This is a genomic window from Bartonella gabonensis (assembly GCF_903679515.1).
In the GTDB taxonomy this organism is placed as follows: Bacteria; Pseudomonadota; Alphaproteobacteria; order Rhizobiales; family Rhizobiaceae; genus Bartonella; species Bartonella gabonensis.
On the sequence record NZ_CAHOYM010000005.1, the window covers coordinates 1 to 57671 of the forward strand.

Here is a 57671-nt window from a genome sequence, read left to right on the forward strand (position 1 = left end):
GAAGAATAAATCATCAAGAAGCAAAATTATTGATTTACAATAATCAATTTATCGCTCTTCCATATTAAATGGAGATATAGAATAAAAATTTCTTACTTTAAGCTCTCCTCCCATGAGTAATAATCGTCTTCATAARAGGAATTAACAGATAGGTAAAAAGATTCCTTGGAAAATGAGAAAGGTTTTTTTCATAAAACCGCTAAACATAAAAGCAGTTGCTCAATATAAAAATTACTACAATATCTTAACTGATAATACAATAACAGTGCTTGCTTATCACTTCATAAAATCAAAGCCAATGCCACACCTTAATTATAATCTTCATGAATAGAATCAAAAGACAAATCTAAGCTAGAGAATACTGACCTCTAAGCTCAATGCATAACCAATTCAAGTCTAAGCATCACAATATAATAGATAAAGCATTTGATATTGAAAAAATTATACACCTAAAGAAGCAGTTTTTTATCTCTAGAATACTATTAATTAAGATGTGTTTTCATTTTGCTCAACGATTCTTTCGAAAGAACTTCTTTAACGAGTTCATCTGCTCTGTTAGAATCTAATTCTTTTGCAATAAGGACACGTGCTGTAGAAATTGCCAAATCGATAGCCGATGAAGAAACCATGCGTATTGCATCAGCTTCTGCTTGAGCGATTTTTTGCTCTGCCAATTTATTGCGATTTTTTACATATTCCTCTGCTTTTGTACGAGCCTCAGCAATAACAGATTGAACTTCATGCTTTGCTGCAGCAATAATTTCTTGCGCATCTTTTTCCGCTTCCGCGTGTTTGCGTTGATATTCAGCTAATATTTCCTGTGCCTCTTCACGCAGACGCAGAGCCTCATCTAGTTCATCTTTGATACGCTTCGCGCGAGCATCAAGATGGTGGATAATTTTCTGTGGAATTTGGAAATAGACTAAAAGAGCTAAAAAAAGAACTAATCCAACAAAAGCCCAAAAAGTATCACTCATCTTTGTCTTCCTCAATAATCCGCAGTTTTAACAACTGAACGAACAGCCTCTTCGCTGATATCAACATCAATCAATTTTTTCACAATTTCAAGGGCGACTTCTTCAGCGATAGAACCAACATTTTGCATTGCTTTATCGCGAATTTTTGCTATCAGTTTTTCAGCATCTGCAAGTTTTTTCTCTAAACGCTCTTCAATTTCCTTCCGTTCAAGCTCTGCCTTTTCTTTTAATTCTTCACCAGCTGCTTGTGCTATAGTATGAGCTTTCAAACGCGCTTCTGCTAATTCATGCTCATAAGTTTCAACAACAGTATCGGCTTCCTGCTTCATGCGCATTGCCTGATCTAAATCAGATGCAATTCGATCTCGACGTGTTTCAATAACACCACCAATACGCGGCGCAATCACACGAGCGATAAACAGATAAAAAAGTCCGAAAGAAATTGCTAACCAGAAAAAATGCGAACTAAAATGAACAAAATCAAAAGGCGGAAACACACGATCTGCATGTTCTGCCACTTTTTTGATATGTTCTATCGACGTTTCAGTATTTTGTGCATAAGCGCTGGAAACAAACATCTTCTTTCATCCTTTAAATAGCCTAGCCCTCTATAACCGATGATAATTGACAAACATTCCTCTAGCATTACTCTGGTTGAGAGCTAAAAGGGTAAATCTTTCCTCATAGCGAGAACAAACATACCCTTTTGATGATGATTAAACCCCAAAAAGAAGTAATAAAGCAATAAGCAATGAAAAAATACCCAAAGCTTCTGTCACAGCAAAACCAAAGACGAGACGTCCAAACTGACTATCTGCGGCTGATGGATTACGTAATGCACCAGAAAGATAGCTCCCAAAAATATTACCAAGCCCTAAAGCTGTTCCAGCCATACCAAAGCAAGCAAGACCAGCTCCAATATATTTTGCTGCAAGCACCATTTCCATATTATTCTCCTTTAAAGCGAAATTGCACTTTTCGACGGAAAACCGCCAGTTTTATTAATGTCCTGGATGAATTGCATCATTAAGATACATACATGTTAAAACTGTAAAGACGTAAGCTTGAAGAAATGCAACCAAAAACTCAAGAGCCGTAATCGCTACAGTCATAATAAGAGGCAAAACCGAACCACCAATGCCTACGATTCCTACCCCAATCATTGAAACAACAAACCCTGAAAAAACTTTGAGCGTAATATGACCAGCTAGCATATTCGCAAAAAGACGAAGCGAAAGACTGATGGGGCGGGAGAGAAAAGAAATAATCTCAATCATTGTCACGAGAGGCAAAACTACGACAGGAACCCCACTGGGAACGAACAGTTTCAAAAAACTGACCCCATGCTTATAAAAACCATAACCAATCACCGTCAAAATAACCACCATTGCCAACGAAAACGTGATCATGATCTGAGAGGTCACCGTATAAAAATAGGGAAAAAGACCAATAAAGTTAGCAACCAAAATAAAAGTAAACAGAGAAAAAACTAAAGGGAAAAACTGCATTCCCTGTGCACCTGATGATTCCCGCAAAGTCGAAGCTACAAACTCATAGGCCATTTCTGAAAGAGATTGCATCCGCGTTGGAACCAATCCACGACTTGATGATGAAATAAAGAGAAAAATAGAAGTTATAACAACCGTAACGACGGTAAACAATGATACATTTGTAAATGATAAATCCATATTTCCTATGGAAATCTTAATCAGCCGCGAAACCTCAAACTGATGAATAGGATCTGGAGCGTGTGTTGTCACTTCAACCTCATTTATCGGACCTCTCATCGGCCCCTTTATTTTGTTCATCTTGGCGTAATACGCCTTTTTGCTCTAATTGACTGGAGGAAACATACCCCACAGATCGAAGAATACTCAATACACCAGCAGCAAATCCAAGAAAGAGAAAAAACACCAATCCCCACGGCCATGAACCTGCTAACTTATCAAACCCCACCCCCAAAACAACCCCAACGATAACACTTGCCAGAAACTCACTGGAAAGCTTAATCGCATCCGCTATCCCTCCTTGTGATTTTTCCCGTCTATCCTTATGCTCCCGCTTCCTTAAAGCTTTCTTGCGCACTAAAGCTAAGCTTAAGTTCTTACTACGACATTCCAAATTCTCTGAATGAAAACACTCCCTTTGCTTTTTCTCTTCAGCCTCTGTGCAGCTCATAACGGGTTTTTCGCCCATCGCCATCATTGGCTCCTTCATCAAAAAGCAAAGTAAAAATGCATCTCATAAAACCGTGTGCATCATATTGTTCCTGAATTTATTCGTCAAGACACTAAAAGAAATCTATCACAAATTATCGTATAAATTTTATCGCCTAAATAACGTATTTTTCAATTCACATGCTTTTTTAAAAAGATATTTCTTAAAATCCCCAAACCGATTTCACAATATCCCCCTAGAATACATAAAAGCTTCAGTGAATAATATAAAACTCATAGATCCACCATCTTTATGCTTATGAAGAGACAAGTCAGCACCATTATACACTTTATTAACTCCAATGTTGCAACAACCCTCGTCTTGAAAGAAAGCATAAAAGGCAATTTTTCAATCGTTTTTACTCACATATCAAACTTGCTTATAATGGCAAGGATATCAATTTTAATTAATTGCAATATCAACATGTTTGAAATATTAAAGAATCCTATATTTTTCGACGTTCTTCATTTAATATAATATACTAAACAACTATTCACTGGTTATGAATCAATTATGTAAAATGTTCCCATCATGCGTTAATAAAAATTGATACCAATGGATCCCTTACATCTTTTAAGTGTAATACATTGATTTATAATGATATCTTATATTTTTTGACTTAAATAAGCCCTCTGATAAGATACGTTTGCGTATTCATATTGAAGTCATCAAAACTGTTTTTGTATATCACAAGAAGGGGTGATGTGTGCTTAAAAACGATTGAAAAATTGCCTTTTTGCTCTCTTTCAAATGAAGATTGGTAAAAATAAAATTGATATACCATTGAAAGCTGATAAATAATATAAAAGCATTCGCTTATGCTTTTTCTTCAAGTAAATAAACTTGCACTTTTTGTTTCAATAAAAATTCTCAACGGAGTGTATATGATCCCATTCGTAAGGTATTTTATGTTATACCTATTTACAGACACCATCGAGAAATGAGCTTAGAAACATAAAGAGATTTTTCTTTAAGTACACGATATCATAAATTGACAATTTTAAATAGAATACAATAAAACTTGAATACGATCGCTATACCGTTTTATACAATTTTAATCCACTTTTTGTATCTCATCCTTTATAATTGAATATTGGTAGATTCAGCAGATATTTTTACTTTTTATTGAGAAATAATCATCGCAAGCAAAAGCGCTTATTAATATCCTTTATTTTTATGAATAAGATAATTTAATGCTTCTTTGTAAATGAGCATCATCATTATTCTTTCCCTCCTAATTGCATCTATTTTTTCCTCAAATACACCTAGGATTGTGTGCTCTTTCTTAAATACTTCCTATTAAACTTTTCTCATAATATACGAATAAAGAAGTGGATTATCTATTGAAGTTATTATTTCTTTTTCGATATTTAGAACACTATAAATCATAAAAAAGCTTATTTTTTAAGATTCTGTAGATTTCATTCACTTTAAAAATTAAAGAGGCATCATTTCTTTTTAGAACGTGTCGCAAAAGGATTATCAGAGGCTCGTAATGATAGGCGCACTGGTATACCAGACATATCAAATGCTTCACGTAATCCATTAACAAGATAACGCAAATACGACTGAGGCATAACTTTGGGGCGTGAGCAAGAAATCATAAACCCAGGGGGACGTGTTTTCACCTGTGTGATATATTTAACCTTAAGCCGACGTCCAGAAATGGCCGGTGGTGGATGATGTGCCACAACAGCTTCAAGCCATTGGTTCAATTTAGCCGTGGAAATGCGACGATTCCATACACGGTGCATCATCATGATATTTTCCATAAGTTTATCAATCCCTTGACCATATTGTCCTGATAAAGAAACAGCCCTCAAACCACGAACTTGAGGAAGAAAGCGCGCACATTTTTCATGCAAATCAATCAATGTGGCCTGACTATTTTCAATAAGGTCCCACTTATTGAAAGCAATAACTGGAACACGCCCTTCACGAATCACAAGATCAGCAATTTGTAAATCCTGCTTTTCAAAAGGCATCGTTGCATCAAAAACAATGATCACTACTTCTGCAAAACGAATGGCACGCAAAGTATCTGCAACAGATAGCTTTTCTAATTTTTCTTGAATTTTCGATTTTCGACGTAAACCTGCAGTATCAAAAAGTTTAATATGACGACCACGCCATTCCCAATCGACAGAAATAGAATCACGTGTTAACCCTGCTTCTGGTCCTGTTAACAACCGATCTTGTTTCAACATACTATTGATAAGGGTGGATTTCCCTGTATTGGGACGCCCCGCAATGGCAATCCGAATAGGCTTACTTTCATCGTAAATAAGCCCCTCTTCTTCCAAATTATTTACATCATCACCAACAGATGCCGGCTGTATCGTCATATCTTCTTCTTTATTGTTGCCAAAAGCGCGCTCTGATCCAACAGCATCTATAATGGCATCACGAAGATCGCTAAGCCCTAAACCATGTTCAGCCGATATTGAGCACGGTTCTCCCAAACCTAATGACCACGCCTCATACTCTCCCCCTGTTGCTGCTTTTGACTCAGACTTATTGGCAACAAGCACAATCGGTTTTCCTGATTTGCGAACCAATGAAGCAAAATTTAAATCACTCGGGATTATTCCGCTCTGTGCATCAAAGACGAATAAAATAAGATCTGCTTCATCAATCGCAGCTTTTGTATGAGAACGCATACGCCCCTCAAGTGTATGATCTCCTGCTTCTTCCAGCCCAGCCGTATCAATCACATCAAAACGTAGATCTTGAAGTTTTGCCGCATGAACACGCCGATCACGTGTTACACCTGGCTTATCGTCAACCAAAGCCAATTTTTGCCCAACCAAACGATTAAAAAGTGTTGATTTCCCAACATTGGGACGACCAACGATAGCAATGGTAAGGCTCATCGATTTATTCCTTATTTGCCTTGCCCTCAGCTTGCATAAGCTCAAGCATCATTCGAGCCCGATCTGCTATTTTTGATCTCAGCGCACCTTCTGTAGAAATTTTCTGAAAATAGTCAATAGCCTCATCAATTTTCCCTGCCTTATAAGCAGCTAAGCCCAAAGCTTCTCGTGCGGACATACGCATAGGATCAATATCACTTGCCATATCTTTAACGCGCTTTTTGACATCATCCAAGGTCCCTGCATCAACTAAAATATAGGCGGCTCGAATTTTTGCAACCTTTCGCAAAATCTGCGGTGCTTTCTCATCCGCTGCAACAGAATCAAATATCTCCACCGACTTGATAAGATCACCTTGCTCCATTCGTAAAGAAGCCTCCCGCAAACAGGCAAGAAAAGGATATCCTCCCAAATTAGAGTCTTTAACATTCTCCAATTCCTTTATCGCCTTATCAAAATGACGTATATCCGCAAAATTAAGGCTTTTTACAAATGCATCACCAATATGGTTGGCTTTCTTTATTTGCGTATGATGATAAATTTGATAAATAATTATCGTGAGAATGAAAAGAAGAACGGCCCCCATAATTGAGAAACCATACCGTCTCCAAAAAGCAAGCGCTTTTTCTTGACGAAATTCTGCATTAACTTCAGCAATAAAACTATCATACGACATATACATACCTTGTAAGAAAATTCACTTTCTACACTTTTATGCATAAATGAACAAAGATGGTAGCCCTTATTCACAAAAAATCTTTAAGTTGCTCCGTTTATCCATTTTAAAGCAATATGTATTCCAATCGGTTAGGCTTTTGCAACTGTATCAATTAAAAACGATGTAAATATCCTTTTGTTTCACATGATAATTTTTATATAATTTGAATTTATAAAAAAGATCACGCCCTTAATATCTAGCATGCTTTTTGATAATGTTATCCATTCTTTTCTAATTCCATGTATACCAAAAACAATCTTTTAAAGTCCTTAAAAACAACTAATACCTTATCTTCGGTTGTAGACTGGCATTAAACATGAAAACTCTTTACAAAAAATTATAGCTAAACTTCTCTTCCTAAAACCAAATAAACCAATTCTTACCCTGCAAAAAAATACTGGAGAATTTTTCAAAGTACGCTCCCCAAGCTTCAAGTGAAAATTTTTATACAAAATGTACCCTTCAACTCCTTTTCATACGATTAACAACTTTTTGTAATCGCTTCTTAAAGCTTTTAAGAAATATCCTATTGTAATGGCCAAACCCACATAAGCATGGGAACAGCAACCATAACAATCAACACCGCCAAGGGAGCCCCCAAACGTGGATAATCACTAAAACGATATCCTCCTGGTGCCATCACGAGCATATTGCTTTGATGTCCAATAGGTGTAAGAAACTCACAACCCGCACCAATTGCAACAGCCATCAAAAAAGCTTCAGGCTTATAATGAAGAGAATGAGCAAAACTTGATGCAATGGGGGCAACCATCATAACTGTTGCTGCATTATTCAAAAATGGCGTGACCAACATGGCAGTCACCAACATCAGCGCTAAAGCACCGGATGGCGGGAAAAATATTGCCAGTTGGCTCAGCCATTGACCAATGAGATCCGTACATCCCGTTCTCTCTAACGCTTCACTCACTGGAATAAGAGTCGCTAATAAGACTAATATTGGACCATCTAATGCATGATACAGATCACGCGCGGGCAAAACGCGAAAAATAACCATTGCAGCGGCAGCAGAAAAGAAAGAAAAAGCAACTGGAACAATATGAAAAGCTGTAAAAATAATGGCTATAAACAAAACGACTAAAGATATAAAACCATGCCGTAAATTTCCAAACACAATATTTCGTTTTGCTAAGGGCAAACATTTTAATTCTCTTAATAAATTTGGAATAACCGCATCTTGTCCTTGTAAAACAATTACATCTCCAAGATGGAAGACAATATCACCAAGTCTTCCCCGTACCCTTTCATGTTGACGACTTAACGCAAGCAAATTGACATTGTAGCGATCAAAGAGTGAAAACTCTTTCGCACTAATACCAATAAGAGGCGAGTTATGAGTGATAACCGCTTCAACAATATCAATGTCACTGTCCTTGTCTCCTGTGGAAAGAGTTCTCTCCTTAGAAAACTCTAAACGAGCAGGGTTCATCACACTATCTATTCCTGTATGCGATCCTTCCAGCAAAACAATATCGTTTTCAGACAAAACAAAATCTGGTAGTGGCGAAATAGATACTTTGTTTCTAATGATTTGAATCACCATAACATCACCACTTGATGGCTTAACCAAATCAACAATACTTTTCCCCACAAGGGGTGAATTTATTGGAATATGCACTTCTGCAACATAATTACGAATATCAATGGCATCATCAAATGATCCACCTGAACGCATACGCACCGGCAAAAGCCAATAAAAACAGACCAAATATAAGACACCAACCGTCGCAATAACCGCACCAACTGGTGTAAAATCAAACATAGTAAAAGGTGTTCCTGCTAAACGTTCTTGCATCGCTGAAATAACAACATTGGGAGATGTTCCTATCTGTGTCATAAGCCCCCCTAATAAAGAACCAAAGGCCATGGGCATCAAAAAGACAGAAGGAGAAACCTGAGAACGACGAGCAAACTGAAAAGCGATTGGAAGCATAATAGCCAAAGCACCAATATTTTTAACAAACATTGATAACACGACAACAGAAAAAACCAAAAAAGCTAATTGAAGGCGCACCGATTTTACATCTGGCCATATCCGCTGAATAATAAATTCCATGACACCAGAGCGTGATACAGCCGTACTGACAACAAACACACTTCCCACGATAATGACAATCTCATTACTAAAACCGCTAAAAGCTTCCTTTGGACTGACAAGACCAAGAGCACACGCTATTAGTAATGTACAAATAGCGACAAGATCATAACGAAATCGATCCCAAATAAAAACAACCATCATAAGACCGATGATCGAAAAGGCCATTATTTGATTTTCTGTCATAACACCCACCTCTCCCCATTAAATTATATGAACAAAAACATATTTTATATGTTTTAAATATTCCTATAAACAGCAGCAAGATAAAAGCAGACATAAAAATATTTTATGATCATTTAAAGTGATAAAAAAATATGATGCGCATAAACTTACCTCTCCTTCATTATGCATGCTTTTCTATAACGTGCTAAATCCAAAGAAAATTGATAAAAATTGATAAAGCGATATTGCAAAAAAGATGAGAATAACTCTAATATAGAGGGTAGATGACTGTTGAAACTGGTACACGCTATATTTTAACCTTTGTCGTTACTTAAAAGAGTTTATCTTCACTCTCAATTTTAAAGAGTGATAAAAATGAAAGAAAAAAGAATGGTCAAGCTTAATAGTGGGTATCAAAGTCACCTAAGATATTGGCTCACTTGCATTATTGGATTTGTTGCTATCTTGGCAATTATAGCGGTTGGTGGATTTTATATCGCAAAACCTTATCTTGACAGTTTTGTAAAACAAGAGATAGCTCGTCGTGCCATAAAAGCAAAAACATCTGAAGTCAGCATTCTAGGTACAGTTAATTTGAAGAATGTTACACTCCCCGTTCCAGCTGGTACATCACTTAAAATTGGTGCCATTTCTGCCCGTCCTCCTCTTTCCTTTATTCCTGGAGCTTTTACATTTTATAATGTTGATTTAAAGCATAATAATATTCATGTAAAAATTCCCCAAATTTCTCTTAAAAGTGTATCCTTAAAAGACAAAGATAAAACAATCACATCACGTCTTTTACAATCAATGATGCGTATTGAACTTGCCTCAATGAGTGCTCCTAATATACAGCTTTCTATAGAAAATAAAAATAAACGCGCAGAAACAGTTGAAATTAAAAATTTTCAGCTTTTTGATTTTAAAGGTGGCCATATTCGTTCCGTTAGTATCAAAAATATGGATCTTAAAACGGTTGCAGTCAATGCTGATAAACAGATGCAGCTGATGGCTAAAAGTGATACAATAAAAGCCAATGATATCGACATCAATTATGCCTATTCTATCATTTTTGGAAAAAATAACGCTCTCAATCAAGGAAAAACCGTTACTGGACCTATTTCTCTGAACAATATAAGTGTCGATATTTTTGAAGACGCAGAAAAAAATAGCTCTTTCTTCCTCGGCCAATTTAAAACATCTGGTCTAAAGATGAAACCGCTTGAACAAACTCCTGAAAAATTGATCAAAGCTTATCTTAATGCAAGAAAAGAAAATAATAAAGTCGCGGAAAAAATAGCACAAAATGGTCTCCTTCTAAACATACTGCTCGCCATTACCTCAGCAGATGCCAAAGTTGATAATGTCACTGTTGATATCCCACCATTGAAAGCAACTCTCGAATCATTTCAATTGAAACCAAGTTTGTGGAAACATCCTATCCCTAAAAAGCTTTTTCTTTCTCTCAATAACCTTTCGGTTTTACCTAAAAAAATGAATGAAAAAGACTTAGAACTCTTTAAAAAAATGGGGTTTGAACAAATTGAGTTTTCAGGAAAACTTGATATTTCTTACGATGAAAAAAAACATATGCTCTTTCTTAATACAATGTCTTTCAATATGAAAGATGTTGGGTCTGGGAACATATCAGCTAAGGTTATTGATGTTGATGAAAAACTTTTTTCTGGTCAACAAAGTGTCATGATTGCTGCTTCTCAAAACTTTGGCATCAATGAAATTGATATACAATATCGGGATGCAGGTTTCATTGATAAGCTTTTTTCTTATCTTGCCAAAAACCTTAATGACAGCCAACATGATCTTAAAGCGGAACTCTATGACGACTTCTATTTAATGATGACGCAAACCCCCAAAATGCTGCTAAAAAATCATGACGAAGCAGAAAAAATTTCAAAATCTTTAGGTGAATTTGCTAAAAATCCACAAACCTTGATCGTTAAAATTAAAGCGAAAGATAATAAAGGGCTCACAATGGTTGATTTCGAATCTGCTTTACAAAACGATCTATCCAGGGCTTTAAGCAAAGTAGACCTCGCTATTAAAAATGAAGCATCGCCTTAAACATATTGTGCTTTAAACATAATGATCTTGTCTATAAATTAAGAACTTTATTCCTCTTTTTGCTTTTATATGATACAGAAAGCATCATGATAGAGTCGCTATACACAGAGAATATAGCCCCCTAAAATTGTCGATAGTTGGAGTTGTTCATGTCTGATTTATCTTCAAATCGCTTGCCTAATCGCGCTTCTCGTGTCACCAGTCAAGCGCTTTCTGCTATCGAGCGTTTTCTCCATATTGAAGCTCTCAGTGGTATTGTTCTTTTACTCGCTGCTGCTTCTGCACTCATTCTTGCCAATTCTCAATATGCTGCTGTCTATGAGTCTTTTTGGCACACACCTCTTGGCTTTAATTTGGGCCATTTCACTCTTTCATGGGATTTGCATTTCTGGGTTAATGATGCCCTTATGACTATTTTCTTTCTCGTTGCAGGAATGGAAATTCGACGTGAAATTCATGAAGGTGCTCTTGCCGATTTTAAACAAGCAATTTTGCCAATTGTTGCTGCAATAGGCGGCGTTTGTGTCCCTGCAATCATTTATTTCATCTTCAACGCTAATGATGGACATATCCACGGTTGGGCTGTGCCAACAGCAACTGATATTGCCTTTGCTCTTGGTATTCTGGCTCTTCTTGGAAAAAAAATTCCTTCTAATCTTCATATCATTCTTCTATCATTAGCGATTATTGATGATATTATCGCTGTTCTTATTATTGCTTTTTTCTACTCAACAAACATTGATCCTAGTGGTTTAATGATTGCAGGAGCGGGTATTGCTCTGGTACTCTTTTTTCAATGGATCGGGCTTGCATCAGCATGGCTTTACATTTTACCTGGTGCAATCATCTGGTGGGGTTTAATGGTAACAGGCATTCATCCATCGCTTGCTGGTGTAATCCTAGGTATGATGACTCCCGTTTTTCCTACACGCACTCTTGTAGCGCCACTCACCCTGCTCAGCAACGCTATGCAAATTCTCCAAGAGAAAAACACAAAAACAGATCTCCAGCATATTTCAACTGCTTTAAAAAAAATGCGTAAAGGACAACAAGCCATAATTGCTCCAGTAACACGTGTTCAAAAAGTATTGCATCCATGGGTTGCATACGGTATCATGCCGATTTTTGCCTTTGCAAATGCAGGGGTAAGTTTTGCAAACTTTGACCTTTCTTCTCATGAATCATTATTAATTGTTCTTGGTGTTGTCATTGGTCTTTTCGTTGGTAAGCCCCTTGGTATTATCACTGCCAGTTATCTAGCAGTAAAATCAGGACTCTGTCGCCTCCCTCCTCAAATGACATGGGCTGGCATCTTACTCATTGGTTTTTTAGCAGGAATTGGCTTTACAATGTCTATCTTTGTTTCAATGCTCGCCTTTAAAGATATTAGCCTGCTCGATGCTGCAAAAATTGGGGTCCTGTGTGGCTCTGGTTTATCTGCTCTTATCGGTCTAGGATATGGATTTATTTATATTAAACGTAATAAAAACACTTCTCATAGTTCCCAGTAAAGCTAAGAATCATCTTCTTTGTTGGACTGATTTTTTAGTATAATCAAGATTTTTCCTACAGTCCTTGAGATGGAGGTAGTTACTTGCTAAAGTATTTTTATCTTATGTTCTTGCTGATCAAATGAACGATTTGAAAATCTTCATAAAAACGTTAACAATTGTTTTTTGTTGTTGTATTTATCAGAGATAAGAATATTAAAATCTTAAAAAAAGCGCTGTTATTATAGCCTCTGACCTTAGCTTATTCTCCCTACTCAAATATATTTGTGCATGTCTCTACAGATTGTTCTTATATCGCCATATTCGTATCTAAGAGAATGAAAGAATATCATTATTACAACAGAAATTGAGCCCTTTTTGAATAGTTTCCTCTCTTCCAAAATTTTCCAAAAAATGCGTTGCAGTTTAATGATCATCAGTCGTTTCATTAAAGTATTACGCTATTCAACATAATATTTTTTTAGAGCTCTTAAATTATCGTGAGTAGACCTTTAAAATCCTGGATGCACATAGAGAATAGATCACAGATAAATTTTTAAATGATATTCATAAAATGAGTATATTTTATTTATCATCAAAACAAGCCGTCTTTATATGGTGCCGGATTTGATTATGGATTAAAGCAACAGAAGCGGTTCCATCAATAACGATAAATCGTTCGTCTATTTCTGATAAAAGTTGATATACTTCATAAACTTTTTCAATAAATGAGCGTTTTTCTTCGTATTTTAAGGTTAAACCATCCCTTTTTTTCAAGCGTTCGATAATAGAAGTAGGCGGTACATGAAAATAAAATGTGATATGTGGTCTTGGAATAGATTGATTTAATTTAATCACTCTTTCAAGAGAGAGACCTCGAGCGTAGAAATAAGCAAGGCTAGAATAAACATATCGATCACTGATTAATAAATTTTGCGATGAAGTTAAAGAAGGTTCGATAATTTCAAGTGTATGCTTTCGTCTATCTGTTGCCGCCAAAAGCGCTAAAAGCAATGAATCAATTGGTTTTCCATTCTCTAAATAATCTCTCACCTCTTGATTATTTCTATACCAATGGCTGGGTTGAAAAGTTTGTATTATATGTTTTTCTTGTGACCAGTAGCGAGAAATCTCTTGTGCTTGAGTGGTCTTTCCACTCCCATCAAATCCACATAGAGCAACAAAAGAACCAGAATATTGCTTCAAAGACCACATGGAATTATAAATATCTTTATTAAGATACACTTTCTTTCCATCCATATAATTTGCGTCATTTTACGTCTACAATCTTTTTGTTTACAGATAAGGCATTTTATCTCTCAACATCAGCGGTATGATATCAAGAGTATTCTTTCCTCAGTGTGAGAGCTTGAAGTTTTTATAAATTATTGACCGCTAGGATAACATTTTTAATTTTTAGCCAACTAAAAAGCAGACTCTATAAGCTCTATCATGTTGAGTTTGAAGTATAAATCTCCCTTTCACAACATAAAGACGGTGCATTTTTCTTCTCTTCAAAACACCCGCTTACAAATAATTCCCCTTTCCCTTTATGCTTATATCTAAACGATTTATAARAAGTTTTTTATATTATCTCTTAAATATTTTATCCCTATGCTAATCGTGTTTGTAATACGCAAGCAAATAGTTTTTTCTTCATCATAAAAAACTCTTCGATGAAAAAATTTTACTGTATTCATTATTTTTATTTATAAGAAATAAGTATAAATTATGTTTATAAAGCAAATCATTCATACAATATGAAAACTTTATGTTATTGAAATTGAGAATTTAAAAGTACTTAACTCTTATCCAGTCCATAAACAGCATGTAATGTTCTCACCGCAAGTTCAGTATAAGCGCTATCAATCAAAACAGAAATCTTAATCTCGGAAGTTGTGATTGCTTGAATATTAATACCTTTTTCAGCCAAAGCCTTAAAAGCTGTAGCCGCAACACCTGCATGGCTGCGCATTCCAACACCAATCACAGATATTTTGGCAAGATCGCTTTCAAATTGGATAACATCAAATCCAATTTCTTTGCGATTTTTTTCAAGAAGTGCAACAGCTTTTTCTACATCTGCTGATGGTACAGTAAAAGTCATATCCGTTTTTGAACCATCTTCAGAAATATTTTGCACAATCATATCAACATTAATGCACTCTTCAGCCAAGGGACCAAAAATTGCTGCCGAAATCCCTGGACGATCGGCAAGTCGACGGAGAGAAATTTGTGCTTCATCTTTAGCAAAAGCAATACCAGTAACATTTTGTTGTTCCACGATTTCATCCTCATCGCAAATAAGTGTTCCAGAAGAACTCATTGGATCCTCCATACTGAATGCATCAGAATCCTCAAAACTTGAACGTACAAAAGTACGAACCTTATGAAGCATGGCCAATTCAACAGAACGAACCTGTAAAACTTTTGCCCCAAGAGAAGCCATTTCCAGCATTTCTTCAAAAGCTACTTTTGGTAAACGGCGCGCTTTCGGTTCTATACGTGGATCCGTTGTATAAACACCATCCACATCAGTATAAATATCACAACGATCAGCTTGTACAGCTGCTGCTATAGCAACAGCACTTGTATCTGATCCCCCACGTCCTAAAGTAGAAATCCGATTATCTGCAGATAACCCCTGAAAACCAGAAATAACGGCAACCTGACCTTCCTGAAAACACTTTATTAAAAAAGATCCATCAATATCAGTAATACGCGCACGACCATGCGCATTGTCTGTATGAATAGGGATTTGCCAACCAAGCCACGAACGTGCATTGATCCCCATCGTTTGAAGTGTCAAAGCCAACAAACCTGAAGTGATCTGTTCACCAGAAGCAACCACAACATCATATTCACGAGCATCTCTATGGTTGGGCGAAGCATCACACGTCCACTGAACAAGCTCGTTGGTTTTCCCCGCCATCGCAGAGACTACAACAGCAACCTCATTGCCTGCATCAACCTCTCTTTTGACATGCCGTGCAACATTATGAATACATTCAATGTTTGCTACAGATGTTCCTCCAAATTTCATGACAATACGCGCCATCAACAATACTCTTAATTTTTAAGTTTCTTATCTCAAACCACAATGAAAATAAGATCCTACCCACCGTATCAATAAATTACCTCTCCACATACAGAATATCTATCATTTGTGCAAGTTTCATTATAATTATATTAATTTTTCTTGACTTTGTATAAAAGCTACTGGACTTGATCATTAAAAATAAAAGGAAGGCAACATGATAGATGAAACACGAACAACTGTTGATCAAAGTGAAATTGATCACTTTTCACGTATTGCTGTAGAATGGTGGAACCCACAAGGAAAATTTCAACCTCTTCACCAATTTAATCCAACACGTCTTGCTTACATCAGAGAAAAAATCTGTTTAGAATTTAATCGTGACCCTGTTTCACTGACGCCCTTTAACAATTTAAAAATTCTTGATATCGGCTGTGGAGGAGGATTATTATGTGAACCAATGGCGCGTCTTGGCGCTATCGTTGTAGGCGTTGATGCCGCACAAACCAATATTGAAGTCGCAAAAATCCATGCAGCCCAAAATGACCTTTCAATTGATTATCGCACGACGACGGCTGAAGCACTCGCCAATGAAGGAGAAAAATTTGATATTATCCTTAATATGGAAGTTGTCGAACATGTCGCTGACGTTAATCTCTTCATAAAAGCGACAGCAAAAATGCTGAAACCACAAGGGGTGATGTTTGTCGCAACACTCAACCGCACGTGGAAAGCATGGGCGCTTGCTATTGTAGGCGCTGAATATATCCTCCGTTGGCTCCCTAAAGGAACCCATGATTATAAAAAATTCCTAAAACCTCGAGAACTTAAAAATTTCTTATCAAAAAACGCTCTGACTGTCATTGATGAAATAGGTATTACTTATAATCCATTAAACGACAACTGGAATCGCTCAAAAGATATGGATGTTAACTATCTGCTTCTGGCAAAACGGTCTTAAGAGTATGTCATTTACAGCGATTACATGTCTTGCAATAAAGAATTGAGTTTTCCCTCAGCTTCTAAAGCATAAAGATCATCACAACCGCCAACGTGATAATCACCGATAAAAATTTGTGGAAATGTATTACGTCCATTCGCACGCTGTACCATTTCTTGACGAAGGGATGTGGAAGCATCAATATCTGTATATTTTACGCCTTTTTTGTCCAGCAAATCACGTGCTTTTGTGCAATAAGGACAATTAGGGCGTGTATAAATAATTATCTCTTTCATAAGTATTATCCTCCAAGTATTTTTTTATAATATCTACTTTAAGTTCCTATTGAGAAGAAGGAAAAATAGAATCTTCTTTAAGGACACGCGAAAATGTTAGCACATCAACCTGTCGTGCGCCTGCATATTTTAATGCAGCAGCTGCTGCTGTGACTGTTGCACCCGTTGTAAATACATCATCAATCAGTAAAACAGAACATCCTTTGAGATATTTTTTAACTTTATGCGAAACCTTAAAAGCATTTTTTACGTTAAGTTTTCTCTCTCTCAAAGAAAGACTAACCTGCGGACGCGTATGCCGACAACGAACAAGCCAACTCGGTTTTAAAAGCTTTTTTTGCGATGCTGCAATATAACGCGCAAGCTCAGCAGATTGATTATAACGTCTCTGCCAAAAACGACGAAAATGCAATGGAATAGGAATAATAACATCACATTCATCAATAACCTCACGTCCAGCAAAAATCATCCAATTGGCCATAAAAGATGCCAATTCTATATGATCATCGTATTTTAAGCGCGTCACCAAAGTGCGTGCAAGCCCTTTATGAACAATGACTGAACGAACTCGTGAAAAAGGATAAGAATTGCGAAGCGCTTCACCACTAAGAAAACCATCTCCCATATCACAAACAAAAGGCGTCCCCATAACAGGGCAATAAGGTTTCGTGATAAATTGAAGGTCTCTCCAACATTCAGAGCAAATCGTGCCATAAGTAGAAACATTTTGCTTACATCCAGGACAAATTGGTGGATAAAGCATCGTTTTAAAGCGTTCAATGAATTGACTTAATATATCCCCGCTATTTAAAGCCGCTTCTCGAAAATAAAACATTATAAATTTAGGCTTTTACAAGTTCTCCGTAGAACAAAAGTTCCTTTGTATTTCCTCAATTTATAAATTTCATTCCTTTAAAAACTCTTAACCTCCTATAAACTTATTTTTCTTTCATATTATAAACTTGACAGAGCGCGCACAAATATGAACCTTTTCAAAATATATTCTTTCATAGATCGAAAGTGCTCCACAATATGTCACACCCTCTAATTTTTGATCATAACCGCATTGAACAATTCCGCAAACGCGCCTTCCAAAAAGCAAAAAAAGGATATGACTTCTTACTCTCTCTCATGGCAGAAGATCTCTATAAACGTCTTAGCACTGTTGATCGCCTCTTTACATTAGCCCTCGATTTACACAGCCATACAGATCTTGCCATGAACGCTCTCATGAAATCTGGAAAAGTTTGTTCTATAGAATGTGTTGAGACCGATACGCTTTATCAAAGCCATGACAAAAAATTTCATTTACGTCAGCGAGAAATTCTTGATTTGCCTCAAAATTACTGCGATCTTATCGTTTCACTTCTTTCATTACAATTGACGAACGATACCCCTGGTATTCTAAGCCAGATCAAAAACACCCTTAAACCAGATGGTTTATTTCTGGCTGTTATGACAGGAGCGGGTACACTCAAAGAATTACGTGAATGCCTCCTACAAGCTGAAATTGAAATTTATGGTGGAGCAAGCCCTAGGATCTATCCTTTTGCCGACATTCGTGATGTTGGCGCTCTTCTACAGCGTGTTGGCTTTGCTCTTCCTGTAGCAGACGTTGAAGATATCATGATACGTTATAATACAATGTTTGATCTTATGCACGATCTTAAAGCGATGGGAATGCAAAATGCCCTCATCAATCGCTCACGACGCCCTGTCTCTAAACGCTTTTTTCTCCGTGCTGCTGAAATCTATGCACAAAAATTTAGCGATCCTGATGGACGTATTCGTGCACATTTTTCTTTCATCTGGCTCTCAGGTTGGGCTCCTCACCCCAATCAACAAAAACCCCTACATCCTGGTTCAGCGCAAATATCCCTTAGAGATGTTCTACAATCGAAAAAAACATAGTTTCATAAAACTTATTTTTCAAAAATACTTTTGTCCGTTGTTCGTAATATTTGACTGGTGATCGTTCCAGCTAACATTGAATCACTTACATTTAAGGCTGTACGTCCCATATCAATCAGCGGCTCAATAGAAATAAGTACAGCAACCAAAGAAACAGGAAGCCCCATAATGGGGAGTACTATTAATGCCGCAAAAATAGCGCCTCCACCCACACCAGCAACACCAATAGAACTCAACGTTACAACACCAACAAGCGTAGCAGTCCACATAGGATCAAGAGGATTAATACCCACGGTCGGTGCAATCATGGTCGCAAGCATCGCTGGATAAAGACCGGCACAGCCATTTTGTCCAATTGTTGCCCCAAAAGAAGCCGCAAAACTCGCAATGGATTGCGGTATACCTATCCACTGTGTTTGCGCTTCAATATTCAAAGGAATACTTGCAGCACTTGAACGACTGCTAAAAGCAAATGTCAAAACCGGCAAAACCTTTTTAAAAAAACGGAAGGGATTAATTCCTGATATGCCGAGCAACACACCATGAATTCCAAACATAAGGATAATACCAACATAAGACGCGATAACAAAAACCAATAAATTTAAAATATCTGCAACGTGCGAAGATGCTCCTACTTGCGTCATAAGTGCAAAAATACCATAAGGCGTTAAAGAAATAACAATACGAACTAACCGCATAATCCAAGCTTGTGTCACTTGAATAAATAACAGGGCTTTTTCCCCTTTTTCTAGCTCATCTTTCTTTAAAAGAAGAACCGCAGCTCCTAAAAATGAGGCAAAAATAACAACACTGATGATTGATGTACGCTTAGAACCACTTAACTCAGCAAAGGGGTTCTTAGGAATCAAGGATAAAATCATCTTTGGAATATTCATAACTCCAAGTTGAGAAATACGATCTCCAAGAACAGCAGAAACTTTTTGCCCTTCATAGACCAAACCATTTGCGGTCAAACCAAAGGCATTCACTACCAAAACACCAACCAACGCTGAAAGAGCCGTTGTAAAGAGCAATATGGAAATGGTCATTATACTCATTTTTCCAACAGCATAAACAGAATGCAAATGAGCAACCGCTGAAACGATAGAGATAAAAACCAATGGCATAACAATCATTTGTAGTAACAAGATATAGCCATTCCCAACAATGTTAAACCATTCAACGGATTTCAACAAAGTGGCTTCACCTTCTCCATAAATAACTTGCAAAACACCACCAAAAATCAAGCCAAGGATAAGCCCCAGCATAACACGGAGTGAAAGACTCCATTGCATTCTCTTGCTTTGGGCAATCCATAATAAAAAAATAACAAATAGAAATAAATTGATGAAAAAATTAAATGTCATTGTCTATGCCCAGTCTATATCCACTATATGTTATGATTGATGGTGAATAATATGCATAATTCAAAATCAATGCATAATATTTAAAACTAAGGTATAAAGCTTACAAGGTTTTTAAAAAGTTATTATTTTTTTAATTTATAGATTAAAAGAGAATTTTTTATCTACGAATAACCGTTTAAAGAAAATAAATAAATTTATTCCCCTACTCTTTCAAATTGACGATTTTATAAAATAATTTAAACCTATCTTATTCTATCAATGACCTTATCCCTTTCTTTTGCCTTTGGAATTGAAAAGAGCTTTCTTCAAAAATGATTCATAAAAAAACGAACATTCATAAATTTTCTGAAAAATAAAAACCATAAAGCTCCTCTTGCCAATTTTATGGACAGCACTCTCAAAAACTTTAATCACCCCTTCAAATATAATTATTTTATTGAAAACAACTGTGATTACATCCTTTCTTTGCTTTCAATGAAAACTTTTGGAGAAAGCTTTTTTGTTTTTCGAAATTCTCTTTATAGGCATAAAAATATGCCCTCTCAAAAACAAGAAAATCATTAATGTAAAGGCTTTAAAAATCACAATGCCTATTGAAAATCAATACAACTAATAATGTATAGCATTACTCAAAACAATCTGAAACACAATGCCAACAAAAATTCCATATATCCTGCCGATATAACCAAATTCAGTGATACCAACCGTCATAATAGCCGTATGCAATATCGGTCTATTTATCCAAGATAAGGAGTTAAATCACTCGTGAAACGGACCATAACATCTATTGTTTTATCTTTTCTCTTAACACTTTTGTTTGCTGTATTAATATCACTTGGATATCCGAAAGTGAACGATCTGACTCTGTACGATGGACTTTATCAGTCATACTTCAATAAAAACCATAGAAATCTAGAATATCGCGAAAAAAAGGAAATAGCAAAAGAATATATAAAAATGTTTAAGGGTAAGATGGAACCCGTCACATCTACAGAATAGGATAAGGAATCGTTTTAGAAATATTGAATGGAACAACAAATTGAATTTTCATCATTCGATATTTTAAAGTATGACTAAAGAATACTTATTTTTTGTGGATGCTTTATTATTTTTAGATAAAGAATCCCAGTATGAAAGTCTGCTAAGTAGTCAAATAGGATGCTATTTGATTTATCGTATAATGGTACCAAAAAGGTACAAGCCCCCATGCAATCTTGCTATTAAAACATCAGTTAGGAATCGTACTCTACGTTTTTAAATAATAAAAGAAGTGTTGTGGCTTACCAGCATAACAAACTAAGGTTTTGTATTTTTATTCGAGGTTATTGAATATAAATAATATTTTTTATCCCCCTTCATAAGAGGAATGAGACAAGCAGATAAAAAATGTTTGATAAAAAGCTCAATAGACCAAATCATCTTCAGCACAAAGATACAACATGGAGGATATGGAAATATCGTAATAGTATATAGGTATAAAAGTCACAGTTCCTAAAATATCTTTTTATTATTTCCTTTATGAGAAATGTTAAAAGCAAGGCAATATGCTCTCTAAGGCAAATGAGTCAATAAGCCGTCAAGGTGATATGCATTTTTAAAAAAGTAGACAATATTTTTGCCTTAAATTTAATAGGCACATTCTAAAAATATAGGTTCTACAGACCCATCCCAAATAGAAGAGTAATGAGACAAAAATTTTTCAGCATCTGTTTGCCCCCTTGCCACAATCTCTTCTAAAGGATTAAGGAAATTTGTTTCATCAAAACCATTTGCATCATACTGTTTGCGATTTTTTAAGCCCTTGCGTGCAATAGCAACAGCCTGACGGGCTAATTCTAAAAGAATAGTTTGACGAAAAGGGGTTTTAAACCCTTCTTTTGGAACGCGTTGGCGCATGTCTAAAACTTCTTCAAAACACCAATCTTTGGTCAAAGCCTCTGCCTCGTTAAGCGCTTCTTTATCATAAAGAAGCCCAACCCAAAAAGCCGACAAGGCACAGATACGCTTCCAAGAACCGCAATCAGCGCCTCTCATTTCTAAAAACCTTTTTAAGCGAACTTCGGGAAATAATGTTGATAAATGATTAATCCAATCTCCCATGTTTGGAATTGAATTTGCAACTTTTCCTTTTAATGCTCCTTTCATAAACTGACGAAACGTTATATGTGTACAATCATAATAACGACCATCACGTACAATAAAATACATGGGAACATCAAGGGCCCATTCAACGTAATCAGCAAAACCAAAACGCTCAGAAAATATAAAGGGAAGAACACCTGTTCTCTGATTATCCGTATCACGCCAAATTTCAGAACGCCACGACAAAAAGCCATTTGGGCATCCTTCTGTAAAAGGTGAACTGGCAAATAATGCGGTTGCAATGGACTGTAACTTCATGGATACTTGCATTTTTCGCCGCATATCACTTTCAGATGAAAAATCAAGATTAACCTGAATTGTTGATGTACGATACATCATATTAAGACCATTATGCCCAACTTTCGGCATATAATCAGTCATAATCTGATAACGTGATTTAGGCATTTTCGGCGTTTCAGCTAACGTCCACTTTGGGCTAGCTCCCATCCCCAAAAAACCAATACCCAATGGTTCTGCAATTTTCTTGAGAAGAGCTAAATGCTCCATCAGCTCATGATAAGTATGACCTACTGTTTTTAATGGTGCTCCAGATAATTCAAACTGTCCCCCAGGTTCCAAAGAAATAGCCCCCTGATCAATTGATCCTACGAGCCCAATAATATTTCCTTCATCTAAAATAGGTTTCCATCCTAAAGCGCTTTGCATCCCCTCTAACAACGCTCGGATTCCCCTCTCACCGTCATAAGGAACAGGACGAAAACCATCTCTATAAAACGGAAATTTTTCATGTTCTGTACCAATACACCAATCTTCTTCTACTTTATACCCCCCTTGGAAATAGCTAACCAAGGAATCTAAGTTATAAATTTCACTTTCATCCATTATATCAAGCGCCATAACTTATCGCATCCTATTATTAGTATTATCATCTTAAATGAATTGTTTAAAATGATTTTACAGACATCTCAATCCATTGACCAATCTCCCACGGTAGCATTAAGAAGAGCTAAAGCCGCAACAGCAGCAGTGTCAGCGCGTAAAATGCGTGGACCTAATGATATTGAAACCACAAAAGAATGCTTTTTTAAAAAGCGCCGCTCTTCTTCACTAAATCCACCTTCTGGTCCAATGAGAACACCAGGTGTTGTAACATCACGCTTTTTAAAAGAAGATAATGGATTATGCGATTTATACTCTTCATCACAAAAGAATAAAGGCTGTGTCTCATCCCAACGTGCTAAAAGATCTGCTAATGATAGAGCCGATACGCATTCAGGAAGAGATAAAATGCCACATTGTTCAGAAGCTTCAATAACATTAGCCTCCATACGTGCCATATTGATACGCGTAACCTGTGTATGATGCGTTATAACAGGTTGCAAAATCGATACTCCCATTTCAACAGCCTTCTGCACCATATAATCTAAACGCGCATTTTTGAGTGGAGCAAAACAATAAATGAGATATGAAGGCTTCGTTTGCAATCTTTCTTGATGAATAAGCCGAACCACAACAAATTTTTTTCCAACGGTAATAAGCCTAGCAAGCCATTCACCATCCTGTCCATTAAAAAGTAAAATTTCTGCTCCTACTTGCATCCGCAAAACACGCACAAGATAAGAAGCTTGTGCTCCCTCTATTTTTATTTCTTTATTCCAAGCAAGTGGCTGCTGAATAAATAATCTTTTAAGTTTATAATTTATGCGCATAACAAAATCGTGCTAAAATTCACTGTGATCCTCAAAAAATGGAAGAAAAATATATAACAAAAAGAAAAAATTATATCTATAGAGCTCTCATATATAAAGAATTATAGGTTTTTTTTAATTTTATGAGATAATAATTGGAACCAATGGAATTTTAAGTGATTCTGCTTATCATAAAATTTTATGATAATTCACCATTGCATTCAGTTTTTGATTGCATGATTGGAGGAAAAATATGTCTGCTAAAAAAGCTGCAATTATTACTATTACTACTTTCTTAGTCTTTATTCTGGTCGCTGTCGGGATTGGCTCGGTTGAAGCAGATGGAAAGTACACAATCTCCACAGATGGTTATGGTATTTCTTCTAAGATTCAATAAGTACTCATCAATTTATTTTTTAAAGTTTCATAATAACTTATTATTTTTAAGAAATTCTATAAAATTCTTAACCAATGCTCATAATGAAGAATGACGATTAGTTTGCATCATCATCTTGTTTAACCCAGAAATTACCACGATTCTGTCCTTTGGAGTTGAGAGAAAAGGTAAGAGGCTGCATCAAACTATTAGCAAGGCATTGAACGTCTCTACATAGGGTTTCTGAGCTGTTATTTTTTTGCAGTTTTGCCTGTAATGTGAGCTTATCTTGCCAATCTTGCATAATAGCAGATGCAATTGTTCCCCACATGGATAAACTCCAATCTTCTGTACGCATTAATGATTCTGTTATCTTTGTCGTACCATCTGAAAAACTTGTTTGAATATTCCAACGCTCAAAAGCTGTTGAAAGGGTATTATCATTCATTAAAAAAAATTGTTCATTTTTTGCAAGCCTTCTCTGTAAATCATTCAAATCATATCCTAATAGGCGGCCAGAAGACATACTCAGTGCTAATTCACCCCGCATTTTCGCAAAAATTCCTGACCAAGAATTGGCAAGCGTTCGTAATATCATGGTAAAATTCGCTCTGCTCTGTAAAAACGGGGTAATTCCCAAAACCTCTAAAACAATCTGCATATCAATAGCAGTTCCTGAGGCACGCCCTTCAAGCCACAACTTCTGACCAGCTGGTGTAATTTCAATATTGCTTTGAAGTGATCCACCCAAAATATTTGCATGTCCAAGATCAAAAATGCAATGGCCATTTCTGATTTGTATCGCAACAGCTAAATTTGTAAGTGTAATATTGCTTAATTTTGCTTGTGGTGCAGAAAGCCGTATATCTACCCCAATATGGTTAAAAATTTCCGTCTGAAAGAATGGATTTTTTTCTTTAACTGAAAAAAATACTGGTCTAAAGAAACTAAAATCTAGATTATCAAATGCTAAAGAGCCTATGACATTTGGTACATGATCTTGAAAATCAAGTTCCAAAGCCCCACGTGCATTGGTTTTTCCCATCGTAAATGTAACATTGTTCATTTGGATATGCATTGGGCGCGCTAAAAAATGAGATTCCCATACAATGGGTATTTTAAATTTATGTCCCCAAAACTGCTTCCCTGCAACCCAAGACAAAGTCTGATTCCATCCCGGAGAACGCATCGACACCTTTCCATCAAAAATATAATATTCAGATAATCGAGCCTGTCCTGTAAAAGTTATTCCTCCACGTACAGAATTGAGACTTGCCTTAATCTGACTTTTTCCTCCTGCCAGAAGCAACAATGCTTGAGAAGCATCAATTGATAATTTTGTAAATTCTCCGCGCCAACGAGCATCTGCACGCAACCGTACTTCCTCTGTCGATTCTGGCCAATCGAAAGTTGCATTTAATCCTGTTATTTTTTCCGCTACTCCTGAAAAGCTATCTTGGTACACAAGAGCACCATTTTCAATAACAACCCGCCCAAAAGGTTGTTTTAAAAGGTGATCTATCTCTGGATTCTCAGGGTTATGTTGTAATATTTCACGCGCCTCGCGTATGGCTAATCCTAAGGCACCTTGTGAGCGAGAAAATCGATCAAAAAAATCTGCCATTGTTTTAACGGGTTTTTCCATAACAAATTGAGGATGCACAATCCGCGTTTCTGAAAAAGAAACACGCCCCCGAAAAAGATCGACAACAGAAAGATCAACTTCTATGGATTCAGCTTCCATTAATGGCGCAACACCATCCATTCTTGAGGCTAAAGTAACACCGGAAAGCAACGCTTTAGGATAAGGAAAAAGATTTAACCGCGGTGGATCACGCAATTGCACATTATAACCTGTCCATGCACTCAACTCTTGCGCTAAACGAATACGAATCATATCCGTAGAAACAAGATAAGGTAAAACGAGAATCCCCACCCCAAATAAAAAGATAATTGCAATAAAAATTCCGCTCAAAAATTTTATTATTCTGATGCGCACAATATCCCTCTATACGTATTCCCCTATATAGATTAAAAACAAACTTAAATAGTTGTTAAAAGACTTCTTATAACCCTATAATTCACCATATCTATTTTGTATTTTTATTATTTTATCCTTTATCCAAAGTTTATTTGAACAGCAATATTGCTGCTTTTTTATAAAGCAATTATTTAAAAGTCTTCTAAAACTATAAATCCACAACATTATCAAACAATTCTCACTGTTCCCCTATGAATATTACTATAAAACTCTATCGTATTATTAGAAAATGCTTTACAAAAAAACAAACAGTCTTACCGAAAGGATCTCTCTTATGAATAATATTATTGACGGAAAAAAACTTGCTGAAGAGATTATTATGAAAGTTAAGGCTGAAACAGCAAAACTCCGCAATAACTATAATATACAACCTAGTATCGCTGTTATTATCGTGGGAGACGATCCCGCAAGTCAAGTATATGTCGCCTCAAAAAATAAAAAAGCTGAAGAATGTGGATTTCTTTCAATCAAACATATCGTTTCCAAAGAAACGCAAGAAAAAGAGCTCCTTCAACTTATTGCAACATTAAATTCTGATCCCAAAATTCATGGTATTTTGGTACAGCTGCCTCTTCCTGCCCATATCAATACAAACCGCATAACACAAGCCGTTGCTTTCCAAAAAGATGTTGATGGTTTCCATTATGTCAATGTAGGAAAACTGGCAGCCAATGCACTTGAAGATGCTATTATTCCCTGCACACCAGCTGGTGCTATGATGATGATTGAACAATACTGTGGGCAAGATTTATCTGGACTTGATGCTGTTGTTGTTGGACGCTCTAATATTGTTGGAAAACCTATGGCTGCCCTTTTAACAGCTGCCAATGCTACTGTGACAATTGCCCATAGTCGTACCCGTGACCTTGCTGATGTATGTCGGAGTGCCGACATTCTCGTTGCTGCTGTAGGCCGCCCACAAATGATTAAAAAAGAGTGGGTGAAAAATGGCGCAATTATTATTGATGTTGGTATTAACCGCATTGGCTCATCAGAAAAAGGTGTAGGAAAAACGCGTCTTGTTGGGGACGTCGATTTTGAAAACGTAAAAGAAAAAGCTGCTGCAATTACCCCTGTTCCAGGAGGCGTTGGACCAATGACAATTGCCATGCTCATGGTTAATACACTCAAAGCTGCCGCCCGATTACACAATCTTCCTATACCAAAATTCTAAGAATTTTTACAATCACTGTAGATGATTTTATTGCACATGGTTTACCTTGTTTCTTTTTGCATTTCTCATCTCATAAAAACAGATGCCCCTTGATCTGCTCGATTAACCGATTGACGAAAAACACGAAAGAGTTCGCGTCCAACACCTTGTTCGTTTTTTGAAAGATCAGGAGGAGTAATTGTTCGCGCGGTAAATTTTGCTAAATCCTCTAAAAGAGTTAATTTACCCCCATGAATATCAAGGAAAACAATGTCACCATCTTGCAAACGCGCAATGGGACCATTATCCAAAGCTTCTGGTGCCAGATAAATGGCAGCAGGAACTTTTCCTGATGCTCCGGACATACGGCCATCCGTTATCAATGCTATCCTTTGACCGCGATCTTGTAAGGTGCCTAAAATGGTGGTTAATTTATGAAGCTCTGGCATACCATTGGCTTTGGGCCCTTGGTAGCGAATAACAGCGATAAAATCTTTATCATACAACGCTCCAGATCGAAAAGATTTTTGGAGATCCTCTTGATCATTAAAGACAAGGACTGGTGCTTTAATCTGCCAATATTCTGGTTTAACAGATGAAACTTTTATAATAGCTGTTCCCAAATCTCCTGATAAAACACGAAGACCACCGTCAAGCTGAAATGGTTTTTTCCACCCTGCTAACACCTTATGATCACCACTTTCCTTGAGAGCCGGTTCACGCACCACACAGCCATCAGCAGAACGCTTTGCTTCACTTGCATAAGCATTGAGATCGTTACCAAAAACCGTAGAAACATCATCATGTACTAAACCGGCCTCAATAAGCTCGCAAATAATAAATCCTATCCCCCCTGCTGCATAAAAATGATTGATATCAGCCAAACCATTAGGATAAATTCGCGCTAAAAGAGGCACAAAAGATGAAATTTCTGCAATATCATGCCATGTCAATTGAATACCGCAAGCCGCAGCTATAGCTATCAAATGAATCGTATGATTGGTAGAACCTCCTGTTGCATTTAATCTTACAATGACATTCACAAAAGAACGCTCATCAATAATCATACCAAGTAGTCTATAATGATCACCGAGATCAGTCATTTCAAGTACACGCTTTGTAGCTTCTTTTGTTAGAGCATCACGCAACGGTGTATTCGCATTGACAAAAGAAGCTTCCGGTATTTGCAGGCCCATCATCTCCAGTATCACCTGATTTGAGTTAGCTGTCCCATAAAATGTACATGTCCCTGGTCCATGATAAGAACGGGCTTCTGATTCCAGCAATGCTTGGCGATCTATTTTATTTTCTGCGTAAAGTTGACGTATTTTTGCTTTTTCATCATTACCTTGACCCGTTGTCATAGGAACAGCGGGTATAAAAATTCCTGGTAAGTGTCCAAATGTTAGTGCACCAATCAATAAACCGGGAACGATTTTATCACACACTCCAAGATACAATGCTGCGTCAAAGATATCGTGTGATAAGCTTATAGCTGTCGCCATTGCAATCATTTCACGCGAAAAAAGGGAAAGCTCCATCCCCGCATTCCCCTGCGTAACACCATCGCACATCGCCGGAACACCCCCTGCTACCTGTGCAACACCACCAACCATACGGGCTGCTTCTTTAATTAAGTTAGGAAATTTTTCAAAAGGTTGATGGCTTAAAGTATATCGTTATAGGCCGTTATAATGCCAATACTTCCAACGATATTTCCTTTCAAACGCTCTTTATCTATTACATCACAAGCAGCAAAAACATGCGCCTGATTAGCACATCCCAAAAAACTTCGTTTAGGGCGATGAGCCTGTGCTTTTGCAATACGATCTAAATAAATTTCTCGTGTTGATCGAGAACGTTCATAAATCCTTCGTATAACTGTGGCAATTGTCTTGGAAAGTGCCATATTTTCCCCCTTCCATTGTTACTCCTCCTCATTTATGAAAGAGAGATTGCGTTTCTATTCCGCTTGTCTCTCATATTCTGATTCACTTATTTCATTTTCTGCAGGCGACCAATAAACCTGCACAAGATGAGGAGAATTACGCAAAATTGCCCGAACTGGCATTTCTATTTCAGATCCATCTTGACAAGCTTCTTCAAAACAATCGCGTTTCTGAAAACCTTCGAAATGGAGAATAATACAACGAGATTGCATAATAACTGGCAAAGTTAGTGAGAGTCTTGGCTCAACAGCACTTTTGGCATGAAGTGGTAAAACAAGTGCTTGTGTGCGAAGATCAAGGGCTTGCTTTAAACGATCAGCATCAGGAAAAAAGGAAGCCGTATGTCCATCAATCCCCATTCCTAAAATAACAACATCAAAGGGTTTAGGCAAAGTATTAACACGACTTGCTGCCGAAAAAGCAGCAAGTTCAGCAGTAATTGCTTTATGATAAAGCCCTACAAAACGCGCTTTTTCGGCAAAGTTTTGTAACAAATGACACCGTACCATATGTTCATTTGAACGTTCATCGTGTATAGGGACAAAACGTTCATCGACCAAAGTGATGATAATATTTTGCCAGTCAATATCAGCCTTTGATAAATAATGAAAAAACAATTCTGGTGTTTTACCACCGGATACCGCTAAAATCGCGCGCTTGCGTTCCAGAACAGCTATACTAAGCTCTGCTGCAACACGGTCAGCCAACGCTAAAGCAAGAGTCGTAGGTGTTTCAAAATTTAAACGGTCAATATTCATTCTATGCATACTTATTGCTCTAAACTAAACTTATTGCTCTAAACTCAATTGTTCCATATACGTCCATCATGTTTAATTAAAATCGTCGAAGCAGATGGTCCCCATGTTCCCGCATTATATTCATACATAGGCTGCTTTATTGCTTGCCACCCCTCAAGAATAGGATCAATCCAACTCCAAGCTGCTTCAACTTCGTCACGACGCATAAAGAGTGTTTGATCTCCGCGAATAACATCCATTAATAAACGTTCATAAGCATCAGGATTACGCTGAGAAAATGCAGATGCAAAACTCATATCCAAGGGGAGATGACGAAATCGCATACCACCAGGACCTGGATCTTTAATCATCAACCATTGTTTGACGCCTTCATCAGGCTGGAGACGAATAACAAGCCGATTAGAAAAAATCTCATCCGAATCTACATTAAAAATATTATGAGGAATGGGTTTGAAAACAACCACAATTTCAGACATTCGCGTGGGCATGCGCTTACCCGTTCGTAAATAAAAAGGCGTATCTGCCCAACGCCAATTATTAATCTTAACCTTCAATGCTACAAATGTTTCGCTCCAACTTACCTTTTTTCCAAGATCATCAAGATAAGAATCTACAGAAACACCATTCAATGTACCAGCAACATACTGCCCACGTACAGTATATTGTTCTACATTCTGAACATCAAGAGGTGTTAAAGAATGTAAAACTTTAAGTTTTTCATCCCGCACAGCATTGGCTCTATTTGTAAATGGTATTTCCATCGCAACCAAACAAAGCAATTGCAGCATATGGTTTTGCACCATATCGCGTAGCGCCCCTGTACTCTCATAATATTCTGCACGCCCTTCCAAACCTAAAGATTCAGCAACCGTTATCTGAACATGATCAATATAGTTGGAATTCCATAACGGCTCATAAAGTGTATTCACAAAACGTAAGGCCATCAAATTTTGAACCGTTTCTTTGCCAAGATAATGATCAATGCGAAAGATTTGATCTTCATGAAATACTTTAGCAAATATGTCATTGAGTTCAGTCGCTGTTTTGACATCACGGCCAACAGGTTTTTCAATGATAATGCGTGTTTGCTGTGTGATAAAATCATTTTGCCCTAATCTCATCGCAATATCAGCAAAAAGTGGTGAACCAACCGCTAAATAAAAAGCGCGAATTTTTGCTGAATCTTGTGACAACACCTCTGCAAGATCGTACCAGCCTTGATGTGAGGTAATATCAACAGAAACGTAAGTTAAACGTGCAAGAAAACAATTAAGTTCAGTTGAATTGAGATAGTCCTTATGAATATGTTTTTCTAAAGACGCACGAACAAAATTTTGATATTCTTCATTACTCCATGCAGAACGCGCAACCCCAATAATACGCGTTGGCTCACTAAATTGCCTAACCCTCTGACAATGATAGAGAGCAGGTATAAGTTTGCGTGCTGCTAAGTCACCATTACCACCAAAAACAATACAATCAAAGGGAGGAACTGGAATAATTTTACTTACCATGAACTTATTATTTTTCTATTCGATTATGCAATCCCATATTACTTATAAAAGCTTTTATCATTAAAGCAGACAGAACCTAAATAAGCCATTAATTTTCTACATTTCAATCAATGTTCCTGTTAAAAATGATCCATTAAAGAAAACCAACGCATTGCTAAAAATATAAGCGGATAACGCAAAACGCTTCCTCCCGGAAAGGATGAAATCTTTAAATTCTGAAAATGGGCAAAACGTTCATGATTTCCAGTCAACCATTCTGCGTATAATTTTCCCATAAAAGGAGCAAGCATAATGCCATGCCCTGAATAACCACCACAATAAGTCATCCTTGAAAAAAGTTGACGAACATAAGGCATACGCTCAACCGTGATGGCAACCGTTGCCCCCCAACGATGGCTGAGATTTATAGAGTGTAATTGAGGATAAATTTCAGCAATTTGCCGTTTTATACGTACATCTAAGTTTACAGGATTCTGATTATCATAACTTTCTACACCCCCAAATAAGAGACGATTATCAATGCTTTTTCGAAAATAGCGAACCATAAAACGAGAATCATCAACCGATTCACCGCCTGCGAGAATTGAACTATTCTTTAGTAATGGTTCCGTTGCTCCAATATAAGAGCGAATAGAAACAATGTTTTTCTCAACAAAACGCTGCAAACCAAGTTTATATCCATTCGTTGCGAGTAAAACATGCTCTGCTGTTATACTCCCTTTTTCTGTTATTACTTTCCAATGAGATCCCTTGCTCTTCACGCTTGTTACTTGTGTCTTCTCATAAAGCTTAGCACCAGCATCTTTAGCTCTTTTGGCCAACCCAACGACAAGTTTTAAGGGATTGATGTGACCAGTATCCGCATCATAAATACCACCACAATAAAAAGATGAGCCAAGCCGCCTAGATGTTTCAGCCCTATCCATATAAGTAAGCGCATGATAGCCATAACACTGCATCGCCTCAATATGCCGTTGATAAGAAAGAAGCTCACGCCTTTTATGGGTTACAGAAAGCTGTCCTGCCATAAAATCACATTGAAAACTAGGCATCACGCATAAAGATAAAATATCTCTTTTAGCTTCTTCTGCTAAATCAAATAGCACTTTACTGCGCTCAAAACCATATTTTTTCTCTAACGTTTCGACCCATTGCCGTTGCCCCGTTCCTAGTTGCCCACCATTGCGCCCTGAAGCACCATCCCCAAAGCGTGATGCTTCACATAAAACAACATCCACCCCAGCATGTGCTAAATGATAAGCAGCTGAAAGGCCTGTCAATCCACCTCCAATAATGACAACATCACTCTGTCTATCTTCACAAAAAGAAGGATAGAAGGGACGTTCTTCTAAAGAATCCTCATACCAAGAAACTCCTGGAGAAATTGGATTAGAGCAAATCATCGTGATAAACCTCAAACATTAAGCAAGAGATATTCGCGCTCCCACGGGCTAATCACTTCCATAAAAGTTTCAAACTCTTGTCGTTTGATTGCAGCATAAGTACTGACAAACACATCGCCCAGAATAGCACGTATTTCTGTATTTTGTTCAAATAAATTGACTGCTTCAATAAGACCACGTGGTAATTCAATGTTATCAGCATTTACATTATTTGTCGTTGGCTCATCCGGTTCAATTTTTTGCTGTAAACCAATGAGACCACAAGCCAAAGAAATTGCCAAAGCCAAATAAGGATTAGCATCTGATGAAGGAAGTCTATTTTCAACACGCCGCGCTTGAGGAGAGGAACGAGGAACACGAAATGCTGTGGTACGGTTATCATATCCCCATCGCAAATTAACAGGTGCCGAAACATCCGGCATAAGACGTCGATAAGAATTTACATAAGGCGCAAGCATGACAAGTCCCCCCGCCATATGTCTTTGTAATCCACCAATAAAATGGCGAAAACAAATACTTTCTTCACCATCCTCTTTTGTAAAAATATTCATACCTGTCTTCTTATCAACGACTGATTGGTGAATATGCATAGCAGAACCAGGCTGCCCTTGAATGGGCTTGGCCATAAAAGTTGCATACATATTATGTTTAAGAGCAGCCTCACGAATTGTGCGTTTGAACATAAAAACTTGATCAGCCAATTCAATCGGATCACCATGACGTAAATTGATTTCAAACTGACCGGCCCCTTCTTCGTGAATAAGCGTATCAATCTCCAATCCTTGCGCTTCCGAAAAATGATAAATATCATCAATAAACTCATCAAACTCATTCACACCGGCAATTGAATAGCCCTGCCCCCCACCAATTGAACGGCCAGAACGACCAACCGGAGGAACTAAAGGATAATCAGGATCAGGATTTTTCTCTACTAAATAAAACTCAATTTCTGGTGAAACAACCGGCTTTAGATCCATTTGCGTATAAAAGTTGACTACTTTTCGCAAAACATTTCGTGGTGTATAATCTACGAACTGTCCATTTTGATATACAAGATCACAAATCACCTGTGCTGTAGGAGCATCTTCCCATGGCACAATGCTTAGCGTAGACAAATCTGGCTCAAGACGCAGATCACCATCGGTTTTGGGATATTCAAAGCCATGACCATCTTCAGGATAATCTCCTGAAATTGTTGCCATAAAAACCGCTGAAGGCAATGCTAATGATGTTTCCGATGTAAATTTTTTAGAAAGCATCATCTTGCCACGCGGGACACCCGCTTGATCTGGCGTAATACATTCAATATCTTCCACATTACGAAAAGCCAGCCATTGTAAAACTTGCTGCCAGTTGCTTACACCACGTAAGTTTTTAAGAAAACTAGAAACAGGCTTAGAACTCTTGCTTTTTATTTGTTTACCATTTTTTACAGCCATAACATATCAACTTTTAAAATAATCAAGTTCTATTCTTATTATATCAACCTTATATGAATGACAGAAAAAAACTTATCAACGAATATTTTTAAAGAATGCTACAACATCCATCAAGGTAAGAGAACCTTACACTCAATAAACTATCCTATCAACTATAGTGAAAAATTGGTACTGCACGTGATACATCGACGCTAACGTTCTGTTTGTAAAAAACAAAACGCCTAAAGCCATTTTGACAAGCAATAATTGTATAAAATCTCATAGTGGATGCTCAACGTAATTATTACATCTCTACTCTGAATAGCCACAAAGAAGCGATACGCATCGCCACTTCTTCTTCCTAAATCTATACAGCAAAATACCCAATCATAGCGTCTCATTAACTGCGCCTTACAGCAACTCCGATAAACGCTTGAGACAACGAGAAGCCGTCAGTATTCGTGGACGGTTGAAAGAAAGGCGAATTTCCTATTCTTCTAACAACTCTAGCTTAATTTAAAGCACTAGCCCCCTCAATGATTTTTTTGACCCTCTCCAGATGCTGTACATATGCCTTCTTATTTGCGTGGCTGAATTTTATTCAACATTGACAATGTACCTCATCGATACAAATCCACACAGTATATCAAGAAATAATTTTTTTAGTTAATCACACATTATAAAGCTATAAATATTCTGATCATGAAAAACTCCATTCAACAATTCAGCTTTTCTCAATCTGCCCTCAAGCTCAAAACCACAGCGCTGTGCTACTGCGTTGCTTCTCTGATTGTTTACTGAGCATTTTATGACAAATTTTTTTATTTCTCCAGATTTCAAATAAGATTGCATCAAAGCTTTCACAGACTTAGTGATAATCCCTTTTCCTTGAAGTTTTAAATCAACCCAATAGCCGATATAAGCGGTCTTATTACCACTATCAATCCTATTAAAAGAAAGTAATCCAACTGGAACTTCATCAAACAAAATAGCATATGTTTTTCCATCATTCTTCTGATGTTGCAAAAAGCAAACGTCAAGAAAAATAGCTTCATCATGTTCATTCGTCACATAATGTGGCCAAGCCATATATTGATTGAATTCCTTTCTATTACGATCTATGATATTAAAAAGTTCGGAAGCGTATCTCGAGGACGCGGGTGCGAGATAGATATTTTTATCAACACTAACAGCTTCCTCTGCATGCAATAGATCCACTCGCCCAGCTGGTAAGGCATTTTCTGCAAGCCTAGCTGTGACGATTTCTTTTTTGTATAAAGCGTATACGGGAGGTTTAAGACGCGTCCATTCATTAACAGTTTGTAAATCATAAGAACCGCAACCGCGAATAATAAACAACTGATCTTTACCCAAACCATAATCTGCCTTGGGAAAAAGGCGATCATTTTCAAAACAGTTAAAACCTGCTAAGATCTGACCATGTTTACTACAAGCGTTTTTGTTCTCTTCTAACGGTACAAGCGAATGATGCCAAACACGTACAGAAGGTATCCAGTTCATACCAAGATTTGTCTGTATGATATCGACCTGACCGCGCTTTTTAATACTCACAGTTCGCCCTACAGCATAACCATGATCTTCGCTGATATACCTACCAGACTCAAAAATTAATTTCCATCTAGCAGGTAAAGTGGGGTCTTGTTCAGATAAAACATTAAAAATTCCTTGGAAAACCTCCCGTGGTTTCGTAGCCGTAACTTCAGCATCTGCTGAAAAGAAGTTTGCTGGAAATCCGCTCCCTATATCAAGATGCACTCCCTTAGGCATATTTTTTAAAAGGAAGGGAAGCCAATCACGCAAGTTCTCAATAATTCGTTCCGGACTTTCCAAATTCGAACCGATATGAAGATGAAAGCCCTTAAGATAAACATTCTTGCAAGATTGCAGTAAGGAAACGATTTCTTCCTCAAATTCTTCCACTGTCACTCCAAAACGAGAACGCTGGCTATCTTTGTAAAAATACGCCAATCTTAAGCCTAAGCCCACTATGCGGTCAGTATCAGAAACCAATTCAATTATGGCCTTGAGTTCGTGCGGACTCTCGGCATGAATCAGTGCATTTTTAGCAATCCCTTGAGAAAGATCGTTGAGAGATTTATAAGACCCATCCAATACAATCCTATCGCCAGTAAAACCAGCCTTTAAAGCTAGCTGAAGCTCATCTGCCGAGCATACTTCTGCACTGACCCCGTGCTCCGCCATTAGTCGCAACAACAAACCTAACGAGCATGACTTAACCGAAACAGCAATAACTGCGTCCAGAAAATATTGCCGACAGACCGCTTGCAAACGCAGAACCGGTTCCAGCGCAGAATCAACATCGAATATAAAAAACGGCTCATCGCCATAAGGTTGGCGTTCACGCAGGCGTTTAGCTGCCGTGATGATATTTTGAGCTACTATTTTATGCGCCATAATTGTATCGTAACTCCCCTATTAATCTCGTTGAGCATTAAGAGAAGCACGGATAACAAGATATCGCTCATAAAATGCTGCATCCTGCATATTTTCCTCAAGCTGACAAGTGAACGCACTTTCAATTCTAATATATCTACGAAAATTTTCTTTAAGCTCATCATAGGGTCGAGACGATAAGTCATAATTTTTTCTTGATCCAGTTCCAATCCTGCTTTGCCCAAAAAAGTCATGCCAATAATGCAAAGTCGAAGCAGGATCAGGTTCGAACCCTATGGCGCTATAAACGTCAGTAATAATTTTATCACTAGGCGTCCTTCTATAGTAAAAATTTAAAGTACAAAGATCACCCTCTACTTTCAAAACACGACTGACCTCAGACAGCACTCGTTCTCGTGCTTGAATAAATGAAAAATTACATCCACCAAGTACATAAGTAAACATTTTTGCATAAAAAGGAAGGCTGCAGGTGTCAGAAACTTTATAGCGTAAATGATCATCCGCTGCAAGCTTAGCTGCCAACTCAAGGGCATTAATGATTGCTACTTCAGATATATCAATACCCTCTGCAGAAGATCCAGTTTTTTTCAAAACAATAACGCGAACTGTAACCGGTAGAGCAGACAAGATCCAACAACACAGACTGACGATGAAGTTAGCATGCTTGATCCAATAATCAACAGTATAATTACAACTGGGCGGCGTATTATCCTATTTCATCAGCACCACAAAATCAGTATAATTCATCGAATAAACGTCTTCAAACTTCGCAAATGTATCGCTAAGCTCCATGATATAATTTCCTCTTTAGAGGATTTCTTTAAAACAGCTTAAAAAATCATTTTACTTCGAAGGCATTATCATTGATTTTGCGCAAATCCTTTCTCAATATTACCCTTATAAACCACATGATCATACACTATTTTCTCACTCGTCACAGCCGTCCGTTCTCAATTCACCAAAAGTTCGCTACTTGCAAAACATTCTTGCACGCTATAGTCTTGGCCAGCTAGTTTTAAATATTTAATACCATCAATAGTAAGATTGACATGCGTTTATTGAAGATTTCCTCCTCGCACTCTAAAAAGCTTGCGTTTTTTTTTTGCAAAATCTAATATACGTCCACTTATTTAGCAAAACATCACTATCATAAGCCTCTTGATATGCTCGTTTATGATATTTCTGGCTCATAGCAGCATAATCATTTGACGCATTCAAATCGGTAAGCTTCTCTCCTAAAAACGATGGACAGCTATTAATTTCTACTCAATTCATATAAGATGACCCACACACTATTTTTTCCTATGTCTTTATGTAAATCATAGGCAAGGCCCTACATTCTCAAACGCCCTTGTCTTTTATTAACTTTTTATCAATATAAAGCCAGGCCAAATTAAGCGAGATAACCAAACATATACAAAGCAAAGCGCAACAAAAAGCTGCTTCTATACCAATATTACTGGACAACCAACCAATCAGCACAAGCGCCAAAATACCAAAAATACGTGCAAGAAAACTAACAATGGATAAAACCGTATTCGCATTCTTTTGTTGAATATGTTTAAAAAATTCTGATTCAAACTGTGTCACAGGGACAGAAAAAAAACTGTGAAATATGGTGAATAAAATAATGCATGCCCAACTGTTTGCGACGAGAAGCAGAGCAAGCATAACAAAAGCACTCAGAACGAGTGACCACAAAGTTACCACCATAGGAGCATATTTTTGCATAAGATATCTAATCACAAAGCGATTAAATAAATATTTTACGAGAGTATAAGACACAAAGCACAGGCCAAGAATAAGAATTTTAGTCTTTCCTGTTGCGTTGTCTAATGTTCCTGTTTGTCCCAAAATAAAAGGTTGCCAAAAATGAAATATTGGCTGCAAGGCAGCAACAATAAAACCACATATCAATATATAATATAACCCGATTTTTGAGGTTACTAAATCAGAAAAAGCTTCTGTTGCATGCAACAAAGAATCTGAGTTTCTTAGCTGACTACTCCAAACGGATGCAATCCCTATCCCCGTCACCCGACTAACCAGAATACAAGCACGAGAAACCCAAAAGAACAAAAATAATATGCCGACTGATAATTATCCATACACAAAACAATAAGAATACCTAGCACACCAGCAACCATATTCATGAATGCTATTAGTTCCCGCTTATAGGCGTTTACTTGGTGGTAAATCAAACTACCCTTGTAAAGACCGCCGTCGATTAAACCTTTAATCCACGCGCTATCAGCGCCAGAACATAAAGCAAAGGCTAAAGCATAAATAATTTCTGCCGGAATTAAGACAGAAAGATTAGGCGCGTAGATACATAAAAAGAAGAAGAGTGAAAAAAAACATGAAAAGATAACATTTTGTTTAACGCCGATTTTATCTCCTAAAATCCCACAAGGCACTTCAAAAATACAAATAGCCACGCTAAACACAATTTGCAATAAAGCGAGCTGCGTTATACTAACCCCCATAGACAATAGAAAAAAAGCATGGAAGGAGCCCGTAATCAGCCGAACCCCGCTCATTGCTGCACAGCCATAGAGCAATTTTAAAACTTTATAATCTATCGTCATTAATATATCCAAAAGCTATAAAGCTGGCAGCTTTTTTTGCCACCAGCTTTATATATTTTAAAACCTCAATTTAGAAAGGTGCGTTGAGTAACCATTTTCTGCTCATTTGACAGAGTTTTGAGCGCAGTAACATCAACCCGCTTAATTTGAATTTTTTTCAGTGGTTTATACATATCTTTAGTTTTCATAACTTTACCTCCTGTATTAAATGAAAACAATTAAATTTAACATGAGGTGTACAGTGTTATAGCTTGCTTTTGTCAATTTATTATCTTGGTATAAAAAGTTTTGCTCTTCGCCCGCGGCTCCGTTTAAGTCTTTCATGCACCAATTACTTTGCAACAACCACCACAGCACTTGGAAATTCATGCGCTCCTTGCTGGGTAAAGTACGCTTATATTCACGTCAATTGGTCACCGGCTGGTCATTAAACGCAACGCTCGTTTACAGTGCTTCAAAATGCGCAAAATAAAGCTTTTGTTCGCCCTTACGCTCTCATACCGCCCAATCTGGTGTGTAAGAGCCAATTAGCGTTGCAATTTAAAACGCTTTGGCAATTAAAAAATAATCTTACATCAGGGTTATTATCGAGATTTTGCACCGCACTAGGTTTTATACAACTGCAGAAAATCTCCTTTATTCGACAACAACTATCGCAGCGCCCCTAAAAGGACCACGCTTTGGAATAACCACCTATCAAGCTATCCACTCGCAACTAAAGATTCACCATCAATCAGAAAGTACTTTATGACTAGACGCGCTCCAACAAAGCACAATATCTCATAAGCAAAGCGATAAGCTCCATACGAATAGTCATTTTCTTTTAAAAATAATAATTCAAAGCCGCGTTCTAATCCAATCTGTCGTATCCGTTATATCATAGCTCCCACATGCCGGCAGCATAAATTCGTCATCCCAAGGATAAATCCAATGGAATAAACATATTTCTTACAAGAATATCATGCTCATAACAATTTGAACCAACAATATTCGCTAAACTAAATTCACCGCTCTTATCTCGAAAAGACAAAATTTGTGGCACTCTATTCTCGTGATCCTGTTCAGATCGAGCACACGTCCCAAGAGCCGTAATTAAGTTCGTAGCATTTCGCTCTTTTATAGAGCTAATATTTGAAAATACATAACCATAATCTTCAGATATAATACGCCTAGGTTCAATGATTACCGTAAACTTATCTGATCTTTCAATGCGTAAATATCCTTTCCTGCCTTAATTAAGGTAGATACTATTAACTCAGTCAAATTCAAATTAGAGCCCACATGCAAATGCACCCCCTTAAGCCTAATCCTATTGGATTCTAGCAACGATAATGCGGCACGTAACTCCGCCGCAGTCATACCAAAACGCGGTCTATTTCCGTTCGCCAGTACATGGCATAATCTCAATGAGATTTTAGGAAATATGCCAAAATGGCGAGCAAGAGCGATGATGTCATGTAATTCGATAATATTATCACACTGGACATTTATATGTTTTCTAATAGATAATTCGATCTCTTCTCGAAGTTTTACAGGGAGATTAAAAAATATATCTCTACCTTTAAAACCATCTTTTTGCGCTAATGATATTTCATGGACAGACGCCAATCCTAAGTCCCAGCAACATAACAATGCTACCCCGCACGTCCATTAAAAGCCCCTGCTTTTTCTCGCTCTAGGCATTCATAGCCCAACCACGTAAAACAGAATGCCAATTACAATATCAAACCATAAGACTGCAGAGAAAGTTCTTTTATAAATAGACATTTTTTATCTTTAAACTGCCTCTTAGACAAGCTAGCCTGTTCATATGGTAAGTTATAAGTATAATACATCCTCCTTCTATAAAAGGAGGATTCATTATGTTCCGTGAAAGTCTTTGGTAATACATTCCAGCGATTGGATCACCAGTCGCCTGTCAATAATATACTACGAGTTAAGAAATGGGGGGAGGTAAGCTATGCAACTCGTGGATCATCCTGTTGTGAAGTTCGATCAACTCAAGCCGATTTACAATTTCACATATCCGCTGTTTCGCACTATTTCAAATGAATTTTATGATTACCTAGATTTTAATAATCTAGCGCAAAATAAGCGGATTCCACAAGCGCGTACCATTTCTCTTTATTTGCATATTCCCTTTTGCGAAACCATTTGTTTCTTTTGTCCCTTTCAGAAAGGAGCTTACAAACACGTTAAGCAAATCGAAGCTTATATGTCAGCACTTACCGCAGAGATCAGAAACAAAGGAAATTTCATTCGCTCGCTTAGAAGTCCCATCCGTAGCATCTATATAGGAGGTGGCACACCGTCGCTCTTGTCCGCAGATAATATCCGACACATCGGAAAAATATTGCATGCCGAATTTGAGCTCTCTTCCTTAGCCGAGTTTACACTGGAAAGCGAACCTAACAGCGTCACACGTGATAAACTTTATGCTACCCGTGAGATCGGCGTTAACCGGATCAGTTTCGGTGTACAGAGTTTTATTGAGCGTTTCCGATCATTGTTTAATCTCACCTCAACACGTGAACAAATCAAAAATACCGCGGCTTGATCACAAGAGATAATTGGACATGTCGGTTTCGACCTACTATATGGCATGCACAGTCAGCAAGCCGAAGAACTATTATACGATTTGAAGCAAGCAAGCGAGCTTCACCCTGAAACCATCAACCTCTACGCAATCAACAATCTAGCTATCACGTTGCAACTGCATAAGTCTTACGCACAAAAAGGGCTAAAACCATCCAGCCTACAGCATCGACAGATGCTTTGCTTATTTAGCGACATCGTTATGCGCGGCTGCGGCTATGCGCCATGTAATGGGCATTCTTATATCAAAATTTCCAATAACTCTCCTCTAACGCTTGCTCAAACGAATTCAGCTAATTATTTCCGCTATCACAAATATTTGCATGGTTATCATGACGATTATGTGGTTGGCTTCGGGGCGACAGTAATGTCGCTTCTCGGCTCACTCGTCACACGAACCAATCCTAGTCGAAGCGGATACATTACTGACATACAACTTAAAGGAAAATCCAAAGTATACTACAACTGGGTATCAGCGGAGCAACAAGCCTCCAAGGCTTTGTGTATGCGGCTACCTTATAACGGCTATGTCCAAAAAGAAAGAATTGACTGGACCGCACTCCCCTCTTTTGTATACAATAACCTGTAATAGCTCATAGGCGCAGGTCTCATCGCAGAAAGTGATAACGATCTCCAGCTCTCTCAGCATGGTTGGCAATGGTATTCCAACCTCATGTATTTCCTTCTACCTCAGGCAGATAGGAATATCTTGGACGACTATGTCGCAAACATGCTGAATACAACCGCCGTACTTGATGGACCAGTGGAAATCTGTGTGGCATCTTAAGGAGAAAAGAATATTCACGCTTTTTGCCAATAAGGACATACGCTATTTTTGCCTAACCGTTAGTCTGCTCGCCTTACTCAGCGGTGCTTTGCGCACTGCCATCCCGCTATTAGCAAGACAATCTGGATATGAAGTAGTCGGAGTAAGTTGGGCACAAGGTCTCTTCTCATTAGCGTGGCCAATTTTCGGCATCCTTGCAGGCGTTTTACTTGATCGCTGCGACAAGATAAAACTTGCCACCTCGGCTCTCTTCATCTTCATGCTACTGCATATTATCCTGTTCGTACTGCTTATGATACAGATTGCTCCAGCCGAACAAATTTTCTTTTATGCAACCATTGCTGGGTTCATCGTCGTTTCTGCCGAAGCTTATATAATGACGATTCCGCCACTTATCATGGAGGGAGAGCGGTTGATGACCTTCTACTCAATTGTCTTGTTTTTAGATTTCGGGGTCTCCTATTTTCTTGCCCCTATCATAACAAACAGCATTTTAGCGCATAGCACACTGTTATTTCTGGGCCTGTTAATCGCGCTTTTTATCACGCTGATTTTTACCACTCGCCGTGCTGTTCCGAAATTGCCAGCACTTGATAAAGAAAACATCTCTTTCCGTTATATCATTGCCGGCTTTCATTTTATTTTTTCAAATCAGCATCTTATCTCCCTTACATTACTCACATTCTTTCTATCGGTGGTATTTGGAGCATTTCTAACCTCGTTCATCTTCTTCGTTACCGATGGTCGATATCTGGGCCTCCATAGCAGCCAATATGGCATGATGTTTGCAGCCTACGCGCTTGGTACAATGGCAGGTGCCCTATTTGCACCGCGTATACGCTATGCACCGGTGCGCCTAGCTGTTCTCATTGACGGTTTAGGAACGGTTGTCTTGCTGCTGATTCCAGCCTTTTCAAAAAGTGCTGTCGTGGTATGGGGCGTTACCTTTATCGCTGGCGTTGGAGCAAGCTTATGGTTTATTGCTGTTACCGCCTTCAGGCAGCGCCTCACACCAAAGCAACTTCTCGGGTGAGCTAATTCTGCTTTTCGGGTAATAGGCTATGCTGAAATGCCGGTCGGAAGCTTTTTGGTCGGCGTCCTTGGTTCTTTTATATCATTGCAGTTTGCTGCCACCTTTATCGCTGGACTACTATTGGTGGCTATCGCGATAACACTTCCATTTCTTTGGTAGGCTGATCATATCGTCACACCCAACCCTGCCACGAGGTAACAGATGCTTTTTAAAAAAGACACGGTCGGAAAAGGCACACATACCCTATTACGCAATCGATTGATCTGTTCTTTGGACGAGAAAATTATCACCTTTCTGACAAATTGAAGAATTGAATCTCCAATTTGAAGACATATCACCACGGGTAAATTTAAAATTGCTTCACATGCGGCATAGGCAAGCACAATCTAGGCCTCCCCTCAATAATGACAGTATCTGCCAACTATATGCCTAAGCTTGTTATTACTATGAGTCTACTCTGCGCCCAAGCTTACGGGTTCGCATCTTATGTTTCATCATAAGATGCACTTGCACACTCAAAAGCAGAAAATCTATATTCCATTGAAAATAAAGCAATAAATCTAAAAAATACCTTTTTAGACTAGATCTCTGCTCATTAAAACGCTTTGGCTTTTTTGAACAAAAAAAGGGGAAATACGAGAGAAGAGTCTTTACTCTGTTATCATTCGTATACCAAAAAACTGATAATCGCAGGTTTTTTAAAGGAAGAAAGCAAGAAAAATGAGAACAGTTGTATAAAACCAATGGTACTGCACGCGATACATCGGTGCTAACGTTCTCTTTAAAAACACACAGATAATTACAACCAGCTTCAAAAAACAGCCTTATCAATGAAGTACTCGCGAGAGGGTTGCGTGTACAACGCAATAATGACACACTGATTCCTGCAAGCGTGCTTTACATATTATACGTATAGCCTGTACTGGTCTGCCGCTTCTAAATACTCAGACGTAATGCTACTAGATCGTACAGTGACCGCAGTTGCACCCTTAAATACCGGTTCCTACCATATCATAATGCTTGATAAAAGCATCATGCCATCATAGCAACCGCTTTGCGTATGGGATCCACAACATAGTTCTACAAATTGTTGATGCATGGCCAAGCTAAGAGTTTTCTTGCCCTCCTACGCCAATGAGGGCATCACTATCCTCTTTTTGAATCGTAAAACAAAATGATTTACCATTAGCGATAAACCATCTGCTCAAAGTCCAGCTAGTTTAAACGCGTAGCATTCTAAACCTTTAGGCTCGCTCTGCCCCCAAGAGGCATAGCCAGATATCTATCACTTCCGTCACGTATTCACGCGCTAGAACAAAATCTGAAACTATGAGGCAACGCTGCGTTTGTATGCAGCGTTATTGTTAAGAATAAGCTTCTATTGAGATAGTTCTGATGGGAAGCACTCACAGCAAATGGTATAGGAATTAATTTGGATTCTTTCGAAATGTTCTATATAAATTTAATGTGCTGCCCCAAAATACACCAGCAGTGAACCCATTTAAAAGACCAAAAAGAAGGTTAAAATTAAATGCATATTTCAAATCAGGTTCAACCTTGAGAAAAACAATCAATGTGAATTTGATGACAAAAGCGATAAGAATAAATATCAGCGTCAACGGCGTACCAGGCCGAATAATTAAATCCGTTCCCTCTTTGATTTTTAAACGCGGAGTGGCACGCCAGAGCAACCAGCCAACACCAACGCCGATTATCAGCCCCGCCAACATTGAGAATGCTCCCCAGCGTGGGAACACCAGCTTGTTAATCACATCGCTTCCGCCCAAAAAAAGAAAGATTAACGGCAATAGAAAAAGGCGGGAAACCCCGATTTCCCTATCTTTCAATGCGTTTATTCCCAACGGAATGAGAAAAATAAGCCCCCCAGACCCATAAAGGGGTTCCGGTCACAATATTAAACAATGACATATTATGCTCCATGATGTTTGACGCGATAAAAATATTGCATGATGTTAGGAAGATATTTAGAAAAAAGAATACCAGCACAAATTAAATCCATAGTGACCAACCAAAGCTGGAGGGGCCATGCAAAAAAAGCCACGAGAAGACTATTGGCAAAAAGGATGATTACCAAAATCCATCTAATATATTTATTGATGATATAAAATAAGATATGTTTGCGTTTTTCTTCAGAAAGACCAGCACTGGCATAAAAAATGGTAAAGGGTTTCTTTACCAGCAAGTTCATCAATGAAACCAGAGCAAGTGACAGAGAGCAAAAAACTGTGGGGTAGTTCAGTAAAAGTGTAGGTTCTCCAGCGAAATAATTAACAAACAGGACTATAACTGTCAGAACGTTAGTCATCATCACCGGTTCCCCCTGTCGGACAATTTTAATATTCACAGCAATAATGGACAATAAAATCACAGTCAAGATGAGAGAGCGTTCGACCAGAGTTAAAACGTTTCCATTGATATCCTAAAAGTAAATACTCCACGGAATAAAAGAGATTATTATGTTAAATATGGTACATCCTCCTTTTTATATTTGATAGAAAACTTACTGCAAGTGCTTCGTTTTTTAGTGCATGAATATAAAAAACACCTCCTAATTCACACTCTGCTAATCTGAGCCGCGGGTAGATCATATTACGCCGTGTAAAACAACCCATTGTCTCAAGGATTCGATTTTGTCGTTTGGCGCGTCACGTCTTTATATCTTGCTAGAGGGTCTGTAAAATCACCTTCATCTACAAAATCATTCCCCGTATTATAGGATGGGGTCAATATAAATCATCTTGACCTCTTGAAAATAAGCCCGTTGGATAGCTTTAAGACTTCGAGATTATCGCCTTTAATATAGACATTATGCGTATGATCAAAGTCTATACTTTCATCAAACTTAGGCCGCAACATTGCCAAGGAAGGCTTTTGCGCAAGCCTTAAAGACACAAGCTTGCCTTTCCACTCAAATTTGAATTTCTCAAAATCATTCTCAATATATTCACCGCATAGGTTTAAAAGCTGATCTATATCCAGCTTGCCCTCAAAAAAACATTGCGGAAATGCCGCTTTTAGCTTGGCTATACCTTGTTCTTGTAGACTTTGACTTAAACCCTCTATTTTATTCTCACCCGCTATAATCGTTATATCGGCGCTCCCCTATGTTAGAATAAATATAAGATGCTATATTCTGCCATAATGACAAATTTAGGCTTAATAAACAAGGAGTTAGATGCGACTTATAGTTTCTTCTCAATGAAGTTCATCGGTTCGTATCTTATCTGTACCCCATGAGGTGCATTCAAACTTCAAAAAATGCTATTTTTATAATAGCTTGAAAACCAAGGGGAAAATGAGCTGAGACCTTCTTCAACAAAGTCTCCGCTCTTTTAGAAAAATTGGACATTTTTGGCAAAAAACGCATAAAATCACCCACGCAAGATCTTTGCTCTGTGACGGCTCAAACGAAAAAAAAGCCGATAACCGTTAACTGTGACTTTTAACCACAGCAAAAATCGTACTAAAACTAAATAAGAATTAGAAAAGTTGTAACAAGATAAATGGTACGGTTGGTGGGATTTGAACCTACGACCTCTGGTGCCACAAACCAGCGCTCTAACCAACTGAGCTACAACCGCATAAAAAGCAAATCTATCATAAATATTCACGATTTTGTAAACATTTATTCTTTGCTTATGTGACATAAGGAAGATCAACAAAGTTTGCAAGCCCCTTTAAAAAAATCTCGCAATTTTTTGTGAAGAAAAAATATTTTTTACAAAGGAAATTTTGCCCAATGCTCAAGACTATGATCTCTATAGTCTTTTATGTTATCAACACCATCTTGTTGCATCATCTGCAAAATCTCTTTCAGAATCGTTATGGTAAGATTTGGACCTTCATAAACCATCCCACTATATAATTGGATTAAATCTGCACCTGCTTTTACTTTTTCCAAAGCGGTTTTTGCATCCTTTACACCGCCAACACCAATAATTGCAATCTTCTTGCCTAACTTTTGACGCATCTTTGCAAGCACAATAGTAGACCGCTCAAAAAGTGGACGTCCAGAAAGCCCCCCCCCTTCATTGCTGAAATGACTATCTTTAAGACTTCGGCGTGAAAGAGTCGTATTGGAAACAATGAGTCCATCAAAATCAGAAAGTTTTATTTCTTCAGCAATATCGTCCAATTCTTTCTCTGATAAATCTGGAGCAATTTTTAAAAAAATGGGTATCGAGAATCCACATCTTTTCTCTTGCTCCTCTCGCGCTTGCGAAATGGCATTCAACAAAAGATGCAAACTATCACGAGCCTGTAAATCACGCAAACCTGGTGTATTGGGAGAAGAAATATTAACCGTAAAATAATCCGCAACGTCATAAAAATGAGCAATGCCAACAGCATAATCGTCAATCTTATTAACCGTATCCTTATTGGCTCCAATATTGACTCCTACAATACCCGTTTTTTTACATGTCCGCAGTCTGTCGTAAACAACTTGATGTCCGTCATTATTAAAACCCATTCTATTAATAATCGCTTCATCTTCTTTTAAACGAAAAAGCCGTGGTTTAGGATTTCCAATCTGAGGCTTTGGTGTCACTGTTCCAATTTCTGTAAAACCAAATCCTAAACGAAAAATTTCATCAACAACTTCTGCATTTTTATCAAACCCCGCCGAAAGACCAATAAAATTTTTAAACTCAAGCCCTGCAATAGTTACACACAGTCGCTTATCGACAACCTTTTGACAACTATTTAATCCACTTTTCAATCCGACAATCGCTAAACGGTGCGCATGTTCTGGATCCAACATAAATAAAGCGGAACGGCCAATACAACGAAAAAAACTCATCAATCCTTCTCCACAACATAAAAATGATCCATCGTACCTCACATACACCTTATTAACATAAAAAGATCGCCAATAAAGAGAGCATATTATTCAAGTAATATCCCCCTTCCATAAGAAAGTTCATCACATCATCGTCATTCACGCGAATTTTTACGAACCCTGAATAGAAAAAATTATCTCTATTCGCTCAATTCCTTTGTACAATATTGTTTCCAATAAAAATAAAGCTTGCGCTATAAAGCTGTTTTCCCCTAGCATGGAAAGTACAAAGTATAGCTTTTATATAAGCTTTTTCCCCCTAATTACTCTATCGCTTTCTTAGATTCAGGGGGGATAAATTATAAGTCTTACTCTTAATTCCATCGGTCATTTTTTCCATCAGGGCTGAAATATAATTTTTTTATTCTCAGTTCTCTTTTTACACCAATATACAATACTTCATTCGCGAAGCTTCCTGATGACTGAGCCCTTTTATTAAGGCTCATAAAGTTCTTGGAAAATAAGATTATTGTTGTAGTATAATTTTAAAAATAAAATCTGCCCTTTCCTTTTTCATCAAAAGCGGTAAGTAATTTACCGTATATCGCTTAACAAAGGGGAAACTGCAATGCTTAAAGAATTCAAAGAATTTGCCCTAAAAGGTAATATGATTGATCTTGCGATTGGTGTGATTATCGGGGGTGCTTTTGGTGGCTTAGTCAACTCAATTGTCAATGATATTTTTATGCCCGTCATTGGACTTATTACAGGTGGAATTGATTTTTCTAATATGTTTCTTCAACTTGCTGGCGAAAAGCAGGCGACTTTGAGTGCCGCTAAAGCAGCTGGAGCAACTATTAGCTATGGGAATTTTATCACTTTACTTATCAATTTTCTCATTATTGCTTGGGTTCTTTTCTTATTCGTTAAAGCTATGAATAAAATGCGTAGAAAAGAAGAAGGAGAAACCCCAAAAAAAATCTCTTCAGAAGAACAACTTTTAACAGAAATTAGGGATCTTCTCGCTAAGAAAAAGTAAATTTATGTACGACTTACATCATGGAACATGAGGGAAAAACATTTCCACAGTTGTTCCATGATTGGGTTTTGAAAACAATAAAAATTCTCCTCCACTTTCTTCCACCATTGCCTTACACATCGGAAGACCTAAGCCTGTTCCTATAAAAGCACTGTCACCAGATCGGCCATCTTTGCGCTCTACTTGACCATAAGGTTGCAATGCCTGTGCAATTTCTTCTTCGCTCATCCCTATGCCATTATCACTCACTGAAATTTTTACGCGTTCTTTTCTATAAGAAGCGTAAACAATAATCTGTCCCCCCAAGGGGGTAAAACGAATAGCGTTGGAAAGAAGATTCCATATAATCTGGCGAAACATTTGTTGTGATACAGAAATAAATGGAACATGCGGTGGAGCAACAATGCGCATGATAATGCCGTTATGATTGGCTTGAGTTTCAAGAAAAGCTATCGTCGCACGTAAACAAGATATCACATCAAATGTTTCAGAAATAAGGGAAGAATCAATCTGATTATTGGAACCAGAATAATTAATCTTTGAACATTCTAGTAATTGATTAATCAATGATAATATATGTTTTCCAGAAGAGATAATATCGCGTAAATATCCATGATAACGTTCATTTTCTATCGATCCAAAACGACCTTCTTGCATAATTTCCGCAAAACCAATAAGAACATTCAGAGGTGTTCGTATTTCATGAACAACTCCAACGATTTTATTCTCTTCTGCTTTTTTTTCTTCTGATGGAACTATTTTTGTCATATCACGCAACATAACAGCATAATTGCCGTGCTGAGCCAAAAATACAATCGTAATAAGAACGGTTCTATTTTTATGATTTTTCGTTATTAAATCAGCTGTTTCTCTGCACTTTAAAACCTTATTTTTTCCTTTCACACGAATTAATTTAAAATATTTTTCAACCAAACCCCGGCTTTGCAAAGTAAATAATGAAGAGAGTGGCTGTCCCCGTAGCTCATCTATTTCATACCCCATTAATGCTAAAGCGGGCTTACTTACCGATTGAATAAAGCCCTGTTCATCTAACCATAAAACACCATCTGTTGCTGCCTCCAACAATGATAAAACTGCAGCGGGTTCTTTTATGAACGCTTGCTCTAGAGCATTTACCGGCAATGTTTGTGGATATGGTAATTGAAAAGCTGTTTCTTCAACAAGATTCTTTTCTTTTCCCGATGAATTCAATTCATCACGTAATTGCTCTGCAATTTCACGAAAAGCTGAGCGTTCTATCTCTGTAAGACGCGGTATTTCCGTCTCCAGATTTTCATCTCTTTTTTCTTGAACTTTTTCTTGTATTTTTAAAATACCAAAGCCACGGAACCCCTTAAGCTGCTTTTTAACATCAAAAATCGGCAAAGCCGATAATTCAGCATCAAGCCATTGTGAGCAACCATCAACTGGCCATTGAACAATCTCTTTACTCCACGGCATAGCTGCTTCAATAAAATGACTAAGAACCCGATATCGATCATCATTAAATTGATGAGCAAGCTCATGAAAACTACAGCCTAAAATAGAGGAAGAGAGAGGACCAACAACTTCAGCTAGCTCTTTTGAAACTTCACAAAATAAACCATTGTGATCGATTTCCCACGTAAAAGGCCGTGGCAAAAGCTCTGGTATAAAACAAAAAGCTTCTTGCTTACAGTCTAATTCATTTGTACTTAACTCATCTGCTTTTAATGACATCACTAAAACTAAAAAAGTGTTGGACTGACTTTCAAACGCATAATGTTCATTTATTGTAAAATACCTGCTCTCGTTAAAATAACATGATATCTCATTATCAATTATCTGTAGCAAAATTTTGTCTGTTTCATCAACAAGACAAGAGTAAAAAAAACCTCCAACATTGTTGCTTATTCATCCATTATTGTCATAAAGCTTGTTACAATAATAGAAACATGTCCCTCACATAAAATAGTATTCCCAGAAGAATATACTTATTTTGTGCATTCATATCCCTGTCTTAAAGAAATATCTTATTCCAAGCTTATTTTATGGCAGCATCGGTAGATGTTGTAATATAAAGGTCCCCATAAAGAATATCAAGGCATTATGCTTTACCTTTTTATCCTTCTCAAAGAGTTCGCTCGTACCATTATTATACTCGTCCAGCTCCTAATGTTGCCAGTCGTTCTTGTGTTTAAAAACGTTCATAAGAGGTCTTTTTATTCCTTTTAAATCTTTTTTGCCCCCCACCACTTTTACTATGATGTACAAAAAACGGTTTTGATTGTTTCAATATAAACAGAGTTGAGATGAGAAAATCTTGTGATACTCGAGACTTTTATTCAATAGGAATAAAGATAAATTATCATTACAATGCAATATATTGTATTATCAAAACCAGAAATTAAAAATTTCTTTTTCAAATTAAAGATTCTCGTAAAAATACCTTATCTGGTGCCAAGAATATCAAATGATCATAAATTCACCTTAGCACTTTAAAGCGCCCCATAACTTTAGGTACTCTTCTTATAATACTTCCAGAATACCGCAAAGATTTTTTTTCAATCAGAAAAGAGAGCAAAAATCATCTGTTCTCCTATAAGATTTATTTCATTTCTTGACATCCAAGATCATCTAGAAATGTTAAAAACATCTCCGCCCTTTTATATCAACTTGTTATCCCAAAGATTGCTCTATTACTCTCCATTCAATTTTTTAATATGACTCTCAAAAAATACAACACGTATTTGCTCTTTAAATAATGACTGTCCGACATTTTAAAAATCACATATTTTAAAATGTGCTTTTTTAAATATACTCGTTTATTTTCCTTCATTGAGTAAAATTTCACGTTTTCCAACATGATTAGCGGCTCCCACAATGCCTTTTTCTTCCATACGTTCAACAAGAGAAGCTGCTTTATTATAGCCGATTGAGAGACGGCGCTGAATATAAGATGTTGAACATTTTTTATCACGCATAACAATCTTTACAGCTTGGTTATAAAGTCTCTCACTTTCTTCATAAAAATTTTCTTCCTCAGAAACTTCAGCTGTTGAATCAGCAGAAGTATCCTCATTGTTTTCGTCTTCATTATCCGTGACCGTTGCTAAATAATCAGGTTTTCCTTGCATTTTAAGATGCGCAACAACCGATTCAACCTCTTCATCAGAGACAAAAGGTCCATGAACGCGTACAATACGCCCTCCACCTGCCATATGAAGCATATCTCCTTGACCTAACAGCGTTTCAGCACCTTGTTCACCTAAGATCGTACGACTATCAATTTTTGATGTGACCTGAAAAGAAATTCGGGTGGGAAAATTTGCTTTAATTGTCCCGGTGATAACATCAACAGAAGGACGCTGTGTTGCCATAATAAGATGAATACCTGCCGCACGTGCCATTTGCGCTAAGCGCTGAATAGCATTCTCTATTTCTTTCCCTGCCACCATCATGAGATCAGCCATCTCATCAACAATCACGACAATATAAGGAAGCTGCGTGAGATCCATGGCTTCTTCATGATAAAGCATTGCCCCTGTTTCTTTATCAAAACCCGACTGTACAGTACACATGATCGTTTCGCCTTTTTGAGCGGCAAGTGCAACGCGTGCATTAAAACCATCAATATTACGCACACCTAATTTCGCCATTTTGCGATAACGCTCTTCCATTTCACGAACCGCCCATTTTAAAGCAGTTACCGCTTTTTTAGGATCTGTTACAACAGGTGTTAAAAGATGTGGAATGCCATCATAAACAGAAAGCTCTAACATTTTAGGATCAACCATAATCAAACGACATTGCTGTGGCGTCATACGATAAAGAATCGACAAAATCATTGTATTAATTGCAACAGATTTTCCTGATCCTGTTGTTCCTGCAACCAATAAATGAGGCATTTTTGCTAATTCTGCAATAACAGGTTCACCATTAATCCCTTTCCCCAAAGCAAGAGCAAGTTTAAATTCACTTTCACGAAAAGAACGCGTTTGGATTAATTCCCGTAAATAAACAGTTTCACGAACCGCATTAGGCAATTCAATCCCAATAACATTCCGTCCAGGAATGACTGCAACGCGTGTGGAAATAGCCGACATCGAACGTGCAATATCATCAGAAAGATTAATAACGCGCGATGACTTGACACCCGCAGCAGGCTCAAATTCATACATTGTTACAACTGGCCCTGGATGAACATGAATAACTTCACCCTTAATGCCAAAATCTTCCAAAACACTTTCCAAAAGTCCAGCACCACGTTCTAATGTTTCCTGAGGAATCATCGTCCCTTCATGAAAAACAGGTTTCTGTAATAAACTAATCGGAGGAAATTCATAAACATCACAGTCAATAGGTTGAATATTTTTCAAAAAAGCAGAAGTGTAATTGCCTAATGGTGCACGGGTAGATTGCAATGTTTTCGTTTTATCGTTTGCCTGCATCGCAGGTAACTCTTTTGAATTTTTTGTGATATCCTTTGTTATACTATCGATAGTATTATGGGCGATAATCTTATTGGTTTCTTCATTCTCTATAGTATCTCCAGTATCACTTAACGCCTCAATATCATTTAACACATGGGAGGAATCTTCAACAGAAAGCTTAGAATGACACTCTTTAGACTTCTTCATAGCTTCATTATTCGTATTCATTAAATCAGAAATTTGCTCAACGCCTCTCATTCTTTCCGCTGGAGATTCTGATGTGATTGAATCATAAAGTTGCGGAAAACGGTATTCAAGAACACGATAAAGAGCCGTTATTGACTCATCAAAAGCAGAAGAGACATCAGGTATCATTTCATTTGACTTATCAATCGGTGTGTTATCCTCTTTGGAAGTTTGAGTATCCACATGTTCAAATATCAAAGATCCACACTCAAAAAATGCATTATCGGAAAGGTGCAAAGCAGAATTTATTTTTTGGAGCACATTTTTCACATGTAACTCATGCTCTTGTTTATCCATCCCTTGTTTATCCTCCTCAAGGGGAATATTGGCTGATGGTCTGCTCATAGCTTGCTGTGACAATTGCTTTAAAACCATTGAATGACCAACTGAGGTTTTATTCTCTATCGATTGGGGATTAATGACTTTTTTTGTCGATGAAACGTTTGTTGTCTTCTTGTTACAATGGACAATGTCTGTGATGTTTTTTCGATCTTGCTTTGTAAAAATTTTAAATTGTTTTGCAAAAATTGGATCTGTTTCTATACGACGACGTAAAATTTCAACTTCTGGTGTTCGCGTAAAACGGACATTTTTTCCGAGGGTAAATGCCTTTTTCCACACTTCTGGATAAGGAAATATCTCTGTAATCTTCATAGATAAATCTTCTCTTGATGCACTTTTCGTACCATCATCAGTCAAAGAAGACGAAGAAATAGATTTTGTTTTCGAATTATGCATGGCACCCAACAAATTTATAGCAATGAGAAAAATGATCTTTTCAAAAAGAATTTATAGAAACTATCATATGAAGGTTAATAACCTTTTGCTGATGGTTACTTTTTAATGAAAAAAATAAGGCCAAAATGCAAAATATTGCCTTTTAAGATTTACGAAATAAATTGCTAAGGTTTATGGTATCCTATAGTTCATATTCCGTTTATTTTTAAGAAAACTTCATGATAAAAAGTGCCAAGAAAATTGTCTGTACCTTTCTTTCCCTCCCATGTCATAAAAACAATTAGTCCCAATAATACAAAAAGTTATAGAAGCATTGCTCTATTTAACTCTCCATGTTTGATGATCATAATACAATCTAACTTCTCGCGTTTTCATAAGATTATCCTTGTTATCCTCGTTTAAAAAGGCTTAGACTAAGACAATCATGATTACATAAATACAAATAAAAAAGGAGTAAATTATGTTTAATAAACGGAAATTTTATATCAATGGTCTATGGGATGATCCAAGTACGCCTCACGATTTTGACGTCATTAATCCATCAACAGAAGAAGCTTGTGCTGTCATTAGCCTTGGAAGCACAAAAGATGCCGATAAAGCAATTAACGCAGCGAAAGAAGCGTTTCAAGAATGGAAAACAACTCTACCTCACGAGCGTCTTGGATTTGTTGAAAAAATTTTAGAGATCTATGAAAAACGTTCCAAAGACATGGCTAAAACCATTTCAATGGAAATGGGAGCACCGATTGATATGGCGCTTAATGCGCAAACCGCAGCCGGCGGTTCCCACATTCGCGATTTTATCGAAGCTTATAAAGAGTTTTCGTTCCAAGAAACTTTAATAAAGGGAAATGAGAAAGCAATCCTTCACTACGACCCTATCGGCGTCGTAGGATTAATTACGCCATGGAATTGGCCCATGAATCAAGTCACTCTTAAAGTTATCCCCGCTCTCTTGGCGGGCTGTACCATGGTGTTAAAACCTTCTGAAATTGCGCCTCTTTCTGCTATGCTTTTTGCTGAAATTTTAGATGAAGCCGCGCTTCCTGCTGGTGTTTTTAATTTAATCAATGGTGATGGTGCAACTGTCGGCTCTTATCTTTCAGCACATCCAGATCTAGAAATGATCAGCTTTACTGGTTCAACCAGAGCAGGAAAAGATATTTCTAAAAATGCTAGCGCTACTTTAAAAAGAGTCTGTTTAGAACTTGGAGGAAAAGGCGCTAATATTATCTTTGCTGATGCCGACTCAGATGCTATTCAGCGTGGTGTACGACATTGCTTTCATAATAGTGGACAAAGTTGTAATGCACCGACTCGCATGCTTGTAGAACAGAACATCTATGACAAAGCCATCAAAATAGCCAAATATATCGCAGAAACCACAAAAATAGGACCAAACTGCCAAGAAGGTAATCATATTGGCCCAGTCGTTTCAAAACAACAATATTACAAAATTCAAGATCTTATCCAATCGGGAATTGATGAAGGGGCAACTCTTGTTGCGGGTGGTACTGGTTTACCTATAGGGATGGAACGCGGTTATTATGTCCGTCCAACAGTCTTTGCTGATGTAAAACCTCATATGCGTATTTTCAAAGAAGAAATCTTTGGTCCAGTTCTCTCGATTCTTGCCTTTAGTACAGAAGAAGAAGCCATCGCTTTAGCAAATGACACTGAGTATGGTCTTACAAACTATATTCAATCGCAAGATCGCAATAAATGTCGTCGTATTGCGGCACAAGTACGATCCGGTATGGTGGAAGTTAACGGACATGGATTACCTGATGGAAGCTACTTTGGAGGTGTAAAATTCTCTGGGCGCGCCCGTGAAGGGGGACATTGGGGAATTAAAGAATTTCTCGATAGCAAAGCAATTTCATACTGGTAAAAATCTTATTAAAAACTTAATAGGAATCGTATGGTTATACAGAAAATAACGGATGAAGGTGCTCTTGGGCAACGTCTCGATCAGTGGCTCGCAAAACAATATCATAATGTGCTCTCACGTTCACGTTTGCAAACCCTCATTCGCGAGGGCTGTCTTACAATTGATGGTCAATTTATAAAAGAACCAAAAACAAAATTAAAAGCGAACCAAATAATTGAATTGGCAATGCCTGACCTTCGTGATGCAGAACCTAGCGCTGAAGCCATTGCATTAGACATCCTTTTTGAAGATGATCATGTCATTGTTATTAACAAACCAGCCGGTCTTGTTGTTCATCCTGGCAATGGCAATTGGACTGGTACATTGGTTAATGCCCTTATTTACCACTGTGGAAATAGTTTATCTGGTATAGGTGGTGTTAAACGCCCTGGCATTGTCCATCGTCTTGATAAAAATACAAGCGGTGTTATGGTTGTTGCAAAAAATGATCTGGCTCACAAAAGTCTGAGTGCTCAA

At 37.5% G+C, this 57671-nt stretch carries 42 protein-coding genes, 1 tRNA gene and 1 pseudogene (1 of these 44 running past the window's edge); 12 read left to right on the forward strand and 32 right to left on the reverse strand.

Translation table 11 applies throughout. The features are described from left to right. Positions 1-482: 482 nt before the first annotated feature. From HWX04_RS02050 to HWX04_RS02085, 8 genes are all read right to left on the reverse strand, one after another. Positions 483-977 carry a F0F1 ATP synthase subunit B gene (locus tag HWX04_RS02050; RefSeq protein ID WP_175868583.1) on the reverse strand — a complete coding sequence of 165 codons (495 nt, stop codon included), beginning with the start codon at positions 975-977 and terminating at the stop codon, positions 483-485. Between the two features lie 11 nt (positions 978-988). Then, positions 989-1555: a F0F1 ATP synthase subunit B gene (locus tag HWX04_RS02055; protein WP_175868584.1), complete on the reverse strand. Its 567-nt coding sequence runs from the start codon at positions 1553-1555 to the stop codon at positions 989-991. Positions 1556-1693: 138 nt separating this feature from the next. Further along, complete coding sequence (locus HWX04_RS02060; protein ID WP_005773968.1) at positions 1694-1924, reverse strand: F0F1 ATP synthase subunit C; 231 nt, start codon at positions 1922-1924, stop codon at positions 1694-1696. Between the two features lie 54 nt (positions 1925-1978). After that, positions 1979-2737, reverse strand: a complete 759-nt coding sequence (locus HWX04_RS02065) for a F0F1 ATP synthase subunit A (protein ID WP_175868621.1) — start codon at positions 2735-2737, stop codon at positions 1979-1981. Positions 2738-2744: 7 nt separating this feature from the next. Further along, entirely contained in the window at positions 2745-3179 is a 435-nt protein-coding gene (locus tag HWX04_RS02070) for an AtpZ/AtpI family protein (RefSeq protein ID WP_175868622.1), read from the reverse strand. Positions 3180-4642: 1463 nt separating this feature from the next. Next, positions 4643-6067, reverse strand: a complete 1425-nt coding sequence (der, locus tag HWX04_RS02075) for a ribosome biogenesis GTPase Der (protein ID WP_175868585.1) — start codon at positions 6065-6067, stop codon at positions 4643-4645. A 4-nt stretch (positions 6068-6071) separates the two neighbouring features. Continuing rightward, the gene (locus tag HWX04_RS02080) at positions 6072-6743 is read right to left on the reverse strand and encodes a DUF2659 family protein (protein WP_175868586.1); all 672 of its coding nucleotides are present in this window, start codon (positions 6741-6743) and stop codon (positions 6072-6074) included. A gap of 568 nt (positions 6744-7311) precedes the next feature. Continuing rightward, on the reverse strand, positions 7312-9084 hold the full coding sequence (locus tag HWX04_RS02085) for an SLC13 family permease (RefSeq protein ID WP_175868587.1): 1773 nt from the start codon (positions 9082-9084) through the stop codon (positions 7312-7314). A 354-nt stretch (positions 9085-9438) separates the two neighbouring features. Between HWX04_RS02085 and HWX04_RS02090 the strand changes: the two genes are divergently transcribed. Both HWX04_RS02090 and nhaA read left to right on the forward strand, forming a co-directional pair. Further along, entirely contained in the window at positions 9439-11145 is a 1707-nt protein-coding gene (locus HWX04_RS02090) for an aq_1923 C-terminal domain (RefSeq protein WP_175868588.1), read from the forward strand. A gap of 149 nt (positions 11146-11294) precedes the next feature. Beyond that, on the forward strand, positions 11295-12656 hold the full coding sequence (nhaA, locus tag HWX04_RS02095; protein ID WP_175868589.1) for a Na+/H+ antiporter NhaA: 1362 nt from the start codon (positions 11295-11297) through the stop codon (positions 12654-12656). Positions 12657-13220: 564 nt separating this feature from the next. On the opposite strand, the gene tmk is transcribed toward nhaA, so the two are convergent. Together tmk and HWX04_RS02105 are read right to left on the reverse strand one after the other, a co-directional pair. Further along, the gene (tmk, locus tag HWX04_RS02100) at positions 13221-13880 is read right to left on the reverse strand and encodes a dTMP kinase (protein WP_175868590.1); all 660 of its coding nucleotides are present in this window, start codon (positions 13878-13880) and stop codon (positions 13221-13223) included. Positions 13881-14436: 556 nt separating this feature from the next. Then, positions 14437-15693: an aspartate kinase gene (locus tag HWX04_RS02105; protein WP_175868591.1), complete on the reverse strand. Its 1257-nt coding sequence runs from the start codon at positions 15691-15693 to the stop codon at positions 14437-14439. 196 nt (positions 15694-15889) lie between these two features. Between HWX04_RS02105 and ubiG the strand changes: the two genes are divergently transcribed. After that, positions 15890-16633: a bifunctional 2-polyprenyl-6-hydroxyphenol methylase/3-demethylubiquinol 3-O-methyltransferase UbiG gene (ubiG, locus tag HWX04_RS02110; RefSeq protein WP_175868592.1), complete on the forward strand. Its 744-nt coding sequence runs from the start codon at positions 15890-15892 to the stop codon at positions 16631-16633. A 20-nt stretch (positions 16634-16653) separates the two neighbouring features. Here the strand turns inward: ubiG and grxC are convergent, their stop codons facing one another. Beyond that, positions 16654-16908: a glutaredoxin 3 gene (grxC, locus tag HWX04_RS02115; RefSeq protein ID WP_175868593.1), complete on the reverse strand. Its 255-nt coding sequence runs from the start codon at positions 16906-16908 to the stop codon at positions 16654-16656. A 46-nt stretch (positions 16909-16954) separates the two neighbouring features. Continuing rightward, complete coding sequence (locus tag HWX04_RS02120; protein ID WP_175868594.1) at positions 16955-17743, reverse strand: ComF family protein; 789 nt, start codon at positions 17741-17743, stop codon at positions 16955-16957. A gap of 197 nt (positions 17744-17940) precedes the next feature. On the opposite strand from HWX04_RS02120, the gene HWX04_RS02125 reads away from it, so the two are divergent. Further along, on the forward strand, positions 17941-18819 hold the full coding sequence (locus tag HWX04_RS02125; RefSeq protein ID WP_175868595.1) for a methyltransferase domain-containing protein: 879 nt from the start codon (positions 17941-17943) through the stop codon (positions 18817-18819). An 11-nt stretch (positions 18820-18830) separates the two neighbouring features. On the opposite strand, the gene HWX04_RS02130 is transcribed toward HWX04_RS02125, so the two are convergent. The 3 genes from HWX04_RS02130 to HWX04_RS02140 form a co-directional block, all read right to left on the reverse strand. Further along, on the reverse strand, positions 18831-20186 hold the full coding sequence (locus HWX04_RS02130) for an L-cystine transporter (RefSeq protein WP_175868596.1): 1356 nt from the start codon (positions 20184-20186) through the stop codon (positions 18831-18833). A gap of 1626 nt (positions 20187-21812) precedes the next feature. After that, entirely contained in the window at positions 21813-23186 is a 1374-nt protein-coding gene (locus tag HWX04_RS02135; protein ID WP_175868597.1) for a glutamate--cysteine ligase, read from the reverse strand. A gap of 68 nt (positions 23187-23254) precedes the next feature. Next, complete coding sequence (locus HWX04_RS02140) at positions 23255-23998, reverse strand: 16S rRNA (uracil(1498)-N(3))-methyltransferase (protein ID WP_175868598.1); 744 nt, start codon at positions 23996-23998, stop codon at positions 23255-23257. 232 nt (positions 23999-24230) lie between these two features. Here HWX04_RS02140 and HWX04_RS02145 point away from each other — a divergent pair, with 232 nt between their 5' ends. Then, positions 24231-24374: a hypothetical protein gene (locus HWX04_RS02145; RefSeq protein WP_175868599.1), complete on the forward strand. Its 144-nt coding sequence runs from the start codon at positions 24231-24233 to the stop codon at positions 24372-24374. A 97-nt stretch (positions 24375-24471) separates the two neighbouring features. On the opposite strand, the gene HWX04_RS02150 is transcribed toward HWX04_RS02145, so the two are convergent. Next, the gene (locus HWX04_RS02150) at positions 24472-26352 is read right to left on the reverse strand and encodes an AsmA family protein (RefSeq protein ID WP_175868600.1); all 1881 of its coding nucleotides are present in this window, start codon (positions 26350-26352) and stop codon (positions 24472-24474) included. Positions 26353-26668: 316 nt separating this feature from the next. Between HWX04_RS02150 and folD the strand changes: the two genes are divergently transcribed. Continuing rightward, positions 26669-27568 carry a bifunctional methylenetetrahydrofolate dehydrogenase/methenyltetrahydrofolate cyclohydrolase FolD gene (gene folD, locus HWX04_RS02155; protein WP_175868601.1) on the forward strand — a complete coding sequence of 300 codons (900 nt, stop codon included), beginning with the start codon at positions 26669-26671 and terminating at the stop codon, positions 27566-27568. A 65-nt stretch (positions 27569-27633) separates the two neighbouring features. Here folD and edd read toward each other — a convergent pair. The 10 genes and pseudogenes from edd to HWX04_RS02200 form a co-directional block, all read right to left on the reverse strand. Beyond that, positions 27634-29456: pseudogene (gene edd / locus HWX04_RS02160) on the reverse strand (phosphogluconate dehydratase). Between the two features lie 54 nt (positions 29457-29510). Further along, on the reverse strand, positions 29511-30263 hold the full coding sequence (pgl, locus tag HWX04_RS02165) for a 6-phosphogluconolactonase (RefSeq protein WP_175868602.1): 753 nt from the start codon (positions 30261-30263) through the stop codon (positions 29511-29513). Positions 30264-30298: 35 nt separating this feature from the next. Further along, a complete protein-coding gene (gene zwf / locus HWX04_RS02170; protein ID WP_175868603.1) occupies positions 30299-31768 on the reverse strand; it encodes a glucose-6-phosphate dehydrogenase in 1470 nt (489 codons plus the stop codon). A gap of 119 nt (positions 31769-31887) precedes the next feature. Then, complete coding sequence (locus tag HWX04_RS02175) at positions 31888-33171, reverse strand: NAD(P)/FAD-dependent oxidoreductase (RefSeq protein WP_175868604.1); 1284 nt, start codon at positions 33169-33171, stop codon at positions 31888-31890. Between the two features lie 11 nt (positions 33172-33182). Beyond that, positions 33183-34610: a glutamine synthetase family protein gene (locus tag HWX04_RS02180; protein WP_175868605.1), complete on the reverse strand. Its 1428-nt coding sequence runs from the start codon at positions 34608-34610 to the stop codon at positions 33183-33185. A 645-nt stretch (positions 34611-35255) separates the two neighbouring features. After that, positions 35256-37025, reverse strand: a complete 1770-nt coding sequence (locus HWX04_RS02185; protein ID WP_175868606.1) for a GNAT family N-acetyltransferase — start codon at positions 37023-37025, stop codon at positions 35256-35258. A gap of 21 nt (positions 37026-37046) precedes the next feature. Continuing rightward, on the reverse strand, positions 37047-37652 hold the full coding sequence (locus tag HWX04_RS02190; protein ID WP_210259577.1) for a class I SAM-dependent methyltransferase: 606 nt from the start codon (positions 37650-37652) through the stop codon (positions 37047-37049). Positions 37653-38366: 714 nt separating this feature from the next. Continuing rightward, positions 38367-39062 (reverse strand): MFS transporter, encoded by a 696-nt coding sequence (locus HWX04_RS08435; protein WP_246257323.1) that lies wholly within the window; start codon positions 39060-39062, stop codon positions 38367-38369. Then, a complete protein-coding gene (locus HWX04_RS08440) occupies positions 39059-39613 on the reverse strand; it encodes a hypothetical protein (RefSeq protein WP_246257324.1) in 555 nt (184 codons plus the stop codon). Before HWX04_RS08440 ends, HWX04_RS08435 begins: the two co-directional genes overlap by 4 nt. A 1182-nt stretch (positions 39614-40795) precedes the next feature. Continuing rightward, positions 40796-41221: a type III PLP-dependent enzyme domain-containing protein gene (locus tag HWX04_RS02200; RefSeq protein WP_175868607.1), complete on the reverse strand. Its 426-nt coding sequence runs from the start codon at positions 41219-41221 to the stop codon at positions 40796-40798. Between the two features lie 352 nt (positions 41222-41573). On the opposite strand from HWX04_RS02200, the gene HWX04_RS08445 reads away from it, so the two are divergent. The 3 genes from HWX04_RS08445 to HWX04_RS02210 all read left to right on the forward strand — a co-directional run bounded on the left by HWX04_RS08445 (position 41574) and on the right by HWX04_RS02210 (position 44028). After that, positions 41574-42170 carry a radical SAM protein gene (locus HWX04_RS08445; RefSeq protein WP_246257335.1) on the forward strand — a complete coding sequence of 199 codons (597 nt, stop codon included), beginning with the start codon at positions 41574-41576 and terminating at the stop codon, positions 42168-42170. Between the two features lie 45 nt (positions 42171-42215). Further along, entirely contained in the window at positions 42216-42797 is a 582-nt protein-coding gene (locus HWX04_RS08450; protein ID WP_246257338.1) for a hypothetical protein, read from the forward strand. A 184-nt stretch (positions 42798-42981) separates the two neighbouring features. Further along, positions 42982-44028, forward strand: a complete 1047-nt coding sequence (locus HWX04_RS02210; protein WP_246257340.1) for an MFS transporter — start codon at positions 42982-42984, stop codon at positions 44026-44028. Between the two features lie 1427 nt (positions 44029-45455). Here the strand turns inward: HWX04_RS02210 and HWX04_RS02215 are convergent. From HWX04_RS02215 to HWX04_RS02230, 4 genes are all read right to left on the reverse strand, one after another. Next, positions 45456-45875, reverse strand: coding sequence for a hypothetical protein (locus HWX04_RS02215; protein WP_246257343.1), 420 nt, complete (start codon positions 45873-45875; stop codon positions 45456-45458). An 83-nt stretch (positions 45876-45958) separates the two neighbouring features. Beyond that, on the reverse strand, positions 45959-46357 hold the full coding sequence (locus HWX04_RS02220; protein WP_246257345.1) for a hypothetical protein: 399 nt from the start codon (positions 46355-46357) through the stop codon (positions 45959-45961). Positions 46358-47553: 1196 nt separating this feature from the next. Further along, positions 47554-47630 (reverse strand) — tRNA-His (locus HWX04_RS02225). 137 nt (positions 47631-47767) lie between these two features. Then, on the reverse strand, positions 47768-48850 hold the full coding sequence (locus HWX04_RS02230) for a quinone-dependent dihydroorotate dehydrogenase (protein ID WP_175868608.1): 1083 nt from the start codon (positions 48848-48850) through the stop codon (positions 47768-47770). 607 nt (positions 48851-49457) lie between these two features. Here HWX04_RS02230 and mscL point away from each other — a divergent pair. After that, entirely contained in the window at positions 49458-49868 is a 411-nt protein-coding gene (gene mscL / locus HWX04_RS02235) for a large conductance mechanosensitive channel protein MscL (protein ID WP_175868609.1), read from the forward strand. An 18-nt stretch (positions 49869-49886) separates the two neighbouring features. Here the strand turns inward: mscL and HWX04_RS02240 are convergent, their stop codons facing one another. Together HWX04_RS02240 and HWX04_RS02245 are read right to left on the reverse strand one after the other, a co-directional pair. After that, complete coding sequence (locus HWX04_RS02240; RefSeq protein WP_175868610.1) at positions 49887-51587, reverse strand: PAS domain-containing sensor histidine kinase; 1701 nt, start codon at positions 51585-51587, stop codon at positions 49887-49889. 1085 nt (positions 51588-52672) lie between these two features. After that, positions 52673-55264 (reverse strand): DNA translocase FtsK, encoded by a 2592-nt coding sequence (locus HWX04_RS02245; protein WP_175868611.1) that lies wholly within the window; start codon positions 55262-55264, stop codon positions 52673-52675. A gap of 460 nt (positions 55265-55724) precedes the next feature. On the opposite strand from HWX04_RS02245, the gene HWX04_RS02250 reads away from it, so the two are divergent. Both HWX04_RS02250 and HWX04_RS02255 read left to right on the forward strand, forming a co-directional pair. Beyond that, a complete protein-coding gene (locus HWX04_RS02250) occupies positions 55725-57155 on the forward strand; it encodes an aldehyde dehydrogenase family protein (protein WP_175868612.1) in 1431 nt (476 codons plus the stop codon). Positions 57156-57185: 30 nt separating this feature from the next. Beyond that, on the forward strand, positions 57186-57671 hold the beginning of the coding sequence (locus HWX04_RS02255) for an RluA family pseudouridine synthase (protein WP_175868613.1). It continues 519 nt past the right edge of the window; the window shows 486 of its 1005 coding nt (coding positions 1-486); its start codon is at positions 57186-57188; its stop codon lies off the right edge, out of view.

Bases quoted from the DNA above. Each gene is read 5' to 3' on its own strand.
- HWX04_RS02050 (WP_175868583.1), bottom strand. From the start codon at position 977: ATGAGTGATACTTTTTGGGCTTTTGTTGGATTAGTTCTTTTTTTAGCT.
- HWX04_RS02055 (WP_175868584.1), bottom strand. From the start codon at position 1,555: ATGTTTGTTTCCAGCGCTTATGCACAAAATACTGAAACGTCGATAGAA.
- HWX04_RS02060 (WP_005773968.1), bottom strand. From the start codon at position 1,924: ATGGAAATGGTGCTTGCAGCAAAATATATTGGAGCTGGTCTTGCTTGC.
- HWX04_RS02070 (WP_175868622.1), bottom strand. From the start codon at position 3,179: ATGGCGATGGGCGAAAAACCCGTTATGAGCTGCACAGAGGCTGAAGAG.
- der (WP_175868585.1), bottom strand. From the start codon at position 6,067: ATGAGCCTTACCATTGCTATCGTTGGTCGTCCCAATGTTGGGAAATCA.
- HWX04_RS02080 (WP_175868586.1), bottom strand. From the start codon at position 6,743: ATGTCGTATGATAGTTTTATTGCTGAAGTTAATGCAGAATTTCGTCAA.
- HWX04_RS02085 (WP_175868587.1), bottom strand. From the start codon at position 9,084: ATGACAGAAAATCAAATAATGGCCTTTTCGATCATCGGTCTTATGATG.
- HWX04_RS02090 (WP_175868588.1), top strand. From the start codon at position 9,439: ATGAAAGAAAAAAGAATGGTCAAGCTTAATAGTGGGTATCAAAGTCAC.
- nhaA (WP_175868589.1), top strand. From the start codon at position 11,295: ATGTCTGATTTATCTTCAAATCGCTTGCCTAATCGCGCTTCTCGTGTC.
- HWX04_RS02105 (WP_175868591.1), bottom strand. From the start codon at position 15,693: ATGGCGCGTATTGTCATGAAATTTGGAGGAACATCTGTAGCAAACATT.
- ubiG (WP_175868592.1), top strand. From the start codon at position 15,890: ATGATAGATGAAACACGAACAACTGTTGATCAAAGTGAAATTGATCAC.
- grxC (WP_175868593.1), bottom strand. From the start codon at position 16,908: ATGAAAGAGATAATTATTTATACACGCCCTAATTGTCCTTATTGCACA.
- HWX04_RS02120 (WP_175868594.1), bottom strand. From the start codon at position 17,743: ATGTTTTATTTTCGAGAAGCGGCTTTAAATAGCGGGGATATATTAAGT.
- HWX04_RS02125 (WP_175868595.1), top strand. From the start codon at position 17,941: ATGTCACACCCTCTAATTTTTGATCATAACCGCATTGAACAATTCCGC.
- HWX04_RS02130 (WP_175868596.1), bottom strand. From the start codon at position 20,186: ATGACATTTAATTTTTTCATCAATTTATTTCTATTTGTTATTTTTTTA.
- HWX04_RS02135 (WP_175868597.1), bottom strand. From the start codon at position 23,186: ATGGCGCTTGATATAATGGATGAAAGTGAAATTTATAACTTAGATTCC.
- HWX04_RS02140 (WP_175868598.1), bottom strand. From the start codon at position 23,998: ATGCGCATAAATTATAAACTTAAAAGATTATTTATTCAGCAGCCACTT.
- HWX04_RS02145 (WP_175868599.1), top strand. From the start codon at position 24,231: ATGTCTGCTAAAAAAGCTGCAATTATTACTATTACTACTTTCTTAGTC.
- folD (WP_175868601.1), top strand. From the start codon at position 26,669: ATGAATAATATTATTGACGGAAAAAAACTTGCTGAAGAGATTATTATG.
- pgl (WP_175868602.1), bottom strand. From the start codon at position 30,263: ATGCATAGAATGAATATTGACCGTTTAAATTTTGAAACACCTACGACT.
- zwf (WP_175868603.1), bottom strand. From the start codon at position 31,768: ATGGTAAGTAAAATTATTCCAGTTCCTCCCTTTGATTGTATTGTTTTT.
- HWX04_RS02175 (WP_175868604.1), bottom strand. From the start codon at position 33,171: ATGATTTGCTCTAATCCAATTTCTCCAGGAGTTTCTTGGTATGAGGAT.
- HWX04_RS02180 (WP_175868605.1), bottom strand. From the start codon at position 34,610: ATGGCTGTAAAAAATGGTAAACAAATAAAAAGCAAGAGTTCTAAGCCT.
- HWX04_RS02185 (WP_175868606.1), bottom strand. From the start codon at position 37,025: ATGGCGCATAAAATAGTAGCTCAAAATATCATCACGGCAGCTAAACGC.
- HWX04_RS08440 (WP_246257324.1), bottom strand. From the start codon at position 39,613: ATGACGATAGATTATAAAGTTTTAAAATTGCTCTATGGCTGTGCAGCA.
- HWX04_RS08445 (WP_246257335.1), top strand. From the start codon at position 41,574: ATGCAACTCGTGGATCATCCTGTTGTGAAGTTCGATCAACTCAAGCCG.
- HWX04_RS08450 (WP_246257338.1), top strand. From the start codon at position 42,216: ATGCACAGTCAGCAAGCCGAAGAACTATTATACGATTTGAAGCAAGCA.
- HWX04_RS02220 (WP_246257345.1), bottom strand. From the start codon at position 46,357: ATGATGACTAACGTTCTGACAGTTATAGTCCTGTTTGTTAATTATTTC.
- HWX04_RS02230 (WP_175868608.1), bottom strand. From the start codon at position 48,850: ATGAGTTTTTTTCGTTGTATTGGCCGTTCCGCTTTATTTATGTTGGAT.
- mscL (WP_175868609.1), top strand. From the start codon at position 49,458: ATGCTTAAAGAATTCAAAGAATTTGCCCTAAAAGGTAATATGATTGAT.
- HWX04_RS02240 (WP_175868610.1), bottom strand. From the start codon at position 51,587: ATGTCATTAAAAGCAGATGAGTTAAGTACAAATGAATTAGACTGTAAG.
- HWX04_RS02245 (WP_175868611.1), bottom strand. From the start codon at position 55,264: ATGCATAATTCGAAAACAAAATCTATTTCTTCGTCTTCTTTGACTGAT.
- HWX04_RS02250 (WP_175868612.1), top strand. From the start codon at position 55,725: ATGTTTAATAAACGGAAATTTTATATCAATGGTCTATGGGATGATCCA.